This window comes from Phycicoccus sp. M110.8, assembly GCF_032464895.1.
Lineage (GTDB): Bacteria > Actinomycetota > Actinomycetes > Actinomycetales > Dermatophilaceae > Pedococcus.
Map to the genome: position 1 here is coordinate 1 of NZ_JAWDIC010000003.1, position 57,671 is coordinate 57,671.

The 57,671-nt window shown below is 71.7% G+C and carries 49 protein-coding genes and 1 tRNA gene (1 of these 50 running past the window's edge); 9 read left to right on the top strand and 41 right to left on the bottom strand.

Annotated features, from left to right (window positions below):
• Window positions 1–165: 165 nt before the first annotated feature.
• The 3 genes from RKE38_RS13300 to murA form a co-directional block, all read right to left on the bottom strand.
• Window positions 166–2,184 (bottom strand): protein meaA, encoded by a 2,019-nt coding sequence (locus RKE38_RS13300; RefSeq protein WP_316008344.1) that lies wholly within the window; start codon window positions 2,182–2,184, stop codon window positions 166–168.
• A 115-nt stretch (window positions 2,185–2,299) separates the two neighbouring features.
• Window positions 2,300–2,665: an STAS domain-containing protein gene (locus tag RKE38_RS13305; RefSeq protein ID WP_316007970.1), complete on the bottom strand. Its 366-nt coding sequence runs from the start codon at window positions 2,663–2,665 to the stop codon at window positions 2,300–2,302.
• 124 nt (window positions 2,666–2,789) lie between these two features.
• On the bottom strand, window positions 2,790–4,073 hold the full coding sequence (gene murA / locus RKE38_RS13310) for a UDP-N-acetylglucosamine 1-carboxyvinyltransferase (protein WP_316007971.1): 1,284 nt from the start codon (window positions 4,071–4,073) through the stop codon (window positions 2,790–2,792).
• A 72-nt stretch (window positions 4,074–4,145) separates the two neighbouring features.
• Between murA and RKE38_RS13315 the strand changes: the two genes are divergently transcribed.
• Window positions 4,146–4,772, top strand: coding sequence for a cob(I)yrinic acid a,c-diamide adenosyltransferase (locus RKE38_RS13315; protein ID WP_316007972.1), 627 nt, complete (start codon window positions 4,146–4,148; stop codon window positions 4,770–4,772).
• An 86-nt stretch (window positions 4,773–4,858) separates the two neighbouring features.
• On the opposite strand, the gene RKE38_RS13320 is transcribed toward RKE38_RS13315, so the two are convergent.
• The 28 genes from RKE38_RS13320 to RKE38_RS13455 form a co-directional block, all read right to left on the bottom strand.
• The gene (locus tag RKE38_RS13320; protein ID WP_316007973.1) at window positions 4,859–5,287 is read right to left on the bottom strand and encodes a DUF2550 domain-containing protein; all 429 of its coding nucleotides are present in this window, start codon (window positions 5,285–5,287) and stop codon (window positions 4,859–4,861) included.
• 28 nt (window positions 5,288–5,315) lie between these two features.
• Window positions 5,316–5,582, bottom strand: a complete 267-nt coding sequence (locus tag RKE38_RS13325) for a F0F1 ATP synthase subunit epsilon (RefSeq protein ID WP_310155030.1) — start codon at window positions 5,580–5,582, stop codon at window positions 5,316–5,318.
• Window positions 5,583–5,714: 132 nt separating this feature from the next.
• A complete protein-coding gene (gene atpD / locus RKE38_RS13330) occupies window positions 5,715–7,175 on the bottom strand; it encodes a F0F1 ATP synthase subunit beta (RefSeq protein ID WP_316007974.1) in 1,461 nt (486 codons plus the stop codon).
• Window positions 7,176–7,193: 18 nt separating this feature from the next.
• The gene (locus RKE38_RS13335; RefSeq protein WP_316007975.1) at window positions 7,194–8,093 is read right to left on the bottom strand and encodes a F0F1 ATP synthase subunit gamma; all 900 of its coding nucleotides are present in this window, start codon (window positions 8,091–8,093) and stop codon (window positions 7,194–7,196) included.
• Window positions 8,094–8,187: 94 nt separating this feature from the next.
• Entirely contained in the window at window positions 8,188–9,825 is a 1,638-nt protein-coding gene (gene atpA / locus RKE38_RS13340; RefSeq protein ID WP_316007976.1) for a F0F1 ATP synthase subunit alpha, read from the bottom strand.
• Between the two features lie 103 nt (window positions 9,826–9,928).
• Window positions 9,929–10,744, bottom strand: a complete 816-nt coding sequence (locus RKE38_RS13345) for a F0F1 ATP synthase subunit delta (RefSeq protein WP_316007977.1) — start codon at window positions 10,742–10,744, stop codon at window positions 9,929–9,931.
• Complete coding sequence (locus RKE38_RS13350) at window positions 10,744–11,325, bottom strand: F0F1 ATP synthase subunit B (protein WP_316007978.1); 582 nt, start codon at window positions 11,323–11,325, stop codon at window positions 10,744–10,746. Before RKE38_RS13350 ends, RKE38_RS13345 begins: the two co-directional genes overlap by 1 nt.
• Before the next feature lie 47 nt (window positions 11,326–11,372).
• Window positions 11,373–11,582 carry an ATP synthase F0 subunit C gene (gene atpE / locus RKE38_RS13355; RefSeq protein ID WP_310155013.1) on the bottom strand — a complete coding sequence of 70 codons (210 nt, stop codon included), beginning with the start codon at window positions 11,580–11,582 and terminating at the stop codon, window positions 11,373–11,375.
• Between the two features lie 97 nt (window positions 11,583–11,679).
• A complete protein-coding gene (gene atpB, locus RKE38_RS13360) occupies window positions 11,680–12,513 on the bottom strand; it encodes a F0F1 ATP synthase subunit A (protein WP_316007979.1) in 834 nt (277 codons plus the stop codon).
• 160 nt (window positions 12,514–12,673) lie between these two features.
• Window positions 12,674–13,120: a hypothetical protein gene (locus RKE38_RS13365; RefSeq protein ID WP_316007980.1), complete on the bottom strand. Its 447-nt coding sequence runs from the start codon at window positions 13,118–13,120 to the stop codon at window positions 12,674–12,676.
• Between the two features lie 248 nt (window positions 13,121–13,368).
• The gene (locus RKE38_RS13370) at window positions 13,369–13,890 is read right to left on the bottom strand and encodes a hypothetical protein (RefSeq protein WP_316007981.1); all 522 of its coding nucleotides are present in this window, start codon (window positions 13,888–13,890) and stop codon (window positions 13,369–13,371) included.
• Between the two features lie 167 nt (window positions 13,891–14,057).
• Window positions 14,058–15,176: an MraY family glycosyltransferase gene (locus RKE38_RS13375; RefSeq protein WP_316007982.1), complete on the bottom strand. Its 1,119-nt coding sequence runs from the start codon at window positions 15,174–15,176 to the stop codon at window positions 14,058–14,060.
• Between the two features lie 55 nt (window positions 15,177–15,231).
• Window positions 15,232–16,512, bottom strand: a complete 1,281-nt coding sequence (glyA, locus tag RKE38_RS13380; RefSeq protein ID WP_316007983.1) for a serine hydroxymethyltransferase — start codon at window positions 16,510–16,512, stop codon at window positions 15,232–15,234.
• Window positions 16,502–17,260 (bottom strand): L-threonylcarbamoyladenylate synthase, encoded by a 759-nt coding sequence (locus tag RKE38_RS13385; protein WP_316007984.1) that lies wholly within the window; start codon window positions 17,258–17,260, stop codon window positions 16,502–16,504. Before RKE38_RS13385 ends, glyA begins: the two co-directional genes overlap by 11 nt.
• A 152-nt stretch (window positions 17,261–17,412) precedes the next feature.
• Window positions 17,413–18,273, bottom strand: coding sequence for a peptide chain release factor N(5)-glutamine methyltransferase (prmC, locus tag RKE38_RS13390; protein ID WP_316007985.1), 861 nt, complete (start codon window positions 18,271–18,273; stop codon window positions 17,413–17,415).
• A complete protein-coding gene (gene prfA / locus RKE38_RS13395; protein ID WP_316007986.1) occupies window positions 18,270–19,346 on the bottom strand; it encodes a peptide chain release factor 1 in 1,077 nt (358 codons plus the stop codon). Before prfA ends, prmC begins: the two co-directional genes overlap by 4 nt.
• A gap of 153 nt (window positions 19,347–19,499) precedes the next feature.
• Window positions 19,500–19,715 carry a 50S ribosomal protein L31 gene (gene rpmE / locus RKE38_RS13400; RefSeq protein WP_310154980.1) on the bottom strand — a complete coding sequence of 72 codons (216 nt, stop codon included), beginning with the start codon at window positions 19,713–19,715 and terminating at the stop codon, window positions 19,500–19,502.
• 99 nt (window positions 19,716–19,814) lie between these two features.
• A complete protein-coding gene (locus RKE38_RS13405; protein WP_316007987.1) occupies window positions 19,815–21,932 on the bottom strand; it encodes a sensor histidine kinase in 2,118 nt (705 codons plus the stop codon).
• Window positions 21,929–23,374, bottom strand: coding sequence for a glycosyltransferase (locus RKE38_RS13410; RefSeq protein ID WP_316007988.1), 1,446 nt, complete (start codon window positions 23,372–23,374; stop codon window positions 21,929–21,931). Before RKE38_RS13410 ends, RKE38_RS13405 begins: the two co-directional genes overlap by 4 nt.
• Complete coding sequence (locus RKE38_RS13415; protein WP_316007989.1) at window positions 23,371–24,510, bottom strand: HEAT repeat domain-containing protein; 1,140 nt, start codon at window positions 24,508–24,510, stop codon at window positions 23,371–23,373. Before RKE38_RS13415 ends, RKE38_RS13410 begins: the two co-directional genes overlap by 4 nt.
• The gene (locus RKE38_RS13420; RefSeq protein WP_316007990.1) at window positions 24,507–24,890 is read right to left on the bottom strand and encodes a response regulator transcription factor; all 384 of its coding nucleotides are present in this window, start codon (window positions 24,888–24,890) and stop codon (window positions 24,507–24,509) included. Before RKE38_RS13420 ends, RKE38_RS13415 begins: the two co-directional genes overlap by 4 nt.
• 257 nt (window positions 24,891–25,147) lie before the next feature.
• Complete coding sequence (gene rho, locus RKE38_RS13425) at window positions 25,148–27,223, bottom strand: transcription termination factor Rho (protein ID WP_316007991.1); 2,076 nt, start codon at window positions 27,221–27,223, stop codon at window positions 25,148–25,150.
• A gap of 210 nt (window positions 27,224–27,433) precedes the next feature.
• Window positions 27,434–28,396, bottom strand: coding sequence for a homoserine kinase (thrB, locus tag RKE38_RS13430; RefSeq protein ID WP_316007992.1), 963 nt, complete (start codon window positions 28,394–28,396; stop codon window positions 27,434–27,436).
• A complete protein-coding gene (gene thrC / locus RKE38_RS13435; protein ID WP_316007993.1) occupies window positions 28,396–29,481 on the bottom strand; it encodes a threonine synthase in 1,086 nt (361 codons plus the stop codon). The genes thrB and thrC overlap by 1 nt, the downstream gene beginning before the upstream one ends.
• On the bottom strand, window positions 29,481–30,854 hold the full coding sequence (locus tag RKE38_RS13440; protein WP_316008345.1) for a homoserine dehydrogenase: 1,374 nt from the start codon (window positions 30,852–30,854) through the stop codon (window positions 29,481–29,483). Before RKE38_RS13440 ends, thrC begins: the two co-directional genes overlap by 1 nt.
• A gap of 201 nt (window positions 30,855–31,055) precedes the next feature.
• Window positions 31,056–32,492 (bottom strand): diaminopimelate decarboxylase, encoded by a 1,437-nt coding sequence (gene lysA, locus RKE38_RS13445; protein ID WP_316007994.1) that lies wholly within the window; start codon window positions 32,490–32,492, stop codon window positions 31,056–31,058.
• Window positions 32,493–32,495: 3 nt separating this feature from the next.
• The gene (gene argS, locus RKE38_RS13450) at window positions 32,496–34,142 is read right to left on the bottom strand and encodes an arginine--tRNA ligase (RefSeq protein ID WP_316007995.1); all 1,647 of its coding nucleotides are present in this window, start codon (window positions 34,140–34,142) and stop codon (window positions 32,496–32,498) included.
• 10 nt (window positions 34,143–34,152) lie between these two features.
• On the bottom strand, window positions 34,153–34,557 hold the full coding sequence (locus tag RKE38_RS13455) for a response regulator (protein WP_316007996.1): 405 nt from the start codon (window positions 34,555–34,557) through the stop codon (window positions 34,153–34,155).
• A 57-nt stretch (window positions 34,558–34,614) separates the two neighbouring features.
• Between RKE38_RS13455 and RKE38_RS13460 the strand changes: the two genes are divergently transcribed.
• Window positions 34,615–34,689: transfer RNA gene (locus tag RKE38_RS13460), tRNA-Arg, on the top strand.
• A gap of 97 nt (window positions 34,690–34,786) precedes the next feature.
• Here RKE38_RS13460 and RKE38_RS13465 read toward each other — a convergent pair.
• The gene (locus tag RKE38_RS13465) at window positions 34,787–35,749 is read right to left on the bottom strand and encodes a DUF1996 domain-containing protein (RefSeq protein WP_316007997.1); all 963 of its coding nucleotides are present in this window, start codon (window positions 35,747–35,749) and stop codon (window positions 34,787–34,789) included.
• Between RKE38_RS13465 and RKE38_RS13470 the strand changes: the two genes are divergently transcribed.
• Window positions 35,742–36,185: a hypothetical protein gene (locus RKE38_RS13470; RefSeq protein ID WP_316007998.1), complete on the top strand. Its 444-nt coding sequence runs from the start codon at window positions 35,742–35,744 to the stop codon at window positions 36,183–36,185. The genes RKE38_RS13465 and RKE38_RS13470 overlap by 8 nt on opposite strands.
• 96 nt (window positions 36,186–36,281) lie before the next feature.
• Here RKE38_RS13470 and RKE38_RS13475 read toward each other — a convergent pair whose 3' ends face one another.
• Together RKE38_RS13475 and RKE38_RS13480 are read right to left on the bottom strand one after the other, a co-directional pair.
• Complete coding sequence (locus RKE38_RS13475) at window positions 36,282–37,316, bottom strand: hemolysin family protein (RefSeq protein ID WP_316007999.1); 1,035 nt, start codon at window positions 37,314–37,316, stop codon at window positions 36,282–36,284.
• Entirely contained in the window at window positions 37,313–38,674 is a 1,362-nt protein-coding gene (locus tag RKE38_RS13480; RefSeq protein ID WP_316008000.1) for a hemolysin family protein, read from the bottom strand. Before RKE38_RS13480 ends, RKE38_RS13475 begins: the two co-directional genes overlap by 4 nt.
• 222 nt (window positions 38,675–38,896) lie before the next feature.
• On the opposite strand from RKE38_RS13480, the gene RKE38_RS13485 reads away from it, so the two are divergent.
• From RKE38_RS13485 to RKE38_RS13505, 5 genes are all read left to right on the top strand, one after another.
• Window positions 38,897–39,877: an ABC transporter ATP-binding protein gene (locus RKE38_RS13485; protein ID WP_316008001.1), complete on the top strand. Its 981-nt coding sequence runs from the start codon at window positions 38,897–38,899 to the stop codon at window positions 39,875–39,877.
• Window positions 39,874–40,689: an ABC transporter permease gene (locus RKE38_RS13490; protein ID WP_316008002.1), complete on the top strand. Its 816-nt coding sequence runs from the start codon at window positions 39,874–39,876 to the stop codon at window positions 40,687–40,689. Before RKE38_RS13485 ends, RKE38_RS13490 begins: the two co-directional genes overlap by 4 nt.
• Window positions 40,690–40,922: 233 nt before the next feature.
• A complete protein-coding gene (locus RKE38_RS13495) occupies window positions 40,923–44,903 on the top strand; it encodes a multifunctional oxoglutarate decarboxylase/oxoglutarate dehydrogenase thiamine pyrophosphate-binding subunit/dihydrolipoyllysine-residue succinyltransferase subunit (RefSeq protein ID WP_316008003.1) in 3,981 nt (1,326 codons plus the stop codon).
• A 159-nt stretch (window positions 44,904–45,062) separates the two neighbouring features.
• A complete protein-coding gene (locus tag RKE38_RS13500; protein ID WP_310154928.1) occupies window positions 45,063–45,239 on the top strand; it encodes a DUF6104 family protein in 177 nt (58 codons plus the stop codon).
• A 3-nt stretch (window positions 45,240–45,242) separates the two neighbouring features.
• Window positions 45,243–45,893 (top strand): GDSL-type esterase/lipase family protein, encoded by a 651-nt coding sequence (locus tag RKE38_RS13505; protein ID WP_316008004.1) that lies wholly within the window; start codon window positions 45,243–45,245, stop codon window positions 45,891–45,893.
• A gap of 62 nt (window positions 45,894–45,955) precedes the next feature.
• Here the strand turns inward: RKE38_RS13505 and RKE38_RS13510 are convergent, their stop codons facing one another.
• The 3 genes from RKE38_RS13510 to RKE38_RS13520 form a co-directional block, all read right to left on the bottom strand.
• Window positions 45,956–51,307 (bottom strand): putative Ig domain-containing protein, encoded by a 5,352-nt coding sequence (locus tag RKE38_RS13510; RefSeq protein ID WP_316008005.1) that lies wholly within the window; start codon window positions 51,305–51,307, stop codon window positions 45,956–45,958.
• Between the two features lie 338 nt (window positions 51,308–51,645).
• Window positions 51,646–51,807 (bottom strand): hypothetical protein, encoded by a 162-nt coding sequence (locus RKE38_RS13515; RefSeq protein ID WP_316008006.1) that lies wholly within the window; start codon window positions 51,805–51,807, stop codon window positions 51,646–51,648.
• Window positions 51,808–51,973: 166 nt separating this feature from the next.
• Window positions 51,974–52,945: a zinc-binding dehydrogenase gene (locus tag RKE38_RS13520; protein WP_316008007.1), complete on the bottom strand. Its 972-nt coding sequence runs from the start codon at window positions 52,943–52,945 to the stop codon at window positions 51,974–51,976.
• 58 nt (window positions 52,946–53,003) lie between these two features.
• On the opposite strand from RKE38_RS13520, the gene RKE38_RS13525 reads away from it, so the two are divergent.
• Window positions 53,004–53,957: a nucleotidyltransferase family protein gene (locus tag RKE38_RS13525; RefSeq protein ID WP_316008008.1), complete on the top strand. Its 954-nt coding sequence runs from the start codon at window positions 53,004–53,006 to the stop codon at window positions 53,955–53,957.
• A gap of 57 nt (window positions 53,958–54,014) precedes the next feature.
• Here RKE38_RS13525 and RKE38_RS13530 read toward each other — a convergent pair whose 3' ends face one another.
• The 4 genes from RKE38_RS13530 to RKE38_RS13545 all read right to left on the bottom strand — a co-directional run.
• Window positions 54,015–55,394, bottom strand: a complete 1,380-nt coding sequence (locus tag RKE38_RS13530) for an HNH endonuclease signature motif containing protein (protein WP_316008009.1) — start codon at window positions 55,392–55,394, stop codon at window positions 54,015–54,017.
• A 77-nt stretch (window positions 55,395–55,471) separates the two neighbouring features.
• Window positions 55,472–56,356 carry a dTDP-4-dehydrorhamnose reductase gene (gene rfbD, locus RKE38_RS13535; protein ID WP_316008010.1) on the bottom strand — a complete coding sequence of 295 codons (885 nt, stop codon included), beginning with the start codon at window positions 56,354–56,356 and terminating at the stop codon, window positions 55,472–55,474.
• Window positions 56,357–57,352 carry a dTDP-glucose 4,6-dehydratase gene (gene rfbB / locus RKE38_RS13540; RefSeq protein ID WP_316008011.1) on the bottom strand — a complete coding sequence of 332 codons (996 nt, stop codon included), beginning with the start codon at window positions 57,350–57,352 and terminating at the stop codon, window positions 56,357–56,359.
• A 127-nt stretch (window positions 57,353–57,479) separates the two neighbouring features.
• Window positions 57,480–57,671, bottom strand: partial view of a hypothetical protein gene (locus RKE38_RS13545; RefSeq protein WP_316008012.1) — the end only. It continues 1,086 nt past the right edge of the window; only the last 192 of its 1,278 coding nucleotides appear in the window; the start codon falls outside the window, past its right edge; its stop codon occupies window positions 57,480–57,482.

The window sequence follows — 57,671 nt, forward strand, 5'->3', positions numbered from 1 at the left end:
TTCCCCCCCGCGGGGGCCACCTTAGCCGAGCGGGCGGCCCCGGGCCCCCTTTTGCCCCAAGTGCGACCCGAACCGGGTCGACCCCGCCCCCACCCCCCCCCCCCCCCCCCCCCCCCCCCGTGGTCCTCCCCCGGGTCCACCCGGGCGGCCGTCTCTCGTGGAGGCTCAGGCCGGCTGTGCAGCCGAGGCGGGCAGCCCCCGCGAGGCCCGGATGACCTGCACGAACCGGCCCATGATCTCGGTCAGCCCGAAGTCCTTCGGGGTGAAGACCTCGGCCACCCCGAGCTCCTTCAGGGCGCGCGCGTCGGCCTCCGGGATGATCCCGCCGACGATGACCGGCACGTCGCCCGCGCCGGCCCGCTGGAGTCCCTCGAGGATCTCCGGCACCAGCGCCATGTGCGACCCGGACAGGATCGAGATGCCGACGAGGTGGACGTCCTCGGCGACGGCCGCTGCCACGATCTGCTCCGGCGTCAGCCGGATGCCCTGGTAGACGACCTCGAACCCGGCGTCCCGGGCGCGGACGGCCACCTGCTCGGCCCCGTTGCTGTGCCCGTCCAGCCCCGGCTTGGCCACGAGCACCCGCAGCCGCTCCCCGAGCTCCTCGCCGGTCCGGCGCACCTGCTCGCGCACCGCCCGCAGCTCGGCGCTGCCCGCCTCCCCGGTCACGCCCACGGAGCCGCTGACCCCCGTGGGGGCCCGGAACTCGCCGAACACGTCGCGGAGCGCCTGCGCCCACTCCCCCGTGGTCACGTCGGCGCGCGCCGCCTCGAGCGAGGCGGCCATGAGGTTGGTGCCCGTACGCGCGTCCTCGCGCAGGCGCGCCAGCGCGTCCGCCGCCCGCTCCCGGCGGCCCGGGTCGGCGTCGCGCTCCTCGCGCCACCGGCGGACCGCCTCCGCGGCCTTGACCTCGACGTCGTGGTCGACGGTCTGGATGGCTGCGTCGAGGTCTGCGGTGAGCGGGTTGGGCTCGGTGGTCTCGAACTTGTTGACGCCGACGACGACGTCCTCGCCGGACTCGATCCGCGCCCGGCGCAGCGAGTGCGACGCCACGAGCGCGGACTTCATGTAGCCGCTCTCCACCGCGGCCACCGCCCCGCCCATCTCCTGCACCCGGGCGATCTCCGCCCGCGCCCCCTCGAGCAGCTCCGCCACCTTGGCCTCGACCACGGTGGACCCGGTGAACAGGTCGTCGTACTCGAGCAGGTCGGACTCGTACGCGAGGACCTGCTGCATCCGCAGCGACCACTGCTGGTCCCACGGCCGCGGCAGCCCGAGGGCCTCGTTCCACGCCGGCAGCTGCACCGCCCGTGCCCTGGCGTCCTTGCTCAGCGTCACCGCGAGCATCTCCAGGACGATCCGCTGGACGTTGTTCTCCGGCTGGGCCTCGGTGAGCCCGAGGCTGTTGACCTGCACGCCGTACCGGAAGCGCCGCTGCTTCGGGTCCTGCACGCCGTACCGCTCCCGGGTGAGCTCGTCCCACAGCTCGACGAAGGCGCGCATCTTGCACATCTCCTCGACGAACCGCACCCCGGCGTTGACGAAGAAGGAGATCCGCGCCACGACCTCGCCGAACCGCTCCGGCGGGACCTGGCCCGAGTCGCGCACGGCGTCCAGGACCGCGATGGCGGTGCACATGGAGTACGCGATCTCCTGCACGGGGGTCGCCCCCGCCTCCTGCAGGTGGTAGCTGCAGATGTTGGTCGGGTTCCACTTCGGGATCTCGGCCACCGTGTAGGCGACCATGTCGGTGATCAGCCGCAGCGACGGCCCCGGCGCGAACACGTAGGTCCCGCGCGACAGGTACTCCTTGATGATGTCGTTCTGCGTGGTCCCGGCGAGCGCACGCACGGCCTGCGCCGGGTCCCTGCCGTCGGCGACCGCCTGCTCCTCGGCCACGACCTGGTACATCGCCAGCAGCCACATGGCGGTCGCGTTGATGGTCATCGAGGTGTTCATCCGGTCGAGCGGGATGGAGTCGAACAGCGCCCGCATGTCCCCCACGTGCGAGATCGGCACCCCGACCTTGCCGACCTCGCCCCGGGCGAGCGGGTGGTCGGGGTCGTACCCGGTCTGCGTGGGCAGGTCGAAGGCCACCGACAGGCCGGTCTGCCCCTTGTCGAGGTTGCGGCGGTAGAGCGCGTTGCTCGCCGCGGCGCTGGAGTGGCCGGCATACGTGCGCATGACCCAGGGACGGTCGCGCTGCGGACGGGCGGGCGCGGCGGCGTCGGGCACGGGGACGTCGGTGGGCTCGGCCATGGGCCGAACGTACCCGCGGGTAGCGCGTGCAGGGAGGGGCTCAGGCGGTGACGGCCACCACAGGCTCGGCGCCCTCGGCGTCGCGGAGCACGAGCGCGCGGTCGAGCCGTGACGCACGCAACAGGCGGCCGGTGCGCTCGGTCATGTCGACGACGGCCAGGCGGCGGCCGGCCCGGCGGGCCCGGTTGTAGGCCTCGACGAGGACCCCCAGACCGGTGGCGTCACCGATCTCCGCGCCAGCGAGGCGCATGTGCACGTCGCCGTTCCCGGTGTCGATGATCTCGTGCAGCAGCAGCCGGACGTCGGGCACGGAGTGGACGTCGATGCGCCCGGTGATGGCGACCTCCTGGCCCCCGCCCACCGCGCGGACCGCGACCGGCAGGGCCCCCTCGCTGCTGACCGACATGCGAACCCCCTCGTCCGTTGCAGACATTCACCCACACCGACGGGCGAACGGGGGTCCACGGTTGTCCCGGGCATGGTCAAGATCCGGTAACGGCCCGCACGACCGTCAGGCGGACCAGGGCAGGTCAGAGGTAGGGGGCGTCGTCCGGCTCGCGCGTGACGTCGGCCCCGAGCCCCTGCATCGCCTCGGCGAAGCCGGCGTACCCGCGGTCGATGTGCTGGGCCCCGCTCACGGTGGTGACCCCGTCGGCCACCAGCCCGGCGATGACGAGGGCGGCCCCGGCCCGGATGTCGCTGGCCTCCACCGGGGCGCCGGAGAGCCGCTCGACGCCGTGGACCATGACGTGGTGCCCGTCGATGCGGGTCTCGGCGCCGAGCCGGTTGAGCTCCTGCACGGTGCGGAACCGCGCCTCGAAGAGGTTCTCGGTGATCATGGCCGAGCCGTCGGCCACCGCGTTCGCGGCGAGGGCGAAGGGCTGCAGGTCGGTCGGGAACCCCGGGTACGGCAGCGTCGCCACGTCGAAGGCGGTCGCGCGCCGGCCACCGGTGTCGACCCGGAACCCGCGCGCCGTCGGCTCGACCGTGGCGCCGCTGGCCCGGACGAGCTCGAGCGCCGCAGTGAGGTGCTCCGGGACGCCGCCCACCACCTCGACGGTGCCCCGCGTCGCCACCGCGGCGAAGGCCCACGTGCCGGCGGCGATGCGGTCTGCGACCACGGCGTGCTCGGTCGGGCGCAGGGCCTCGACGCCCTCGATCTCGACGACGGACGTCCCGGCGCCGGTGACCCTGGCGCCCATCGAGTTGAGCATCTCGGCGAGGTCGACGATCTCCGGCTCGCGGGCGGCGTTCTCCAGGCGGGTCGTCCCGCGCGCCAGCACCGATGCGGTGAGGACGTTCTCGGTGGCGCCGACGCTCGGGAACTCCAGGTGGATCTCGGCCCCGGAGAGGCCGCGCGGCGCCTCGGCGACGAGGAAGCCGTGGGTGACGTGCACGCTCGCGCCGAGCGCCTCGAGGCCGGCGGCGTGCAGGTCCAGCCCCCGGGAGCCGATGGCGTCGCCGCCGGGGATCGCGACATCGGCCGCGCCCGTGCGGGCGACCAGCGGCCCGAGGACCGCGGTCGACGCGCGCAGGGCGCGGACGAGGTCGTAGTCGGCGCGGTGGCCGACCTGCTCCGGGACGTCGATCTCGACGACCCCGGTCGGGGCGTCGTAGTCGACGGTGCAGCCGAGCCGGCGCAGCAGCTCGGCCATGATGGTCACGTCGAGGATGGCCGGGACGTTGGTCAGGCGGGTCCGGCCCACGGCCAGCAGGGCCGCCGCCATCAGCTTGAGGGCACTGTTCTTGGCGCCCCACACGGGCACCTCGCCCTGCAGGCTGGCACCACCCACGACACGGAATCTCTCGGCCACCGGCACACCCTACCGACGGCGCCCGCCCCGGCCCGTCGCGGAGCCGCTGCTCCCCCGGCATACGCTCCTCCCATGGTGAACCTGACGCGCATCTACACCCGCACGGGCGACGACGGCCACACGCACCTCGGGGACATGAGCCGCACGAGCAAGACCGACGTGCGGCTGCTCGCGTACGCGGACACCAACGAGGCGAACGCCCAGATCGGCGTCGCCCTGGCCACCGGCGAGCTGCCCGAGGACGTCCGCGCCACGCTGCTGCGGGTGCAGAACGACCTCTTCGACGTCGGCGCGGACCTGTGCACGCCGCTGCAGCCGGAGTACGAGTTCCCGCCGCTGCGCGTGCAGCAGCAGTGGGTCGACGAGCTCGAGGCCGACTGCGACCGGTACCTCGAGCGCGTGGAGAAGCTGCGCTCGTTCATCCTCCCGGGCGGCACGCCGGGGTCGGCGCACCTGCACGTGGCCACCACGGTCGTGCGCCGTGCCGAGCGAGCGGCCTGGGCGGCCATCGACGCCTACGGCGACCAGCCCGGTGACGGCACGAAGGGCCACGGCGGCGTCAACGTGCTCACGGCGAAGTACCTCAACCGGCTGTCGGACCTGTTGTTCGTGCTGGCCCGCGTCGCCAACCTGCCGATCGGCGGCGACGTGCTCTGGCAGCCCGGTGGCGGACGGGCCGAGGGACCCTCGAAGCGCTGAGCCGCGAGGCGGCGGCCACGCCGGCTGCGGCGGCCCTCAGGCGACGTTGACGTCGACGCCGTCAGGCGACGTTGACGTCGCCGCAGTCAGGCGACGTTGACGTTGAAGCCCGGGGGCGAGCTCTCGAGCCAGCTGCGCATGGCGGTGTAGGCCGCCGGGGCGAGGGCGACCTCGAAGGTGTCGGTGCGGTACCGGCACTCGACGGTCACGGCCTCGGGCAGCCCGGCGATCGGGCTCGCCGGCGGTCGGGGCGGGCCGAGCTCGAGCAGCGGCCGCTCCCAGGTGCGCGCGGGCCGCGGCGAGGGGCCCACCAGGGTGAACCACTCCAGCGCGTTGCCCGAGAACCGCAACAGCCCCAGGCGGTACTGGGTACCGCCGTGGGGCCGGAGGGCGCAGAGCATGAGCGGCGCGCCCGAGGAGAGCAGCCGCCGTCGTACGAAGATGTAGAGCAGGGCCGTGAGGACGAGCACGATGAGCACGCCGGCAAGGATCTCCCCGGAGACCACGAGCGACATGCGAACCGCCCTCCCTCGCAGCCCCGGGTCAGCCGACCTGCGAGGCGTCGACCGCCTCGGCGACGATGATGACCTTGTCCCGGTCGACCGACAGGAAGCCGCTGTCGATGGTGGCGGTGCTCGTGCCGCCGGCGGACTTGATCCGCACCTCGCCCTCGACGAGGACGCCCAGCAACGGGGTGTGGCCGGGCAGGATGCCCAGCTCGCCGTCGACGGTGCGGGCCTGGACCATGTCCGCCTCGCCCTCCCAGACCTTGCGGTCCGCGGCGACGAGTTCAACCTGCAGGGTGCTCACGGGATCCTCCGTTGGTACGGCACGTGTCGTGCGACGTTCTCACTCTATCCACCCGGCGCCGGGGACCGGCGGCCGGTATGCCGTGGGGCCGGCCGAGCGGCCGGCCCCACTGTGACCCGCTGTGGTGCTGGGTCAGAGGTTCTTCTGGATGTCGGCCCACTGGCGCTCGACGTCGTCGAGGCCACCGCACATGAAGAACGCCTGCTCGGCGACGTGGTCGTACTCGCCGTCCGCGATCTTCGTGAAGGCCTCGATCGTGTCGGCCAGCGGCACGGTCGAGCCCTCGATGCCGGTGAACTGCTTGGCGACGTAGGTGTTCTGCGACAGGAACCGCTGGATGCGACGGGCCCGGTTGACGAGGATCTTGTCCTCCTCGGAGAGCTCGTCGATGCCGAGGATCGCGATGATGTCCTGCAGCTCCTTGTTGCGCTGGAGGATCTGCTTGACCCGGACCGCGGTGTTGTAGTGGTCCTCGGCGATGTAGCGGCGGTCGAGGATCCGGCTGGTGGAGGTCAGCGGGTCCACGGCCGGGTAGATGCCGAGCGAGGCGATCTCACGCGAGAGCTCGGTGGTCGCGTCCAGGTGGGCGAACGTGGTCGCCGGCGCCGGGTCGGTGTAGTCGTCGGCCGGTACGTAGATCGCCTGCATCGAGGTGATCGAGTGGCCACGGGTCGAGGTGATGCGCTCCTGGAGCACACCCATCTCGTCGGCCAGGGTCGGCTGGTAGCCCACCGCGGACGGCATGCGGCCGAGCAGGGTGGACACCTCGGAGCCCGCCTGGGTGAAGCGGAAGATGTTGTCGATGAAGAGGAGCACGTCCTGCTTCTGCACGTCGCGGAAGTACTCCGCCATCGTCAGCGCGGACAGGGCCACGCGCAGGCGGGTGCCCGGCGGCTCGTCCATCTGGCCGAAGACCAGGGCGGTCTGGCCGAGGACGCCGGCCTCCTCCATCTCGACCATGAGGTCGTTGCCCTCACGGGTGCGCTCGCCGACACCGGCGAACACCGACACACCACCGTGGTCACGGGCGACACGGGCGATCATCTCCTGGATGAGCACCGTCTTGCCGACACCGGCGCCACCGAAGAGGCCGATCTTGCCACCCTGGACGTAGGGGGTGAGCAGGTCGATGACCTTGATGCCGGTCTCGAACATCTGCGTCTTGGACTCGAGCTGGTCGAACGCGGGCGCGTTGCGGTGGATGCCCCAGCGCTCGTTCACCTCGAAGGTCTCACCCTCCTCGAGGTTGAGCACGTCGCCCGTGGCGTTGAAGACCTTGCCCAGAGTGACGTCGCCCACCGGGACGGAGATGGGGCCGCCGGTGTCCTTGACCTGCGTGCCGCGCACCAGGCCGTCGGTCGGCTGCAGCGAGATCGCGCGGACCATGTTGTCGCCGATGTGCTGGGCGACCTCGAGGTTGAGGTTCTTCTGCTCGCCCTCGAGCTCGACCGTCGTGGTGAGCAGGTTGTACTGGTCCGGCATGGCGTCGGCGGGGAACTCCACGTCGACGACCGGGCCGATGATGCGGGAGATGCGACCCACGCCGCCGGCCACGGCCGTGTCCGCTGCGTTCTCAGAAACAGTGGCAGTCATTGGTTTCTCTCTACCTTCTCAACTCGCGTCGGCGAGGGCGCTGGCGCCGCCCACGATCTCGCTGATCTCTTGGGTGATCTCGGCCTGGCGGGCCTGGTTGGCCAGCCGGGTGTACTTCTTGATGAGCTCTTCGGCGTTGTCGGTGGCGGACTTCATCGCCTTCTGGCGCGAGGCCAGCTCGGACGCGGCCGCCTGGAGCAGGCAGTTGTAGATGCGCGCACCGACGTACTTCGGCAGCAGCGCGTCGAGGACCTGCTCGGCACTCGGCTCGAACTCGTAGAGCGGCAGCACGTCGTCGGGGTCGGGGGCCTCCTCGCCCTCGACGACCTCCAGCGGCAGCATGCGGATGACGTCCGGCTCCTGGGTGACCATGTTGACGAAGCGCGTGAAGACCACGTGCACCTCGTCGACGCCGCCCTCGTCGTAGGGCTGGTTGAACGCGGCCACGAGGGCCTCGCCGATCTCCTTGGCCACGTCGAACGTCGGCTGGTCCGTGAAGCCGGTCCAGTCCTGGGCGTACTCGCGCTTGCGGAACTTGTAGAAGCCCACCGCCTTGCGACCCACGAGGTACGGCACGACCTCCTTGCCGGCCTCACGGAGCTCGCCGATGAGGCGCTCGCTCTCCTTGATCACCGACGAGCTGTACGCACCGGCGAGACCACGGTCGGAGGTGACCACCAGGACCGCTGCACGGCGGACGTCGTCGTGCTCGGTGGTCAGCGGGTGGTCGACGTTGGAGTACGTCGCCACGGCGGACACCGCACGCGTCAGCGCCCGGGCGTAGGGCGAGGACTCCTTGACCCGCTGCTGGGCCTTCACGACGCGCGAGGCTGCGATGAGCTCCATCGCGCGGGTGATCTTCTTGGTGGCCTGGACGGACCGGATGCGCTGGCGGTAGACCCGCATCTGCGCTCCCATATCTGTGCCGCCTCTCCTTGGTTCTCGTTCGGGGGTGGTGTGCCGGTGGCCGGCGGTGCCGGGTGCGCACGAGGTGCGCACCCGGCATACCGCGTCAGCGCTTCTGCTTGACGATCTGCTCCTGCTCGACCTCGTGCTCGAGCTCGCCCGGGTCGGCCTCGTGGCCGACGGGGGTGTTCTCGGTGCCGGAGGCGGCGAACTGCTCCTTGAACGCCTTCACGGCGTCCTCGAGCCCGGAGCGGGTCTCGTCCTCGAACTTCTTGGACTCGCGGATCGCGTCGAGCAGGCCCTTCTTCTCCCGGCGCAGGTAGTCGAGGAACTCGGCCTCGAAGCGGCGGACGTCCTCGACGGCGACCGAGTCGAGCTGGCCGGAGGTGCCGGCCCAGATCGAGACGACCTGCTCCTCGACGGGGTACGGCGAGGCGGACGGCTGCTTCAGGAGCTCGACGAGGCGGGCGCCCTTGGCGAGCTGGGCGCGCGAGGCGGGGTCCAGGTCGGACGCGAACATCGCGAAGGCCTCCATCGCGCGGTACTGCGCGAGGTCGAGCTTCAGGCGGCCCGAGACGTCCTTCATGGCCTTGATCTGCGCGGCGCCACCGACACGCGAGACGGACACACCCACGTCGATCGCCGGGCGGACGTTGGCGTTGAACAGGTCGGCCTGCAGGTAGATCTGGCCGTCGGTGATCGAGATGACGTTGGTCGGGATGTACGCGGAGACGTCACCGGCCTTGGTCTCGATGATCGGCAGACCCGTCATCGAGCCGGCGCCGAGCTCGTCGGAGAGCTTGGCGCAGCGCTCGAGCAGCCGGCTGTGCAGGTAGAAGACGTCACCGGGGTACGCCTCGCGGCCCGGCGGGCGGCGCAGCAGCAGCGACACCGCGCGGTAGGCCTCGGCCTGCTTGGACAGGTCGTCGAAGACGATGAGGACGTGCTTGCCCTGGTACATCCAGTGCTGGCCGATGGCCGAGCCGGTGTAGGGGGCGAGGTACTTGAAGCCGGCCGAGTCGGACGCCGGGGCCGCCACGATCGTGGTGTACTCCAGCGCGCCGGCCGCCTCGAGGGTGCCGCGCACCGAGGCGATGGTCGAGCCCTTCTGGCCGATGGCGACGTAGATGCAGCGGACCTGCTTCTCCGGGTCGCCCGACTCCCAGAACTCCTTCTGGTTGATGATCGTGTCGACCGCGACCGTGGTCTTGCCGGTCTGGCGGTCGCCGATGATGAGCTGGCGCTGGCCACGGCCGATGGGGGTCATGGCGTCGACGGCCTTGAGGCCGGTCTGCAGCGGCTGGTGGACCGACTTGCGCTGCACCACGGTCGGCGCCTGCAGCTCGAGCGCGCGGCGCTCGGTGGCGCCGATCTCGCCGAGGCCGTCGATCGGCTGGCCGAGCGGGTTGACGACGCGGCCGAGGTACTCGTCGCCGACGGGGACCGAGAGGACCTCGCCGGTGCGCTTGACCTCCTGGCCCTCCTCGATCTTGGAGAAGTCACCGAGGATGACGACGCCGATCTCGTGGACGTCGAGGTTGAGCGCCAGGCCCAGCGTGCCGTCCTCGAACTCGAGCAGCTCGTTGGTCATGGCCGAGGGCAGGCCCTCGACGTGGGCGATGCCGTCACCGGCGTCGACGACGCGGCCGACCTCTTCGCGGGAGGCCGCGCCGGGCTCGTAGGACTGAACGAAGTTGTCCAGTGCGTCCCGGATCTCCTCCGGACGGATCGAAAGCTCCGTCATCTGACTCTCTTCTCCCTTGGTGGTGCAGCTGCCGGCTCGGGCTGAGCCGACCTCTGTCGTGTGTCCTGCGTTGTCGGTTGGGGGTGCAGGCGGCGCGCGGCCGTCAGCTCCCGGTGATGTGCCGTCGCGCCTCGTCGAGCCGCCGCAGCACGGTGCCGTCGACGACCTCGTCGCCGACCTGCACCCGGATGCCGCCCATGACGTGCGGGTCGAGGACCTGCTGGAGCTGCACCGGCTTGCCGTAGATGTTCTGCAGTGCGGAGGCGAGCCGCTCGCGCTGCTGGGCCGTGAGGTCGTGCGCCACCGTGACGACGGCGGTCACCTGCTCGCGCCGCTGGGCGGCGAGGGCGAGGTATGCCTCGAGGGTCCGGTCGAGCTTGCGGCCGCGGGGGGCGAGCACCGCCTGGCGGGCCAGGCGCAGCGTCTCCGGTGCGGCCTTGCCCTCGAGCAGCTGCTGGACGAGTCCGGCCTTGGCCGTGGCGTCGCCCTGGCGGTTGGTCAGCGCGTCGCGAAGCTCGGGGTTGGCGGCCACGGTCCGCTCGAAGCGGAAGAGCTCGTCCTCGACGCGGTCGATGCGACCGGACTGCTCGGCGCCCGCGAGGACGGCCGAGATGCCGAGCTCCTCCACGGTGTCGGGCAGGTCCCGCTCGGCGGCCCACCGCTGGCCGACGAGGTTCTTCACCACGACGACCGTCTCGGGCGTGACCTTGCCGGTGAGCAGGCGCTCGGCCAGGGCCGACTTGTCCGCCGCCTCGCGCGAGGGGTCGGCGAGGGCACGGCGCAGCGTGGCGGAGCCGTCGATGGTGGCCGCGACCGCGAGCAGCTCGTCACCGAGCGTGCTGCGGTCGACGCCCCCGGCGAGCGCGGCGTCGAGCGCCTTGCTGCCGGCGAGCGCGGCGGCCCGCGACGAACCACGCATCAGGCGCCCTCCCCGACCTTCTCGGGCTTGACGTCGCCGGCCTCGAGCTCGGCGAGGAAGCGGTCGACGATGCCGCGCTGGCGCGCCTCGTCCTCGAGCGACTCCCCGACGATGCGGCTGGCCAGGTCGGTGGACAGGCGGCCCACCTCGCTGCGCAGCTGGACGACCGCCTGCTGGCGCTCGGCCTCGATCTGCTTGTGCGCAGCCTCGGTGATGCGGGCCGCCTCGGACTGCGCGTGACCGCGCATCTCGGCGACGATCGCCGCACCCTGCTCGCGAGCCTCCTCACGGATGCGCGCGGCCTCCGCCCGGGCCTCGGCGAGCTGCGCCTGGTACTGCTCGAGGGCAGCCTGCGCCTGCTGCTGGGCCTCCTCGGCCTGCTGCATGCCGCCCTCGATCGCGGCGGTGCGCTCGGCATACATCTCCTCCATGCGCGGCACCACCTTGGTCTTGTACAGCCAGTACAAGATCGCGAAGGCGATGACCCCGACGATCATCTCGGCCGGGTGCGGGAGCAGCGGGAAACCCGAAGGGAAACCGTTCTCGGTCTCCCCGGCGGCAACCACGGATGCGGTAATCACATCGCGTCCTATCTGTTGGAGCTCGGGAGGGTGGGACTAGGGGAAGGTCAGCCCTTGAAGACGAACGCGAACACCAGACCGAGGATCGCGAGCGCCTCGGTGATGGCCATGCCGGTGAAGGCGATGGTCTGGAGCATTCCGCGAGCCTCGGGCTGGCGGGCGACACCGTTGATGTAGGCGGCGAAGATCAGGCCGACACCGATGCCGGGGCCGATCGCGGCGAGGCCGTAGCCGAGGAAGGCGATGTTGCCGGTCATTTTCGATCCTTTCGGTGGCACCGGGACGGGTTCCCGGTGTCGTGGGTGTGTGTTCAGTTGGTGGTGCGGACGGGACCGGGGCCCCGGGACTGTGGGGTCAGTGGTGCTCGGAGACCGCGTCGGCGATGTAGAGCGCGGCCAGCAGGGTGAAGATGAACGCCTGCAGGAACTCGATGAGCAGCTCGAAGAAGGTCATGCCGATCGAGAAGCCGAAGGACAGCACGCCGGAGAACTTCAGGAAGAGGTTGTCGCCGTGCAGCAGGAGGTACTCACCGCCGAGGATGAACACCAGGAGCATCAGGTGGCCGGCGAGCATGTTGCCCATGAGTCGCAGCGCGAGGGTGAGCGGCCGGATCACGAAGTAGGTGAGGAACTCGAGCACGAACAGGATCGGCTTGAGCCAGCCCGGCAGCCCCGGCGGGACGAGGGACTTGAAGTAGGGCAGGACGCCGTGCTTCCGGCGGATCGCGACCGTGTGGTACGTGATGTAGACGATCAGGGTCAGCACCAGCGGGATGCCGAGGCGGCTCATCGTCGGGAACTGCACGAACGGCACGATCCCGAAGACGTTGTTGAGCAGGATCAGCGTGAAGAGGGTGAACAGCAGCGGCAGGAACTGCAGGAAGTCCTTGCTGCCGATGATGTCGCGGCCGATGGTGTTGCGCACGAAGTTGTACGTGCCCTCGACGAGGAACTGGCGCCGGCTCGGGACGATGGAGAGCTTGCTGCTCGTGCCGACGAAGAACCACGCGAGGATGCCGACCGAGATGAGCAGGACGAGCGCGGGCCGCGTGAAGGTCCAGGGGCCTTCCCCGTTGACGGGGAGGATGGGCCACCAGAAGTTCGCGACGCCCGGCGTCTCGAACCCGCCTCCGCCGCCGGCGGCGGGGATGGCTCCCGCAATGTGCATGGGCACCACGTTCAGGCTCACAGCCTCTCCTCCAGTGAAGTGTCGAGCAGCCGCACCGCCGCTCCGGGTCGGGGGCCAGTGCAGCGGGAACTGCGCGGACGGACGCTGGCCGGGGTCGTGGCGGACGACAGCCCGTACGCTACCCGACCTGCGCGACCATCCGCGACGCGGGCTGCGGCGCTCACGGCCGCACCGTCCCGCTGTCCGGCTCGTCGTAGACCGGCACGCGGGCGTGCCGCCACGCGAGCACCTGCGCCGCCTGCCAGACGAGCACGGTGACGAGCATCGCGACACCGGCCGCGACGCTGTCGAACGAGTCGATCCGGCGGACGACGACGAGCACGCCCAGGAGCACGAGCACCTGGGCGAAGTAGACCGCCATGCCGACGGCCATGAAGAGCATCGGCTCGCTCCGGTCGCGGACGAACCGGCCGACCATCACCAGGCCTGACGCGAAGAACGCCAGGGCGATGACGACGCCGATGACGCCGGCCACTCCCCCGGCGAGGCCGCGGACGACGCCGAGCACGACCGACGTCACGACGCCGGCGACCGCCGCGGGGACCAGGGCCCGGCCGAGCACCACGTGGAAGAGGTTGTCACCCCTGGGCGTGGTCTGCTGCGACATGGTCTGGCCTGCCTGGTTCGTCGGGGCTGAATGCCTGGCGAAAGAGGGTCGGGACGCCGTCTCCGGCGCTTGTGAAAGCTATCACAAGCTCCCTCCCGAGCCCAAACGCCGCCCACCATCTCTGCGGTCATGCCCGGCACCTCGCCCGGGAACCCGCGCCCACGAGCCATCCTCCCGGACGCAGACGCCGGGGAGCCCCGCCCCGAGATCGGGACGGGGCTCCAGCCGGCGCTCGTGCGGTGCGGCCGTCAGCCGCGCGAGCGCATGAGCCGTCGCAACGTGCCGAAGATCCCGAGCGCGGCGAAAACGACGAACATGACGAGGTCGGACCCGTACGAGCCGAGCACCTTGGGGTCGAAGAGGTTGGCCGCGACCATGTCCAGGGCGGAGGGGTAGCCGAGGGCCTGCCCCTCGGGGGTGCCGTGGTAGTCCACGATGTCCGCCGCCACGATGGCGAGGAAGGACAGGACCACCCCGGCGACGATGACGCCGACCAGCGCGACTAGGCCGCGGCGCGGAACCGCACGGGCGCCCTTGGTGTACAGCCAGGTGGCGAGCCCGGCGATGAGGAAGCTGGAGATGGAGGCGATGTAGCCGAGCTTCCAGATGAGCACCGACGCGAGCATGCCGAGCGGGATCGCGGCCAGCGACCAGAGGATGCCCCGCGGGACGATCTCGACCGGCTGCGCTGCCGGCGCGGGGTCTGTGGCGGGCGCCTGCGGCCGGTCGGGCAGCGCGTGGTCGGCGGCGGTGTGGTCGAACGAGCTCATGGTGTGGGTCCCCCCTCTGGTCCTGGAACGGAGCGGGGGCACCGTACGGCCGGACGGGGTCGCGCGGGGGGCGAATCGGGCGAACTCGCCCCGATCGGCCGATCCCGGCGGCGGCGGCCCGTCGGGCATCGGGCGCGCCCGGCGTCAGGCGACCGCGGGGCCGGAGGTCAGGCGATCCGGCGGGGCCGGTGGCCGGGCGCGGACCAGCGGGGCAGCCAGACCGTGAGCACGCCGGCGACGACGACCGCCACGAGGACGCCGATCGCCGCGACGAGGGGGTCGGGCACCAGGACGAAGCTGACCGACCCCAGGGACGTCACCGCCGCCCACAGCCACAGCAGCAGGACCGCCCGCCGGTGCCCGTGCCCGATCTGCAGCATGCGGTGGTGCAGGTGCTGCTTGTCCGGCTGCCAGGGCCGCTCCCCCCGGCGCGTGCGGCGCACGACCGCGAGCAGGATGTCGACGAGCGGCAGCAGGATGATCGCCAGCGGCACGACGAGCGGCAGCAGGGTGGCCGCGACCGGGTTGGTGCTCACCTGGGACGGCGTGACGTTGCCCGTCGTCGAGATGGTCGCCGCGGCCAGCAGGAGCCCGAGCAGCAGGGCGCCGGAGTCCCCCATGAACAGCCGGGCCGGGTGGTAGTTGTGCGGCAGGAACCCCAGGCAGCAGCCGATGAGGGCTGCCGAGATCAGGGTCGCCGAGGAGAACACGTTCGGCGGGTCGAAGGTGCGGGAGATGCCGTAGCTGTAGATGAAGAACGACGTCGCCGCGATGACGACCACCCCGGCCGCCAGGCCGTCGAGCCCGTCGATGAAGTTGACGGCGTTGGTGAAGACGACGACGGCGAAGACGGTGAGCCCCACCATGATCGGCGTGGGCAGCACCGTCACCCCGCCGATCGGCAGCTGGAAGAGCTGGATGCCGCTGAACGCCATGATCCCTGCGGCGATCATCTGGCCGCCCATCTTGGTCAGCCAGTCCATCTCGCGGATGTCGTCGATCGCGCCGATGAGGCACACGATCGCCGCGCCGTAGAGCACGCCCTTGAGCTCGGGCCCGAGGACGAAGACCTGGCCGAGGAACGGCAGGTGGCTCGCCGCAAGCATCGACGCCGCGAAGCCCAGGAAGATCGCCACTCCCCCGAGGCGCGGGATCGGGGCCGAGTGCACGTCGCGGTCACGGACCGGCGTGAACGCCCCGAGGCGCACGGCGACGGCACGCAGCAGCGGCGTCGCGGCATACGTCACCACCGCGGCGACCATCAGGACCAGGAGGTACTCGCGCACCCACGTGCCTCTCGGGTGGGATCGGGGACCGGGCGTCCGGGCTCTGCGCCGGCGGTCAGCCCCGAGGGTATGCCGGGAAGCTGGTGACGAGCTCCGTCACGCCCGCGCGGACCTCCTTGGAGACCGCGTGGTCGGGGTCGGCGTCACCCTCGACGACCGCCTTGGCGATGAGGTCGGCGATGGTGCGCATCTGCTCGGTGCCCATGCCCTGGGTGGTGACGCAGGGGGTGCCGACGCGGATGCCGCTGGCGATGTTCGGCTTCTGCGGGTCGAACGGGATCGCGTTCTTGTTGAGCACGATGCCGGCCGCGTCGGCACGGGCCTCGGCGTCGGCGCCAGTGACGCCCACGCGCTGCAGGTCGTGCAGCGACAGGTGGGTGTCGGTGCCACCGGTTGTGGGCCGGATCCCCTTCTCCCCCAGTGCGGTTGCCAAGACAGACGCGTTCTCGATGACCTGCTTGGCGTACGCCTGGTACTCGGGCGTCGCGCACTCCTTGAAGTTGACCGCCTTGGCCGCGATGGTGTGCATCTGCGGGCCGCCCTGCATCATCGGGAACACGGCCTTGTCGAGCTTGGCGGCGTGCTCCTCCTTGCACACCAGGGCGCCCGAGCGCGGGCCGCGCAGCACCTTGTGCGTCGTGAACGTGACGACGTCGGCGTACGGCACGGGGCTGGGGATGGCCTTGCCCGCGACGAGGCCGATGAAGTGGGCGGCGTCGACCCAGAAAATCGCGCCGACCTCGTCGGCCAGCTTGCGGAAGAACTCGAAGTCGATGAGGCGCGGGATCGCCGAGCCGCCGGCGAGGATGACCTTGGGCTTGTGCTCCTTGGCGAGGCGCTCGACCTCGGCGTAGTCGATGTCCTCGGTCTGCTTGTCGACGCCGTAGTGGACGGCGTTGAACCACTTGCCGGAGAACGAGACCTTGGTGCCGTGGGTCAGGTGGCCGCCCATCGGGAGGGCCATCGCGAGGATCGTGTCGCCGGGCTGCATGAAGGCGCCGTAGACCGCCTGGTTCGCGCTGGCGCCCGAGTGCGGCTGGACGTTCGCGTGGTCGGCGTCGAAGAGGGCCTTGCACCGCTCGATGGCGAGGTTCTCGGCCTTGTCGACCTCAGAGCAGCCGCCGTAGTAGCGGCGGCCGGGGTAGCCCTCGGCGTACTTGTTGCTCAGGGTCGAGCCGAGGGCGGTGAGCACCTCGGGGCTGGACATGTTCTCGCTGGCGATGAGCTGCAGGCCGCTGCGGATGCGGTCGAGCTCGGAGACGAGCACACCGGCGACCTCCGGGTCGAAGGCCTCCAGCGCCCCGAAGTCGGAGCCGTAGAAGGTGTCAGCGCTCATGGGTCTCTCCCGGGGTGTCGGCGGCGGGCTCGGAGGTCGGGGGCAACTCTAGGGCGTCCTCGCCGGGCCTCCCGGTGGCGTCCGCGGACGCCACGGCGGACGGCTCGGGCTCCGCCGGGCGCTCGAGCACGGCGTCGATCTGGTCCTGGGTGATCGCGCCGGCGCGCAGGACCGTAGGCGTCGGGCCCGTGCAGTCGACGATGGTGGACACCTCCATGCTCGTCGTGGGGCCACCGTCGAGGTAGACCGAGACGGCGGCGCCGAGCTGCGCGGCGGCGTCGGTGACCGTGGTCGCAGGCGGCTGGCCGGTGAGGTTGGCGCTCGTCACGGCCAGCGGGCCCACCTCGGTGAGCAGCGCGAGCGCGACGTCGTCCTGCGGCATCCGCAGGGCGACCGTGCCGTTGGTGTCGCCGAGGTCCCACATGAGCGACGCCTGCGCGGTCAGGACGAGGGTGAGCGGCCCCGGCCAGAACTCGGCGATGAGGTCGCGGGCGTAGGCCGGCACGTCGGTGGCGAGGCCGTCGACGGTGCGGACGCTGGGGACCAGGACCGGGGGCGGCATCTCGCGCCCGCGGCCCTTGGCCGCCAGCACGGAGGCGACCGCCTCGGCGGAGAACGCGTCGGCGCCGACGCCGTACACGGTGTCGGTCGGGAGGACCACCACCTCCCCGGCGCGTACTGCCTCGGCGGCCTTGGCGACCCCCTCGGCGCGACCCTCGTCGGTGGTGCAGTCGTAGACCGGGCTCATGCGGCACAGCCTATTCCGGTGGCGCCGCGACCCGACTAAGGGCCCGGCTCCGCTCCGCCGCGCCTCGGGAATGTGACTTCGGGCCACTGGCCCCCGGGGCCCGTGGCCCACACCGCGGCTCAGTGGCCACGAGTGCGAGAGTGGCGTGAGGGTCAGGCGCGCGTGGCGACGGTCGCGCGGGGGCGACCGGTGAGGTCCGGGTGGTCGACGACGTCGGCCCACTCCCCCGTGCGGCGCAGGGCCGCCGGGAGCGTCTGGCCCTGGCTGTCGGCGTGCTCCATCACGAGGGTGCCGCCCGGGCGCAGCAGGCCGGCTGCTCGGCGCGCCACCGCGAGCGGGATGGCGAGACCGTCCTCGCTGCCGCCGTAGAGCGCCACCTCGGGGTCGTGGTCGCGGACCTCGGGGTCCAGCGGCACCATCCCGACGGGGATGTAGGGCGGGTTGGACACCACGACGTCGACCGTGCCGTCGAGCTCGGGGTATGCCGTGGTGGCGTCGCCGAGGCGCAGCTGCACCGGCAGCCCGGTCGCCTCGACGTTGCGCGCCGCCCAGGCGTGCGCGTCGACCGAGAGCTCGACCGCGTGGACCGTGGCGCCGGGCAGCTCGTCGGCCACCGCGAGCGCGATGGCGCCCGCCCCCGTGCAGAGGTCCACGACCACCGGGGTGGGACCGCAGGCGCGCGCCGCCTCGATGGCGAACCCGGCCACGACCTCGGTCTCCGGGCGCGGGGTGAAGACCCCGGGCCCGACGCTGAGGGTGAGGTGGCGGAAGTGCGCCTGCCCGGTCAGGTGCTGCAGCGGCAGCCGCGCAGCGCGCTCGGCGACGAGCCCGGCATACCGGTCGGCGACGCCGGCGTCGCACTCCTCCAGCAGCACCATCCGTCGGCGGACGTCGGAGACCTCGCAGCCGAGGGCGTGCGCCGCGAGCGCGAGCGCGTCGGCCTCCGGCGACGGCACGCCGGCGTCCGCGAGGGCACGGGTGGCGGCGAGGACCTCCGCCCGGAGCGTGCTCACCCCTCGGCGACGGCGGCCATGCGGGCAGCCTCGTCGGCGTCGACAGCGGACTGGACGACCGGGTCGAGCTCGCCGTCGAGGACCGTGTCGAGGTTGTAGGCCTTGAACCCGGTCCGGTGGTCGGAGATGCGGTTCTCGGGGAAGTTGTAGGTGCGGATCCGCTCGCTGCGGTCGACCGTGCGCACCTGGCTCTTGCGCGCCTCGGCGGAGGCGGCCGCGGCCTCGTCCATGGCCAGCTGGTGCAGCCGTGCGCGCAGCACCCGCATCGCCGACTCCTTGTTCTGGAGCTGGCTCTTCTCGTTCTGGCAGGAGACGACGACACCGGTCGGCAGGTGCGTGATGCGCACGGCGGAGTCGGTCGTGTTGACCGACTGCCCGCCGGGGCCGGACGAGCGGTAGACGTCGATCTTGAGGTCGTTCGGGTCGAGCTCGACCTCGACCTCCTCGGCCTCCGGCATGACCCAGACACCCGCGGCGGAGGTGTGGATCCGGCCCTGGCTCTCGGTGACGGGCACGCGCTGGACGCGGTGCACCCCGCCCTCGTACTTGAGCCGCGCCCACGGGGCGTCGCCCGGCTCTGGCGTGCCCTTGGCCTTGATGGCCACCTGGACGTCCTTGTAGCCGCCGAGGTCGGACTCCGTCGCGTCGATGACCTCGGTCCTCCAGCCGCGGCGCTCGGCGTAGCGCAGGTACATCCGCAGCAGGTCGCCGGCGAACAGGGCCGACTCGTCGCCACCCTCGCCCGCCTTGACCTCGAGGATGACGTCGCGGTCGTCGTCGGGGTCGCGCGGCACGAGCAGCCGGCGCAGCTTCTCCTCCGCAGCGGCCAGGGACTGCTCCATCGCGGGGACCTCGTCGGCGAACGAGGCGTCCTCGGTGGCGAGCTCGCGGGCGGCGGCCAGGTCGTCCCGGGCCGCGTGCCACGCGTGGTACGCGGCGACGGTGGGCGCCAGCGCGGCATACCGCTTGTTCAGCTGGCGCACCTTGTCCTGGTCGCCGAAGACGGCGGGGTCGGCCAGCTGCGCCTCCAGGGCGGCGTGCTCCTCGACGAGGGCGGCGGCGGACTCCAGCATCGATGCTCTCCGGTCTCGGGGGTGGCCACGCGGCGACGGCGCGGCGGCGGGTGGGGGGTGTCTCTCGGGAAGGTGTCTCTCGGGAAGACGTCTCTCGGGAAGACAAATGCGCCGGCCCCGACCGTGGAGGTCGGGACCGGCGCATCGCGGAAGCTACTTGGCGGCCTTCTTGCCGTAGCGCGCCTCGAAGCGGGCCACGCGGCCACCGGTGTCGAGGATCTTCTGCTTGCCGGTGTAGAACGGGTGGCAGTTCGAGCAGACCTCGGCGTGGATGGCGCCGTTCGCAGCGGTGCTGCGGGTCTCGAACGTGTTGCCACAGGTACAGGTCACCGTGGTGGCGACGTACTCCGGGTGGATGTCCTTCTTCAAAGCGTGCTCCTTGAGTCGGTGTGGCCGGGTCCGCGGGATCTGCCCGTGCTGCGGTGAACCGGTCAGCGGTCAAGTGTGCCAGACGTGGCGCACCTTCTCCTAAACGGCGTCGAGGCGGGCGGCATTCCCCGCCGGGACCGGGCCGACGAGGGGCAGCCGCACCCGGATCGTCGTCCCCCTGCCCTCGACCGACTCCAGCTCGAGGTCCCCGCCGTGCCCGGCGACGATGGACCGGGCGATGGCCAGCCCCAGGCCGGTGCCGGGGATGGCCTTGTGGGTGGCGTTGCTGGCGCGGAAGAACCGCTGGAACAGGTTCGCCTGCTCCGAGGCCGGGATGCCGATCCCCGTGTCGGACACCGTCACGACCACGCGCTCCCCGTCCGCGCGGGCCGAGAGGTCCACCCGCCCGCCGGCGGGGGTGAACTTCACGGCGTTGGAGCCCAGGTTGATGAAGGTCCGCTCCATGTGCTGCTGGTCCACCCGCACCACGAGACCCGGGTCGACGGGCGCCAGCTGCAGCTCGACCCCGGCGGCCGCGGCGCTGGGACGCAGCACCTCCACGACACCACCGAGCAGGCGGGCGACGGACACGTCCTGCAGGCTGGGCTGGACGCCCGAGGCCTCGATCCGGTTGAGCACGAGGAGGTCCTCGATCATCCCCCGGAGCCGGACGGCGTTGCGCCGGATCGTGCCCAGGGCGTCGAGCTGGGGACGGGTGAGCTCGCCGTAGTCGCCGTCCTCGAGCATCTCGAGGTAGCCGGCGATCGAGGTCAGCGGGGTTCGCAGCTCGTGCGACACGGTCGCGAGGAAGTCCGTCTTCTGCCGGTCGAGCTCGGTGAGCCGGGTGACCTGGTCGTCCTGCAGCTCGCGCAGCCGCAGCGAGACGATCGACTGCGCGACGTACCCGGCGCACTGCTGGGCCGCCTGGATCTCGTGCCGGCGCCACCGGCGGGGGCCGTCGACCATCATGACGGACAGGACGCCGAGTCCTCGCTGGCCGGCCCCCAGGGGGACCATGAGCAGGCTGCGCGCCCCGGTGGCCCGGTAGAAGCGCCGGGCCCGGTCCTGCTCCTGCACCACCGGCTCGAGGAAGTCGGGCACGGCGAAGAACGTGCCGGCCCCGCGGAGCTCCTCGTTGACCAGCGCGACCTCCTGACCGAGCGACGGCGGGAGCGGCGGCAGGTCGGGCAGGTCGTACCGGCGCCACTGGGTGCGCTGGTCGACCCTGCCCTCCTCGTCGTGGGTGTAGAGCAGGACCCGGTCGGCCCCCAGGCCCTCCCCGAGCATGGCGCACACGGCATACACGGCGGAGTCGATGTCGGGGGCGTCGTGGACGACCCTGGCGACGTCGAGCGCGAGCTGGTGCAGCAGCAGGACGGAGGCCTGCTGCTCCTGGAGGACGAGGTTGGCCCGGGTCAGTCCGTTGAAGTCGGCCGCCAGCCCGCGCACCTCGGCGGCCCCGGTGGTGTCGTCGGCCGCGGCGTCGCGGTCGCCGTCGCGGTGCCGCGCCACGACCGAGCGCAGCCGCTCGAGCGGACGCGAGACCGAGCGCCGCAGCAGCATCCCCCACAGGGCCAGCAGCACGGTCGTGAGCACCACGGCCACGGCGAGCAGCGCGGTGGCGGTGCCGGAGGACGCGCGCACCTCCCGCCGGGCGGAGTCGCGCTCGGTCCGGAGGGCGGCGGCCAGGGCCCGGTTGCTGTCGCGCACGTCCCGGTAGGCCCGGATGGCGTCCGCCTCCGCGGTGCTCGTGGTCGACAGGGACTGGCCGAGGTCGGCCTCGGCCCGGTCGGCGGCCTCGAACCAGGCCCGGACCGCCGAGCGCTGCGTCGCGAGGAGGGGCGCGTAGCGGCCGCGGCGGGAGTCGTCGAGGGAGTCCGAGGCGATGGCACCGGCCACGCGGTCGAGGTCCGCGGTGACGATGTCCTCCTTGAGCCGGTAGCGGATCACCGGGACGGCGCCGTTGACCTCCTGGCTCCACCCCGCCTCCGCCTCGGTCATGTCGAGCAGCGCGGTGTTGTTGAACTCGAAGGCCGGTCCGAGCGAGAGCGTGAGCACCGAGGCGGCCTGGCTCTGGTGCACCAGCTGGGCGAAGACCAGGCCGAAGAGCACCGGCAGGACCACGAGGAGGCTCCCGGCCAGGACGCGGACCTGCACGCCGACCGACCGGCTGGCCAGGCCCGCCCCTCCTCGACGCCGGCCCGGACCCCTCGTCACGGAGTGTCGCCGCCCTCGAACCCCGTGCGCGTCATGACGCCCCACACCTGCTTGCGCCCCCGCAGGCTGGCCCACCAGCCCTCGAGGCGCCACCACACGGTGAGCTGGCGGTACCCGACGTTCTCGAGCACCGAGGACAGCAGGATCAGGCCGAGGTCCCGCCAGCGCTCGTGCCGGTGGAAGGCCCACTCCTCCACGGCCAGGGCGGCCAGGGTGACGAAGACGGCATACCCGTAGGCGAGCAGGAGGAACAGCAGCGCGAAGGGCACGTCCACCACGTCCAGCCACAGCGCGAGCGGGAGGATGACGATGCCGTACGCCTCGAGCAGCGGCGCGACCAGCTCGAACAGCCAGTAGTACGGCAGGGCGACCCAGCCGACCCGGCCGTACCGCTTGCGCAGCAGCATTCCGCGGTAGGCCCACAGGGTCTCCCACAGCCCGCGGTGCCAGCGACGGCGCTGGTTGCGCATCACGCGGAAGGTCGAGGGCGCCTCGGTCCACGAGACCGGTTCCGGGACGAACTGCACGCGGTAGTCCCGGTCCTCGTCGCGCAGGTGCCGGTGGATCCGCATCACGAGCTCGAAGTCCTCGCCGATGCTGGTGTGGTCCAGGCCCCCGACCTCCACCAGGATGTCGCGGCGGAACAGGCCGAACGCACCGCTGATGAGGATGAGGCCACCGAGGCGGGACCAGCCGGTGCGGCCGAGCAGGAACGCCCGGAAGTACTCGACCACCTGGATCCGCGGCAGCCACGTGCGCGGGAGGCCGACCTTGACCACGCGCCCCGACACCACGCGGCACCCGTTGACGGCGCGGATGGTGCCGCCGGTCGCCACCATGCGGGTGGGGTCGTCGGAGAACGGCTGGGCGACCCGCAGCAGGGCGTCGGGCTCGAGCACGGAGTCGGCGTCGATGACGGCGACCAGCGGCTCGGTGGCCGCGTTGATGCCGGTGTTGACCGCCTCGGTCTTGCCGGAGTTGTCCTTGGTCACGACCAGCAGCCGCGTGCGCCCGTCGCGGGGCACGTAGACGCCGCGCAGGGCGGCCTCGACGTGGACGTCCTGGGGCAGGACCCGCGGGATCTGCACGAGGTCGAAGGCCTCGACGAGCCGGGCCAGCGTCTGGTCGGTGCTGCCGTCGTCGACGACGACGACCTCGTGGCGCGGGTGGCGCAGCGAGAGCAGGGCCTTGACCGACGTGACGATCCCGGCCTCCTCGTTGTGCGCCGGTACGAGGACCGACACCCCCGGCGTCAGCGACCGTCCCATCGTCTGGACGCCGGCCTCGTCACGGCGGCGCTGGGCCCGGATCTCCAGGGCTGCCAGCGCGATGGTGACGAGGTAGGAGGAGTTGATGAGGACGAAGTAGACGAGCACCGGGACCGTCGTGACCTCCAGCAGCCACACGACACCCGGGCGCAGCGACTCCAGGAAGTCGGTCACCGGGCGCTCCCCGGGGCGTCCGTCGAACCCTGCCCCAGCGGGTCGGGCACGCCGTCCCGAAGCGCGGCCACCGTGACGGCGGACGCGACCGGCAGGCCACGCCGGTCGTCCCAGGCACCCTCCTGCGCCGTGCGGGCCTCCTCCTCCTCGACCGGGGCGACGACCGCCCGGCCGCGTGGCCCGAGCTCCAGCAGGCTGCTGGCGGCGATCTCGGCCAGCCGCGGGTCGGGGTCGGAGAGCAGGGCGCTGAGGTGCGGGACCGCGGCGGGGTCGCCGAGGGCGCCGAGCGCCTCCGCGCAGATGCGCCGCAGCGGCAGCGGGTGCGCGGCGCCGGTGTGCTCGGCGAGCACCTCCACGTCGTCGGCCGCGCCGATGTTGCCCAGCGCCGTCGCGCTGGTCTCCCGGACGGTGAGGTCGGGGTCGGACCGGACGAGCTCGCGCAGAGCCGGGACGCTGCGGCGGAAGCTCCCCACGCCGCTGACGTACGCCGCCACCGTGCGGGTGGTCGAGCTGCCCGATCCCAGGGCGTCCACGAGTGCCGGTGCGACGCCGACGCCGAGGCTGCTCACCGCGTCGGCACCGATGCCGGCCGGTATGCCGTGCTCGGCGCCCACCGCCGCCAGCAGCGGCGCTGCCGCGGTCGGCTCGCCGAGCTGGCCCAGCGCCTGGGCGGCGGCCACCCGGACCTCGAGCGAGGAGTCCTGCAACGCCGTGATGAGCAGCGGCAGGGCGCTCCCGACGCGGCACAGGCCGAGCATCTGCGCGGCGCGGGCCCGCTCGCGCTCGCTGCGGCTGCGCAGGTGGTGCGGCGCGCGTTCGAGGGCGCCGTGGGTCAGCAGAACCATGGAGAGCTCGTCGGTCGGCGCCCCGCGGACCTTCTGCAGGAACTCGACGACCGCGTCGTCGACGACGCCGTGGACGGCGGCGGGCGCCTCCATGAGCGCCTGCAGGTGGCTGCCGTCCTCGTCCTCCCCCGCGGCCAGGGCCACGAGGTGGAGGCGGTACGGGGCGAGGGCGGCCCGGGCCGCCTGCTCACGCCGGGTGCGCAGCACCTTGGTGAGGACCACGACCACCGCCAGTGCCACGACGCCCACGAGGACGACGAGCGTCGCGACGACCAGCGTGTGCCAGCTCATCGCGCCCGGGAGAGGATCCCGTTCACGCGGTGCAGGAGCTCGCGGGGGCTGAACGGCTTGATGACGTAGTCGTCCGCCCCGACCGCGAACCCCGTGTCGACGTCGGTGTCACGCGACTTCGCCGAGAGCAGCAGGACGGGGGTGGTGGGGGTCTCGCTGTCGCGGATCTTGCGCAGGACGTCGATACCGGACAGCCCCGGCATCATGACGTCGAGGATGACCAGGGCGGGGGCCTCCTCCTGGAAGGCCTCCCACGCCGCGAGGCCGTCGGGGACGGCTTGCACGGTGTAGCCGGCCTGGCTGAGCTTGAAGTCGACGAGGTCTCGGATGTCCGGGTCGTCGTCGGCGACGAGCACCCGGGTCCCCTGTGGCGTGGTCAACGTCGGTCCTCTCTGGCTGCCCGCGCGTGTACGGGCTCAAATGTACGGTGCCGCAGGCCACCGCGACGGTCGAGACATGCAGGGTGGACCGGATGTGCGCGAACGGAGGACCGGCAGGGGGCCGTCCGGTCACCGGCGGGTCCGTCACGAGCACCCCGCTCACCGGGGACCCGGTCAGCCCGAGGGCCCGGCACCTGTTCGGTGCCGGGCCCTCGGACGGATTGCGCGGACGACCGGCGTCCACGCGGGATGGTGCGTCAGTCGTCCTTGTCGTCGTCGATCCTGATCGAGGACGCCTGCTGGACCTGCATGAGGAACTCGATGTTGCTCTTCGTCTTCTTGATCCGGTCGATGAGCAGCTCGATGCCCTGCTGCTGGTCGAGTGCGGCGAGCACCCGGCGCAGCTTCCACATGATCTTGAGCTCCTCGGAGGAGAGCAGGATCTCCTCCTTGCGGGTGCCGGAGTTGTTGACGTCGACCGCGGGGAAGATCCGGCGGTTGGCCAGCCCACGGTCGAGCTTGAGCTCCATGTTCCCGGTGCCCTTGAACTCCTCGAAGATCACCTCGTCCATCCGCGAGCCGGTCTCGACCAGTGCGGTGGCCAGGATGGTGAGCGAGCCGCCGTTCTCGATGTTGCGCGCGGCGCCGAAGAACTTCTTCGGCGGGTAGAGCGCAGCGGAGTCGACACCACCGGACAGGATGCGTCCGCTTGCCGGGGCGGCGAGGTTGTAGGCGCGACCCAGCTTGGTGATCGAGTCGAGGAGCACGACCACGTCGTGCCCCATCTCGACGAGCCGCTTGGCGCGCTCGATCGCCAGCTCGGCGACCGTCGTGTGGTCCTCGGCCGGCCGGTCGAAGGTCGAGGAGATGACCTCGCCCTTGACCGCGCGCTGCATGTCGGTGACCTCCTCGGGACGCTCGTCGACGAGGACGACCATGAGGTGGCACTCGGGGTTGTTCGTCGTGATGGCGTTGGCGATCGCCTGCATCACCATCGTCTTGCCGGCCTTGGCCGGGGCGACGATGAGGCCGCGCTGGCCCTTGCCGATCGGGGCGACGAGGTCGATGACCCGGGTGGTGAGGATGTGCGGCTCGGTCTCCAGGCGCAGGCGCTGCTGCGGGTACAGCGGCGTCAGCTTGCCGAACTCGACCCGCTTGCGCGCGTCGTCGGGGCTCATGCCGTTGACCGTGTCGAGGCGCACCAGCGCGTTGAACTTCTGGCGCTGCGCCTGCTGGTCGTCGTGCTGCGCCTTGACCGCGCCCGTGACGGCGTCGCCCTTGCGCATGCCGTTCTTCTTGACCATGCCGAGCGGCACGTACACGTCGTTCGGGCCGGGCAGGTAGCCGGACGTGCGGACGAAGGCGTAGTTGTCGAGCACGTCGAGGATGCCGGCCACGGGCACGAGGACGTCGTCCTCGGTCACCTGCGGCTCGCCCTCGTAGTCACCGAAGTCGCCGCGGCCACCGCGACGCTTGTCCCGGTTGCGGTTCCGGTTGCGGTTGCGTCGACGCCCACGGCCCTCGCCGTCGTCGTCGAAGCCGCCCTGGCCCGCGTTCTGGCCGCGGCCCTGCTGCCGGTCCTCACCGGAGCGGTCGTCGCGGCCGTCCTGGTCGCGGTCCCGCCGGGTGCCCCCCTGGCGGTTGTCGCCCTGGCGGTTGTCGTTCTGGCGGGTGTCACGGGCGTCCGCGTCGCGGTCGTGGTCACGGCGGGTGTCGCCCTGCCGGTTGTCGCCCTGTCGGTTGTCGCCCTGGCGGGTGTCGCCCTGACGACCGTCGCCCTCGCGGCGGCCCTCACGGTTCTCGACCCCCTCGCGGCTCCCCTGCCGGTCACCGCGCTGGTCGCCACGGTCACCGCGCTGGTCGCCACGGCGCTCGTCGCCACGACGGTCGCCACGGGCGTCCTCGCCGCGGTCGGCACGGTCGGCGCGGCGGTCACCACGGCCCGCCTCGTCGCGGGCGGGTCGGTCCTCGCGGGTGTCGCCAGCGCGGTCGGCGCGGACGTCGCCCTCGGTCCGGGCGGCACCCTCGGTCCGGGCGGCACCCTCGGCGCCGGGAGCGCCCTCGACGCGGGCGGCACGGCGCGGCGCACGGTCGGCGGCCGGCGTGCGGGCGGCCTCCGGCCGGGTCTCCTGGCGGACCGGCGCGCTCCCCCCGGACTGGCGGTCCTTGATGGCGGTCACGAGGTCGTTCTTGCGCATCTTCGCGGTGCCGGTGATGCCCATGCTCGCCGCGAGGCCCTGGAGCTCAGCCACCTTCATGGTGCTGAGGGCGCCGGAACGTCGCGGCTTCTCGTCCTGCGGGCTCGCAGTGTCGAGAGTGGTGGTGTCTGTCACGAAGGATCCTTCCCCCTCGTATGCGGACCGGTCAGATTCGGTCCGGTGCTTGGGTCAGAGACTGACCAGTTGGGTCACATGCGGCACGACAGGGCCACGGCAGCATCGGGGCGGCCGACATGTGGTGGGTGCAGCTCACCGGGGGATGCTTCGCCAAAAGGGGGCATCTCGGGGAGGCGCGCACTCAATGTAACACCGTTGCCGGGGCGGTCAGTCCCGTGTCTGGGAAATCGGGCCACCGCGTGTCCGGCGTACCGCCTGCGCCCCCACCGCGGGGATCCCGGGCCGGCTGACGAGCCAGTCCCGGGGCGCTGCTCCCGCCGCTTCGTCGAGGTCCCCGGACCGGCCCAGCACGAGGACCGAGGGCCCGGCCCCGGAGATGACCGCGGCGTGGCCCCGGTCGCGCAACAGGTCCACGAGCTGCATCGACGCGGCGAAGGACTCGCGCCGCGCCTCCTGGTGCAACCACTCCCTCGTGGCCGGCAGGAGCAGCCCCGGGTCGGCGGTGAGGGCGTGCACCAGCAGGGCCGCCCGGGCCGAGTTCCGCGCCGCGTCGGCGTGCCGGACGTGGGTCGGCAGGACCGACCTGGCCGTGGCCGTGGACAGCTGCGCACCGGGGACGAGGACGAGCACGTCCAGGTCGGGGTGCGGCCTCAGCCGGACGGTGCCGGTGTGCCCCTCCCCCTCGGACCAGGACAGCGTCAACCCACCGAAGACCGAGGCCGAGGAGTTGTCGGGATGGCCCTCGAGCCGGGCTGCGAGGTCGTTGGTGAAGGCGAGATCGAGGTCCTCGCCGGCCCCACGGCATACGTCATGGATCGCTTGTGCCGCAACGATTCCCGTGACGATCGCAGTCGCGGACGAGCCGAGGCCACGGCCGTGCGGCACGGAGTTGCGACAGCGCAGGTGCAGCCCCTCCGGCGGGGCGACCCCGAGCTCGCCCCACGCCCGCAGCATGGTGCGGACCACGAGGTGCGAGGCGTCTCGCGGGACCTCTCCGGCACCCTGGCCCTCGACGTCGACCACCACGCCGGGCTCCTCGGTGACGGTCGCCGTGCAGGAGTCCCAGATGCCGAGGGCGAGACCGACGGAGTCGAAGCCCGGGCCGAGGTTGGCGCTGCTCGCCGGGACCCGCACCTCGACGCAGGCCCCCGGGGCCAGGCGGTCGGCCATCAGCCCTCGAAGCCGAGGGCGACCGCGGCCGAGTAGGCGTCGACCGGGATGCGCGTCGGCTGCACCTCCGAGCCGTCCGCCTGGCGCAGGGCCCACTGCGGGTCCTTGAGGCCGTGGCCGGTCACCGTGCACACGATGCGCGCCCCGGACGGGACCTGCCCGGCCGCGTGGGCCTGCAGCAGGCCCGCGACCGAGGCGGCCGACGCCGGCTCGACGAAGATGCCCTCCTCCGCCGAGAGGATGCGGTGGGCGGCGAGGATCTGCTCGTCGGTGACCGACTCGATGCGGCCACCGGACTCGTCGCGGGCAGCTTCCGCCTGCCGCCACGAGGCGGGGTTGCCGATGCGGATCGCCGTGGCGAGCGTGTCGGGCTCGTCGACGGGGTGGCCGAGGACGATGGGCGCCGCACCGGCTGCCTGGAAGCCCCACATCTGCGGCAGCTGCGACGCCGGTCCGGGGGTCGGCGAGCCCTGGTGGTACTCGCGGTAGCCCTTCCAGTACGCGGTGATGTTGCCGGCGTTGCCCACGGGCAGGCAGTGGATGTCGGGCGCGTCGCCGAGGGCGTCGACGACCTCGAAGGACGCGGTCTTCTGGCCCTCGATGCGAGCCGGGTTCACCGAGTTGACGAGCTCCACGGGGTAGGACTCCGCGAGCTTGCGCGACACGGTGAGGCAGTCGTCGAAGTTGCCCTCGACCTGCAGCAGCGTGGCGCCGTGGGCGATCGCCTGGCTGAGCTTGCCCATGGCGATCTTGCCGTCGGGCACGAGCACGGCGCACGCCATGCCCGCCTTGACGGCGTAGGCCGCGGCGCTGGCGCTGGTGTTGCCGGTCGAGGCGCAGATGACGGCCTTGGCACCGTGCTTGGCGGCCATGGAGATCGCTGCGGTCATGCCCCGGTCCTTGAACGAGCCGGTCGGGTTGAGCCCCTCGTACTTGACGAACACCTCGGCGCCCACGCGCTCGCTGAGCCGCTCGGCCGGGATGAGCGGGGTGCCGCCCTCCTGCAGGGTGACCACCGGGGCACCCTCGAGCATGGGCAGCCGGTCGGCATACTCGCGGATGACCCCGCGCCACAGATGTGCCATCAGGCTCCCTCCACCCGCATGACCGAGGTGACCTCGCGGACCGTCTCGAGCTCGGCCAGCGCCTCCACCGTCGCGGCGAGCGCCGCGTCCGGGGCGGTGTGCGTGACGACCACGAGCTGCGCGCGGGTGCTGGGCGCGCCGTCGTCGCCCGGGTGCTCGACGATCCGCTGGCGGACCGTCTCGATCGACACGTCGTGCGCGGCGAAGGCGGTCGCCACCTGCGCCAGGACACCCGGGCGGTCGGCCACGTCGAGGCTGATGTGGTACCTCGTCAGGGCGCGCCCCATGGGCAGCACGGGCAGGTCCGCGTATGCCGACTCGCCCGGTCCACGTCCGCCGCCCACGCGGTGGCGCGCGACGGCGACGACGTCGCCGAGGACGGCGCTGGCCGTGGGGTCGCCGCCCGCGCCCTTGCCGTAGAACATGAGCTGGCCGGCGGCGTCCGCCTCGACGAAGACGGCGTTGAACGCGTCGCGCACCCCGCCGAGCGGGTGGCTGCGCGGGATCATCGCCGGGTGCACCCGGACGCTGACGCCGGGGGTCGGGCGACCCTCGTCGTCGACCGTCTCGGTGCGCTCGCAGATCGCGAGCAGCTTGACCACGCAGTCCATGTCGCGCGCAGCCTGGACGTCGGCGGCCGACACCTCGGTGATGCCCTCGCGGTGGACCTGGTCGCTGGAGACGCGGGTGTGGAACGCCAGCGACGCGAGGATGGCGGCCTTGGCGGCGGCGTCGAAGCCCTCGACGTCGGCGGTCGGGTCGGCCTCGGCGTAGCCCAGCGCCTGGGCCTGCTCGACGGCCTCGGCGAAGCCCTGGCCGGTCGTGTCCATCTTGTCGAGGACGTAGTTGGTGGTGCCGTTGACGATGCCGAGGACCCGGCGCACGTCGTCACCGGCGAGCGACTCGCGGATCGGGCGCAGGATAGGGATGGCGCCGGCGACGGCTGCCTCGTAGTAGAGGTCGACTCCGTGCTCGGCCGCCGCGGCGTAGAGAGCCGGTCCCGCCTCGGCCAGCAGCGCCTTGTTGGCGGAGACGACCGAGGCACCGTGCTTCATGGCCGACTCGATGAGCGACCTCGCCGGCTCGATGCCGCCGATGACCTCGACGACGATGTCGGCGCGGGTGACCAGCTCCTCGGCGTCCGCGGTGAACAGGCTCGGGTCGACGGGCACGTCGGGACGCTCCCGGCCCGGACGGCGCACGGCGATGCCGACCAGCTCGAGGGGGCGGCCCACGCGGGCCGCGAGGTCGTCGGCGTGCTCGGTGAGCATGCGCGCGACCGACGACCCGACGACGCCGCAACCCAGCAGGGCGACGCGCAACGGCGTCGTGGCCTGCTGGGTCTCCTGCCCCTCGCGTCCCGCCTCGCTCACCGACCGCTCCTCGTTCAGCACCGGCCCATCCTCCCCCGGTGTCCACCCTGTGGACCCGCGTGGTCCGCGATCCGGACGCCGGCGGGCCCGTGACCGGACCCTACCGGCCGCGCGGCGCCGGGCGCGCGGGGCGCGCGGCCGCGGGCGCGCCGGGGGCGCTCCCGCGGCCACCAGCCGCGACGGTGCGGTCGGCGCCCGGTGTCAGCCGACGTCGAGGGCGAGCAGGTCCTCGACCGTCTCGCGGCGCACCAGCACCCGGGCCACACCGTCACGGACGGCCAGGACCGGCGGACGCGGGGTGTGGTTGTACTGGCTCGCCATGCTGCGGCAGTACGCGCCCGTGCCGGGCACGGCGACGAGGTCACCGGGCGCGATGTCGTCGGGCAGGTACTCGTCCATCACGACGATGTCGCCGGACTCGCAGTGCCGGCCGACGACCCGGGCCAGCCGGGGCGCGGCGTCGGAGCGGCGACTCGCCAGCGTGCACGAGTAGTCGGCGTCGTAGAGCGCCGTACGGATGTTGTCGCTCATCCCGCCGTCGACGCTGACGTAGGTGCGCTTGGCTCCCCCGCCCAGGTCGACGTCCTTGACGGTGCCGACCTCGTAGAGGGTGAACGTGCTCGGCCCGACGATCGCGCGGCCGGGCTCGATCGAGATCCGCGGCGCCGGGGTGTCGGGGCCGCCGTCGCCGACCGCCTTGAGCTCGCGGCGCACGAGGTCGGCCATCTGCTCGCCGAGGGCGCGCGGTGACAACGGGGTGTGCTCCGAGGTGTAGGCGATGCCGTAGCCGCCGCCGAGGTCCATCTCGGGCAGGTGCACGCCGTGGACGTGCGCGACCTCGGCGTGCAGCCCGACCAGCCGCCGGGCCGACACCTCGAAGCCGGAGGTGTCGAAGATCTGGCTGCCGATGTGGGAGTGCAGGCCCCGCAGGTCAAGGGCGTCCGGCCGGGCGAGGATGCGCGCGACGGCCTCCGCCGCCTGGCCGCCCGCCAGCGAGAAGCCGAACTTCTGGTCCTCGTGGGCGGTCGCGATGAACTCGTGCGTGTGGGCCTCGACGCCGACGGTCACGCGCACCATGACGGGGGCGCGCATGCCCAGGTCCGTCGCGACCGAGGCCACCCGGTCGATCTCCTCGAAGGAGTCGACGACGATGCGGCCGACGCCGTACTCGAGCGCCTGGCGGATCTCGGCGAGGCTCTTGTTGTTGCCGTGCATGCCGATCCGCTCCGCCGGGAAGCCGGCCCGCTGCGCGACCGCGAGCTCACCGCCGCTGCAGACGTCGAGCGAGAGCCCCTCCTGGGCCACCCACCGGGCGACCTCCGTGCACAGGAACGCCTTGCCCGCGTAGTAGACGTCCACCCCACCGAGGTCGCCGAACGGCGCCGCGAAGTCGTCGCGGAACGCGCGCGCCCGGGCGCGGAAGTCCTCCTCGTCCACGACGTATGCCGCGGTGCCGAACTCGCGCGCGATGCTCACCACGTCGAGGCCGCCGACGGTCAGCCGGCCCTGCTCGTCACGGCCGATGGTCTGCGGCCAGAGCTGCGGCAGCAGCTCCATGACGTCGGTCGGCCAGGGCAGCCAGTGGGGCGGCCCGCCGTAGCCCTCGGCGTGGAGCGCCCCTGCCTCGTGTGCACGCATGGGCTACATCCTGTCGGGTGCCGAGACCCCCAGCAGGTCCAGTCCGTTGGCCAAGACCTGGCGGGTGGCGTCGTTGAGCCACAGGCGCGTGCGGTGCACGTCGGTGATCTGCTCGTCGGCGCTCATCGGACGCACCCGGCACGTGTCGTACCACTTGTGGAAGCGGCCGGCGAGGTCCTCGAGGTAGCGCGCCACCCGGTGCGGCTCGCGCAGGTGCGCGGCCTGGGCGACGACCCGGGGGAAGTCGCCGAGGATCGCCAGCAGCGCGGCCTCGGTCGGGTCCGACAGCAGGCTCGGGTCGAACCCGTCCTCGCGGCGGACGCCGTCCTCGTTCGCGAGCCGCGCCACGTTCGAGGTCCGGGCGTGGGCGTACTGCACGTAGAAGACGGGGTTGTCGTTGGTCTGCTTGCGCAGCTCCTCGCCGTCGAGCGACAGCGGGCTGTCGGACGGGTAGCGCGCCAGGGAGTACCGGATCGCGTCCGTGCCGATCCAGTCGATGAGGTCGCGCAGCTCGATGATGTTGCCGGCGCGCTTGGACAGGCGCGCACCGCCCAGGTTGACCAGCTGGCCGATCTTGACCTCGATGTTGTGCTCGGGGTCGTCCCCCGCGCAGGCAGCGATGGCCTTGAGCCGGTTGATGTAGCCGTGGTGGTCGGCGCCGAGCAGGTAGATCTTCTCGTCGAACCCGCGGTCCTTCTTGGACAGGTAGTACGCGGCGTCGGCGGCGAAGTACGTCGGCTCGCCGTTGGCCCGGATGAGCACCCGGTCCTTGTCGTCGCCGAAGTCGGTGGTGCGCAGCCAGATGGCGTCGTCCTGGTCGAAGACGTGCCCCTGCTCCCGCAGCCGGGCGACCGCCTGCTCGACCGCGCCCTCGTCGTGCAGCGTCTTCTCCGAGAACCAGACGTCGAAGTGCACGCCGAACGCCTCGAGCGTCTCGCGGATGTCGGCCAGCTGCAGCGGGTACGCGAGCTCGCGGGCGACGGCCATCGCCTCGTCCTCGGGCAGCCCGGGCAGGTCCGGGCGCTGCTGGAGCACGGCGGCGGCGAGGGTGTCGATGTACTCGCCGGGGTACCCACCCTCCGGCGTCGGCTCCCCCTTGGCACGGGCGACGACGCTGCGCGCGAACTTGTCCATCTGCGCGCCGGCGTCGTTGAGGTAGTACTCGGTCGTCAACGTCGCGCCGGACGCCTTGAGCAGGCGGGCCATGGCGTCGCCGAGCGCGGCCCACCGGGTGTGGCCGAGGTGCAGCGGTCCGGTGGGGTTGGCCGAGATGTACTCGAGGTTGATGACGTGGCCGGCCTCGGACTCGTTGCGGCCGTAGGCGAGGCCGGCCTCGACGATGCTGCGCGCCAGCTCGCCGGCAGAGGCGGCGTCGAGGGTGATGTTGAGGAAGCCGGGACCCGCGACATCGACGGCCTTGACCCCGTCGACCGCGCCGAGGCGGGCGGCGAGCTGCGTCGCGAGCTCGCGCGGCGGCACACCTGCACCCTTGGCGAGCTGCATGGCGACGTTGGTGGACCAGTCCCCGTGGTCGCGGTTGCGCGGTCGCTCCACGCGCACCTGCTCCGGCACGTCCACGCGGAGCTCGCCGGCGGCGACGGCGTCGGCGAGGGCGGTGCGGATGGCGGTGGAGAGCTCTTCGGGGGTCACCCGCCTGATTCTAGGGCGCGGACGGGGCGCCCCTGCCGCCGGCCACGAAGCCCCTGACCAGCGCGATCAGGTCGTCGGGGTCGAACGGCTTGGCGACGAACGCGTCGAGCCCCGATCCGGTGGCCTGCGCGCGGTCGTGCTGGTGGACCGACGCCGTCACCATGATCACCGGGATCCCCGCCAGCCGGGTGTCCTCGCGGATCCGGGCGATGGCCCACCAGCCGTCGCGCGGCAGCATCTGGGCGTCGAGGGTGATGACGTCGGGGAGCTGCTCGACCTCGCGCAACCGGCCGAGGAGCGCCTCGCCGTCGCCGAGCTCCTCGACGTCGTAGCCCTCGAGCTCGAGGTTGAGCCGGATGAGGCGGCGGATCTGCTCGGTGTCGTCGCAGACCCACACCAGTCCCCCGGTTTCCATGGGAGCCACCCTAGGCTGCTAACCTCTGCGGGCGCCCTGTTGCGGGGCGCACGTGTCGCCCCCGTAGCTCAGGGGATAGAGCACCGCCCTCCGGAGGCGGGAGCGCAGGTTCGAATCCTGCCGGGGGCACCACACCGCCGAAGGGCCGGCCGCACTGCGGCCGGCCCTTCGGCGTCGGTGGCTCAGGACGCTCCCGGAGCCCTGCCCGGGTCCTGCCGGTCCGCGGGCATCAGTGCCCCATCCCCGCCATCGTCATCGTGGTCGAGGACGCGGTGGGCGTGGGCTCCTGGAGGTTGCGGCCGTCCCAGGGCGAGGTGGTGGGGTACTTCGTCATGTCGATCGTGATCGGCTCGGGGTCGTAGTCCGGGCGGAACAGGGTGGTGCCGTCGCGGTTCATGTCGCCGCACTCACGAGCCTTGTTCAGGCAGGCCGCGACCAAGGCGTTCTGCACCTGGTTGTCCCAGTCGGCGAAGAAGTCGCCGTGCATCGAGTAGATGCCACCGCTGGCGAGGAAGTAGTCAGGACCGCCATGGATGCCGGAGTACTCCAGCTCGAAGGTGACCTGTGGAAGGGACACGGGGTGGTCCGACGGACACGTGCCGTCGGCAGCGGCATACGCCATGTGGGACTTGTGGTCGGCACTGTCGAGGTGCACGCCGTCCCAGCAGCTCGGGAAGACCAGCGACGCGTGGATCTCTCGTGACGGGTCGCTGGGGCACTGGTACATGTGCGGGAGCTCCTGGCCGCCCGTGCAGTCCCACTGGACGATGGAGATCGATTGGTCCGACGTCGCCTTGGCGTTGCCCGCGATCATCCTGAGGCCCTTGGGGAAGGGCAGCACTCCGGGACCCCTGCCGCCGCCGGCCCGGCGGTAGTACACGACGTCGGTCTGGTCGCTCTGGACCCAGGTGGTGGTGCCGTCGGAGTTCTTCTTCATGAGCGATGGCACCCAGTAGGCCGAGAGGTCGCTCGTCCCCATGCCGCGACCGCAGCTCGAGGGGCTGCTCGCCGACAGGCTGGCCAGGGTCGTGGCGGCGTTCGTGGACCTGTTCCCGTAGAAGGTGTGCTGGTGGGAGGCCCCCGGCGCGCCGGGGAACACGATCGGGTCGTCCCTGAGGAAGTGGTCGGAGGTGCACAGCACGTTCCACTGCGCGACGTGGTCGGCGTAGACGACCCCTGACGGGGTGGGCATCGTGCCGCTCGGCGCGGTGGTCGTCGAGGACGTGGTCGAGGTCTTGCTGGTCGTCGAGGAGGTGGCTGTGCTCGAGGTGGAGCTCGACGTCGTGGAGCTGGTCGCAGAGGCGGTCGTGCTCGACGACGACGGAGATGTGGTCTTGGTGACGTGGTGGACGTGCCTGGAGGACGGCGACACGGCAATGGCGACAGGGGTGGAACCTCCTCCGACGGGGCGGGCGATGGCCGCCGCGACACCGAGGGTGGGTACGGTCAGCGCCGCGATGACGCCGAGCACGAGGCCGTACCTGGGGACGGAAACAGTTCTCATCGAGAAACCTCACGATCTCCCTGCGCGTCGGAGGCTAGCCGCTCGAGGGTGCCTGCGGGCGGCAGAGCGCAGACATTTCCCGCCGATAGGACCGATTCGCCCCGAAGTGTCCTCAGCCAGGTGAGGGTGCCGGCCACGATGTGGACCTGCTAGCAGCGGACCGCCCCGGCGCGTCGGGACCTCCCAGCCGTCCCGGGCAACCTGCCGGTCAACCTACCGGTCAGCGCTGCGAGGCGTCGGCGACCTCGCCGACGAGCTCCTCGATGACGTCCTCGAGGAAGACGACGCCGACGTCCGACCCCTCCGGGTCGACGACCCGGGCGAGGTGGGCCCCGGTGCGCTGCATCGTGCGCAGCACCTCCTCGACCTCGTCGGCCTCCTGCACCGTCGCGAGCTTGCGCACGCGCTTGACCGGCACGGCGATGTCGCGCTCGGACTCGTCGGCATACAGGACGTCCTTGAGGTGCAGGTACCCCGCGAGCGCACCGGCGCGGTTGACGAGCGGGTACCGCGAGAAGCCGCGCTTGGCCACGAGCCGTTCGACGTCGTCGGGCGTCGCGGTCAGCGGCAGGGTGACGAGCTCGGAGAGGGGCACCGCCACGTCGACGGCGTCCTTGTCGCTGAACTCCAGCGCCGCGCCGACGAGGAACTGCTGGCCCTCCTCGATCAGGCCCTCGTGGTGGCTCTCGGCGAGGATGCTCTCGACCTCCTCGACCGTGAACGTCGAGGCGATCTCGTCCTTGGGCTCGACCCGGAACAGCCGCACCAGCGACTTGGCGATCCGCTCCATGACAGTGATGACCGGCCGCAGGACGCGCGTGATCGTCATGAGCACGGGCACCAGGAGGATCGCGGCCCGCTCCGGGCCGGCGATCGCGAGGTTCTTGGGGATCATCTCCCCCACCACGACGTGCAGGTAGACGACGAGGAGCAGCGCGAGCGCCAGTGCGAGGCCGTCGGCGACACCGGTGGGCAGGCCGACGAGCTCCACGACGGGCTCGAGGGCGTGGTGCAGGGCCGCCTCGGAGATCGCACCGAGCAGCACCGAGCAGACGGTGATGCCGAGCTGGGCGCAGGCGAGCAGCGAGCCCATCTGCTCCAGCGCGTCGAGACAGGTCTGGGCGCGCCGCGAGCCGGCCGCGGCGAGCGGCTCGAGCTGCGAGCGCCGCGCCGCCATCGCCGCGAACTCCGCGCCCACGAAGAAGGCGTTGAGCAGCAGCAGGAGCACCGTGACGACCACGGCCCAGGCGCTCATCGCCCGTCCTCCGTGGCCTCGCGCGCACCCTGACCGGCCGCACCGGCCTCGGCCGGCTCGTCCTCACCCACCGGCACGAAGCGCAGCCGGTCGGCGCGCATCCCGTCCATCGCCACCACCGAGATCTCCCAGCCGGGGATCGACACGGTGTCCCCCACGACCGGGATGCGACCGAGCTCGGCCATGACGAAGCCGCCGGTGGTCTCGTATGCCGGCCCGTCCGGCACGTCGGCGCCGAGCCGCTCGCGGACCTCGTCCGGGCGCCACAGGCCGGGGACCGTCCACGACCCGTCGGTGAGCTCGCGGCCGGTGGTGCGGAAGACGTCGTGCTCGTCCGACACCTCGCCGACGATCTCCTCCACGACGTCCTCGAGGGTGACGATGCCCGCGGTACCGCCGTACTCGTCCACGACGATGGCCAGCTGCAGCCCCTTCCCGCGCAGCATGAGCAGCAGCGGGTCCAGGCGGATCGTCTCCGGCACGAGCAGCGGCGGCACCATGAGGGCGGATACCGGCACGTCGGGCCGGCGGTCGTGCGGGACGGCGATGGCCTTCTTGACGTGGACCACGCCGTCGATGTCGTCCCAGTCCTCACCCGTGACGGGGAAGCGCGAGTGCCCGGTGCGCCGCGCCAGCCGCACGACGTCCTCGGCGGTGGCCGTGCGCTCGATCGACGTGGCCCGGGCCCGGGGACTCATGACGTCGGCGGCGGTCTGCTCGCCGAAGCCGAGGGACTTGGTGACCAGGCGCGCCGTGCCGACGTCGAGGGTGCCGGCCTCGGCGGAGTGGCGGACGAGCGAGGCCAGCTCCTGGGGGGTGCGCGCGCCGGACAGCTCCTCCTGCGGGGTGACCCCGAGGGAGCGCAGGAACAGGTTGGCCGAGCCGTTGAGCACCGCGATCAGGGGCCGGGCGACGACGGCGAAGACGCGCACGGGCCCGGCGACGACCTTGGCAGTGGGCAGTGGCGCCGAGATGCCGAGGAACTGCGGCAGCAGCTCGCCGAACACCATGGAGAACAGGGTCGCGATGGTGAGGGCCAGGACCGCGGCGACCGAGTCGAGGGTGCTCCCCCGCAGCCCCAGGGCCCGCAGCGGCGTCTCGAGGAGCACGCCGATCGACGGGGTGGCGATGAAGCCGAGCACCAGGGTGGTCAGGGTGATCCCGACCTGGGCCGCGGACAGCTGCGTCGACAGCCGCCTCAGCGAGCCCAGGACCATGGTCGCCCGGGCGTCGCCGGCGTCCGAGGCCTTCTGCACCGCGGGCCGGTCGAGGGCGACGAGGCTGAACTCGGTGGCCACGAAGATCGCCGTGCCCACGGTCAGCCCGACGCCGGCAAGGACCCCCAACCACTCGGTCATAGTGCGGCCATCCTAGGGTCGCCGGCCCCGGGTGGTCGCGCCGCGCCCCGGCGGCCGGACCCCTCGGGCGGCACAGATCGCCGCCCGCCGGACCCCTCGGGCGGCACGGATCACCGCCCGCCGGACCTCAACGGAACGCCGCCACGCCGGCCCGCAACCCGTTTGACCCTCCCCCTGCGTCAGTTGGGAGGATGCCGGCATGGCATCTGGACCGGGGGACACATGACGACCACGACGACCACGAGCACGACGACCGGCGCACGCATCCACGTGCAGGACCTGACCAAGCGGTTCGGCGACTTCACCGCCGTCGACCACCTCTCCTTCTCCGTGGAGCCCGGGCGCATCACCGGCTTCCTCGGACCCAACGGCGCGGGCAAGACCACGACCCTGCGCATGCTGCTGGGCCTGATCCGCCCGTCCGGCGGCTCCGCGACGATCGACGGGCACCGGTACCAGGACATCGAGACGCCGATGTCCGTCGTCGGCTCGGCGCTGGAGGCGACGAACTTCCACCCCGGCCGCACCGGTCGCGACCACCTGCGGGTCCTCGCCGACACCGCGGGCGTCAGCACGGCCCGCGTCGACGAGATGCTCGAGCTGGTCGGCATACCGGCCGCCGCCCGCAAGCGCGCCGGCGGCTACTCGATGGGCATGCGCCAGCGCCTCGGCCTGGCCGCCGCCCTCCTCGGCGACCCGCGCGTGCTCATCCTCGACGAGCCCGCCAACGGCCTCGACCCCGAGGGCATCCGCTGGCTGCGTGGCTTCCTGCGGCACCTCGCCGGCCAGGGCAAGACGATCCTCATCTCGAGCCACATGCTGCAGGAGGTCGAGCAGACCGTCGACGACGTCGTCATCATCAGCAACGGCCGCCTGGTCAAGCAGGGCGCCATGGCCGACCTGCACGGGGACAGCCAGGTCGTCGTGCGCACCTCCGACACCGACGCCCTCGCCGGCGCCCTGCGCGTCGCCGACGTCACGACCCACGTCGAGGACGGCGCCCTCCTGGCCGCCACCGACGACATGCGGCTCATCGGGGACGTCGCCCTGCGCGCCGGCCTGCCGCTGTACGAGCTGCGCAAGGCGCACACCGACCTCGAGGCGCTGTTCTTCGAGCTGACCGAGGGCACCAACCGCAACCTCGGGACGGCGGCCGCCCCCGAGCGGGACGCCGTCGCCGGGCAGGAAGGAGGCACCGAGTGAGCGCCGCCATCCGCTCGGAGTTCCGCAAGTTCTTCACCACCCGCATGTGGTGGGGCATGGCCATCGCCATGTTCGTCGCCGGGGCCGGCCTCGCGGTCGCCTTCGGCTTCCTCTACACCAGCAACGCGATGAGCGGGGGTGGCCCGGGCCAGGGCCAGGGCGCCCCGACGGGCACCCCGGTGCAGGTCGCCAACACCGTCTACACCGGCTACCTCAGCATCGGCTACCTGCTGACGCTCGTCATCGGCGTCATGCAGATCGGCTCGGAGTACCGTCACAAGACCATCACGAGCACCTTCCTCGGCACGCCTCGGCGCGGTCGCGTCATGGGGGCCAAGGTCGTCGCCCTGCTCGGCATCGGCGCGCTCTACGGCCTGCTCTCGATCGTGGGGTCGGTCGTCGCCGGCGCGATCGTGCTCAACGCCCGGGGCGCCGACGCGTTCCCCGGCACCGAGGTGCTGCGCTCCCTGGCCCTGAGCCTTCTCGTCCTCGGGCTGTGGGCGCTCATCGGCCTCGGCGCCGGGATCCTCATCCCCAACCAGGTGGCGGCCCTGCTGATCTCGGTGGGCGTCGCGTGGATCCTGGAGCCGATCGCGGGCCTGCTGCTGAGCTTCTGGGACTTCGGGCGCGAGCACGTCGTCCCCTACCTGCCGACCCAGGCCACGAACGCGATCGTCAGCGGGGTCACGCAGACGGGCGCGAACGCCGTCAAACCGCTCACCTGGTGGGTGGCCGCCCTCGTCCTCGCCGCGTATGCCGTGGTGCTGGCCGGCTTCGGCTCGTGGCGGACCGCCCGCAGCGACATCAGCTGAGCCCGTCCCACCCCTCGCACTTCGGGCCACCCGGCACCGGTCAGCCGCGCCTGGCCGGGGGTCGGGTGGCCCGAAGTCGCGGGGGAAGGTGAGCCCTCGGCATACCGGGGCGAACGTGTCCGACGCCGCACGAAACGGGTCCATCCCACCGCAGCGGTGGGCAGGCGGCAGGGCTAGGCTGGGACGTATCCATGTGAGCGTCCGTGCCTACCCGTGAAAGAGGCGTATCCGCCGTGCCCGACCAGTCCCCGACCAACGACCCCCTGGCGGCCTTCGGGCCGAACGAGTGGCTCGTGGACGAGCTGTATGAGCAGTACAAGCAGGACCGCAACCAGGTCGACAAGGCGTGGTGGTCCTTCTTCGAGGGATACGAGCCGGGCCAGGGCGCCAGCGGGAACGGCGCCGCCGGGTCCAACGGGTCCGCCAACGGCCGCTCCTCGGGCGCGACGGCTCCCGCGGCCCCCGCCGCGAGCGTGGCCCCGGCGCCGTCGGCGCCCCCCGCCCAGCGGCCGGCGCAGGCCGCCCCCGCCGCTCAGACCGCCACTGCCGCGCAGGCCGCGCCCGCCGCCCAGGCAACCCAGTCCGCGTCCGCCACCAAGGAGGCCGCCGGAGGCAGCACCGGCCTGCGCCCCGCCGGTCTCGCGCAGCCCGCTTCCGACAAGGCGGCCGGCGACAAGGCAGCCGGCGAGAAGGCCGCCGACAAGGCGCCGTCCGCCCGCACCGAGGAGAAGGGCGAGGCGCCGGTCAAGGAGACGCCCAAGCCGCGCGACCCCGAGCGCCCCAAGGAGACCGGCACCGTCCACCAGGACGAGGTCAAGCCGCTGCGCGGCGCCAGCGCCCGGGTCGTCACCAACATGGAGACCTCGCTGACCGTCCCGACGGCCACGAGCGTGCGCGCCGTCCCGGCCAAGCTGCTCATCGACAACCGCGTCGTCATCAACAACCACCTCGCCCGCTCCCGCGGCGGCAAGGTGTCGTTCACCCACATCATCGGCTACGCCCTGGTCAAGGCGCTGGGCCACATGCCCGAGATGAACAACGGGTTCACCGAGGAGAACGGCAAGCCCGCCCTCGTCGTCCCGGGCCACGTCAACCTCGGCCTGGCCATCGACCTGGCCAAGCCCGACGGCACCCGCCAGCTGCTCGTGCCGAGCATCAAGGCCGCCGAGACGATGGACTTCGCCCACTTCTGGTCCGCCTACGAGGACGTCGTCCGCAAGGCCCGCGGCGGCAAGCTCACGGTCGAGGACTTCCAGGGCACGACCATCTCGCTGACCAACCCGGGCACCATCGGCACCGTCCACTCCGTGCCGCGCCTGATGTCCGGCCAGGGCGCGATCATCGGCGTCGGCGCGCTGGAGTACCCCGCCGAGTGGCAGGGCGCGAGCCAGGAGACCATCAACCGCAACGCCGTCAGCAAGATCCTCACGCTGACGAGCACCTACGACCACCGCATCATCCAGGGCGCGCAGTCCGGTGACTTCCTGCGGATCGTGCACCAGCTGCTGCTCGGCGAGAACGGCTTCTACGACGAGATCTTCGAGTCGCTGCGCCTGCCCTACGAGCCGGTCCGCTGGGTCCAGGACATCTCGGCCCACCACGACGACGACGTCAACAAGACGGCCCGCGTCCAGGAGCTGATCCACGCCTACCGCGTGCGCGGCCACCTCATGGCCGACACCGACCCGCTGGAGTACCGCCAGCGCCGCCACCCCGACCTCGACGTCACCAGCCACGGCCTGACCCTGTGGGACCTCGAGCGCGACTTCGCGACCGGCGGCTTCGGCGGTGCCCCGATGCTGCGGCTGCGCAAGATCCTGGGCATCCTGCGCGACTCGTACTGCCGCACCATCGGCACCGAGTACATGCACATTCAGGACCCCGAGCAGCGCCGCTGGCTGCAGTCCAAGATCGAGGTCGGCTACGCCAAGCCGGGTCCGGACGAGCAGCTGCGCATCCTGCGCCGGCTCAACGCCGCCGAGGCGTTCGAGACGTTCCTGCAGACCAAGTTCGTCGGCCAGAAGCGGTTCAGCCTCGAGGGCGGCGAGTCCGTCATCGCGCTGCTCGACCGCATCCTGTGCCGCGCCGCCGCCGACCGCATGGACGAGGTCTGCATCGGTATGCCGCACCGCGGGCGCCTCAACGTGCTCGCCAACATCGCGGGCAAGTCCTACGGCCAGATCTTCCGCGAGTTCGAGGGCCGGCAGGACCCCAAGTCGGTCCAGGGCTCGGGCGACGTCAAGTACCACCTCGGCACCGAGGGCGAGTTCGTCGCGGAGGACGGCAGCAAGACCAAGGTCTACCTCGCCGCCAACCCCTCCCACCTCGAGGCCGTCAACCCGGTGCTCGAGGGCATCGCCCGGGCCAAGCAGGACCGCCTCGACCTCGCGGGCGAGGACTTCACCGTGCTGCCGCTGCTGCTGCACGGTGACGCGGCCTTCGCCGGCCAGGGTGTCGTCGCCGAGACGCTGAACCTGTCCCAGCTGCGCGGCTACCGCACTGGCGGGACGATCCACATCGTCATCAACAACCAGGTCGGGTTCACGACCTCGCCGTCGGCCTCGCGGTCCTCGACCTACTCCACCGACGTCGCCCGGATGATCCAGGCGCCGATCTTCCACGTGAACGGCGACGACCCCGAGGCCTGCGTCCGGGTCGCCGAGCTCGCGTACGAGTTCCGGCAGGAGTTCAACAAGGACGTCGTCATCGACATGGTGTGCTACCGCCGCCGTGGCCACAACGAGGGCGACGACCCGTCGATGACCCAGCCGCTCATGTACAACCTCATCGAGGCCAAGCGCTCGGTCCGCAAGCTGTACACCGAGGCCCTCATCGGCCGCGGCGACATCAGCCAGGAGGACGCCGAGGCGGCGCTGCGGGACTACCAGCAGCAGCTCGAGCGGGTGTTCGTGGAGACCAAGGAGGCGCTCAAGGCGCCGGCCGAGGCCCCGCAGGACGACACCAAGACCGGCACCGACGCCGAGGGCCACTCCGGCCTCGAGCCGCCGAGCGCGCAGTCGGCCGACACGACCACCCGGTCGGCGACCGACACCGCGATCCCGGCCGACCAGCTCCAGCACATCGGTGACGCGTTCGTGAACCCGCCGCCGGGCTTCACGATCCACCCGAAGCTGGCGCAGGCCATGGAGAAGCGGGCCGAGTCGGTCCGCAAGGGCGGCATCGACTGGGCGACCGGCGAGCTGCTGGCCTTCGGCTCGCTGCTCATGGAGGGCACCCCGGTCCGCCTCGCCGGCCAGGACAGCCGCCGCGGCACGTTCGTGCAGCGGCACGCCGTGCTCATCGACAAGAACACGGCCGAGGAGTGGACGCCGCTGCTCTACCTCGGTGAGGGCCAGGCCCGGTTCTGGGTCTACGACTCGCTGCTGTCCGAGTTCGCGGCCATGGGCTTCGAGTACGGCTACTCGGTCGAGCGCCCCGACGCGCTCGTGCTGTGGGAGGCGCAGTTCGGCGACTTCTTCAACGGCGCCCAGACCATCGTCGACGAGTTCGTGTCGTCCTCGGAGCAGAAGTGGGGGCAGCGCTCGTCCGTCGTGCTGCTGCTCCCCCACGGCTACGAGGGCCAGGGCCCGGACCACTCCTCCGCGCGCATCGAGCGGTTCCTGCAGATGTTCGCCGAGGACAACATGACGATCGCCTACCCGTCGACGCCGGCGAGCTACTTCCACCTGCTGCGCCGTCAGGCGTACGCCCGGCCGCGCCGCCCGCTCATCGTCTTCACCCCGAAGTCGATGCTGCGGCTCAAGGCGGCCGGCAGCATGCCGGAGGACTTCACCACGGGCACGTTCCGCCCGGTCCTGCCCGACCGCGCGCAGCTCGACGCCTCGGCCGTGACCCGGGTGCTGCTCGCGAGCGGCAAGGTCGTGTACGACCTGGAGGCCGCGCGTGACAAGGCCGGCGACACGACCACGGCGATCGTCCGGGTCGAGCAGCTCGCCCCGATCCCGGCCGCGGAGATCGCCGCCGAGCTCGCGTCGTACCCGAACGCCGACGTGGTCTGGGTGCAGGACGAGCCGCGCAACCAGGGTGCGTGGCCGTTCATGGCGCTCAACCTGCCTCAGGCCCTCGCCGAGATCGGCGAGACCCGGCAGCTCACGGTGGTCTCGCGCAAGGCCTCGGCCTCGCCGGCGACCGGGTCGAGCAAGCGGCACGCCGAGCAGCAGGCCGAGCTCGTGGCGCAGGCCTTCGCCCGCTGACCCGAAAGTCCTCCGCAAAACGGCGGTTGCTCGACGAAACGCGCGTTGTCAACGCGCGGGATGTCGAGCAACCGCCGTTTTGCGTGTTCAGGCCAGAGCGCGGGGGTATGCCGCGTGCCTGCCGCAAGTGCGCAGGTCACCTCCCGTAGCCTTGCAGCCGTGTACTTCACCGACCGTGGCATCGAGGAGCTGGCTGCTCGACGTGGCGAGGAGGAGGTCACCTTCGAGTGGCTCGCCGACCAGCTGCGCACGTTCGTGGACCTGAACCCCGAATTCGAGACCCCCGTCGAGCGACTGGCCACCTGGCTGGCCCGGCTCGACGACGACGAGGACTGACGCGTGAGCGAGCCGACCTTCACCCCGAGCGCCGAGTTCCTGGTGTCCACCGAGGGCCAGCGTGACGTCGCGCTGGTGTTCCTCGGCGCGTCCATGGTGGCGGGGGTCGGCGACCCCAAGGGCCAGGGCTGGGTGACCAGGGTCGTCGGGCGCACGCAGCACCCGGACCTGGCGCTCACGGCATACAACCTCGGGGTCCGTGGGGACACCACCGCCGACCTGCTCGGCCGCTGGAAGGCCGAGTGCGCACCGCGCTGGGCGGGCCGGTCCGAGAAGCGGCTGGTCGTCTCGATCGGCGGCAACGACGCGGCAGCGGGAGTCTCGCTGGCCCGGCACCGGCTCAACCTGGCCAACATCCTCGACGACGCGGCCAGCGCGGGCATCGGGACGTTCGTCGTCAGCCCCGCACCCACCGACGACGTCGAGGTGAACGAGAAGCTCGACGTGCTCGTCGAGGCGCAGGGCGACGTGTGCTCACGGCGCGGGGTGCCGTTCGTCGACTGCTTCAGCCCGCTGCTGGGGCACGAGCAGTGGCAGAGCGACCTCGCGGCCAGCTCCGTGCCGCACCACCCGGGGCAGGCCGGCTACGGCCTCATCGCGTGGCTCGTGCTGCACAACGGCTGGTACGACTGGCTGCAGATCAGCCCGCGCTGACGCGAGCAGAGGCACGGCCCGACGGGAGCGCCTCTGCTCGCGTCAGGTCGGCCATCCTGGTGTCAGAGTCCGCTGACTCGTTGTGGCACCGCGTACACCTGGCTGGTGCCGTTGCCGAGCTCACCGGAGTAGCTCGTGCCCCAGCACTGGACGGCCCCGGAACTGAGCCGGACGCATGCCGCCGAGGACCCGACCGACACCTCCACGGCAGAGCTGATACCCGTGAGCGTGCCGGGCGTGCTGCGACTCGAGATCGCCTCGTCGCCGAGCAGTCCGTTGTATGCCGTGCCCCAACACCGGACAGTGCCGTCGCTGAGCCTGGCACAGCTCGTCGACGATCCCAGTGACACCTGGGTGGCGGTCGTGATATCGGAAACCGTGACCGGGCCGACGTGCTCGACCTCATCCCCAGCGCCGAGCTGACCGTCGAAGTTGCTGCCCCAGCACTTCATCCCACCGGAGGACAGGACCGCACAGGCATAGTCGTCGCCGGCCGCGACCGACGTGACGCCCGTGAGACCGGGCACCTTCTGGGGCGTGTTCGCCTGGTTCCCCGGGGCGGTGCCCAGCTGGCCTGCATCGTTGGAGCCCCAACACCAGACGTTGCCCCCGCTGACCGCACAGGTGAAGTACCCAGCAGCCGCCAGCGACGTCACGGAAGTCAGCCCCGGCACGGCGACAGGATCAGGCGAGTCCACGGCGTTGCCGTCCCCGAGCTGCCCGGCCCAGCCTGACCCCCAACAGCTCACGGTGCCACCGCTTCGCAGGACGCAGGCGTGCTCGCGCCCTGCCACGAGACGCTGCGCGTCGGTCACGCCCGGCACATCGACGGGGAGGGCGCTGAAGTCGCCGGTGGAGGTTCCAAGCTGGGAGTACCAGTTCTGCCCCCAGCAAGACACTGTTCCCGTGCCGCGGCGCGCGCACCTGAAGTTCGCACCCACGGCAACCTGGGTCGCGTTCGCGAGCCCGGACACCGTGACCGGGACCAGTCCGAGGGTGAAGCGGGTGCCGTTGCCGAGTTCACCGTTGCTGTTGGAACCCCAGCACTTCACGGTTCCGCCGACGACCGCACACGACCCCGAGTCGCCAGACCCGAGCGAGCTCGCGCCTGACCCGATACCAGTCACGGGTGACGGCGTCAGCGAGACCGCGCTCAGTCCATCGCCGAGCTGGCCGTCGTCGTCGCCGCCCCAGCACCGGACGGAGCCGCCGGTCACGACGACGCACGCATTGTGGTAGCCGACGGAGATCGTCCTGGCAATGGTCCCGCTGACGCCCGTCACAGCCGTGGGGCCCGCGGCGCCGTCGTACCAGTTCCCGTCGCCACGGGTCCCGCTGCCGGGCTGGCCCCAGCAGAGGGCACCCGTGGACGTCTGCGCGCAGGCTGAGGCGTTGGAGACACTGACAGAGCCGGCCCCGCTGACCCCCGACACCGCGGTCGGGGTCTCGCTGAATCCCGTGCCCCAGCAGGACACGGCGCCGTCAGCGGTCGCCGCACAGGAGGTCCCGTCGTCCGTCTCGAGGTCCGTTGCTCCCGACGCAAGCGCCGTGACGGGGACGAGGCTGTCGTCGAAGGTGCCGTTGCCCAGTTCACCGTTGCCGTTGGAACCCCAGCACTTCACCGCTCCCGAAGGCCCGGACACACAGGTGGACGACGCTCCAGCGCTGACCTTGGTCACGCCGGACAGCCCGGCGACCTGGGTCGGCACGAGGACGCGGGCGCTCAGGCTGCCGGTGCCGACCTGGCCCAGCTCGTTGAATCCCCAGCACCATACGGCCCCGCCGGCCGCGACGGCGCAGGCGTGCGCGCTGCCTGCCGACACCTGGGAGACCCCGCTGAGCGGCACCGGGACGGGAACGGTCCGGTCGGTGGTCGTGCCGTCGCCGAGCTGGCCGTAGAGATTGGCACCCCAGCAGTACGCCTTGCCGTCCGAGGTGCGCGCACACGTGAAGCTGTCGCCCGCGGACACCTGGGTGACGTTGGCGAGGCCGACGACCTCGCGCGGGGTCGACGAGCTCTCAGCGGTCGTGCCCGTCCCGAGCTCACCGCTCCAGTTCGAGCCCCAGCACCTCACCTTGCCGCCCACCACTGCGCACGAGTGCGACTGCCCAACCGACACCGCTGTCGCGGTTGCCGGGGCGTTCACGAGCAGGTTGAGGCTACGAGTCGAAGCTCGCGCGCCGCTGTCGGTGACCTTCACGGTGACCGTGACGCTGCCGGAGGCGGTGGGCGTCCCCGTGATCTGCCCGTCACCGGAGAGAGTGAGGCCTGGTGGAAGGGCGCCCGACGTCAGGGACCACGCGTACGGCTTGACTCCGCCGGTGGCCGAGAGCCGTGTGTCATACCTCGAACCCACCGCTGCCGGGGGCACCGAGGTCGTGGTGACCGCCAATGGGGCAGGGGCGACCGTCATGCTGTAGGCCTTGGTGGCTGCAGCCTGCCCGTCATCCGTGGCGCGCAGCGTGAAGGTGTATGTCCCAGGCGTCGTCGGGCTGCCCTCCAGCTGCCAGCAGCAGGTGTCGGTCTGGCTGAGGAACAGGCCGTCCGGAAGCGCACCAGCGGCCACGTCCCAGGACATCGGGGGGTTGCCTCCGCTGGAGACGAGCGAGGCGGTGTATGCCGCACCGGCCTGTCCGTTGGGCACCGAGGCCGTCGTGATCCCGACCGCCGTGCCGGTGGGGTACACCTTCACCGTGACCGGGGCTCCGCCACGAAGGCCTGTCGCATCGGCGACGCCGACGGTGAAGGCGTAGGTGCCCGCCTGGGTGGCGGTTCCCGACACCACGCCGGTGGCGCCGTTCACCGTGAGTCCAGGGGGAAGGGTGCCGGTGGTGGTCCACGCGTAGGGGCTCGTTCCCCAGGCTCGTGGCTTCAGAACGGTCGCAGCCAGGCCCACCGTGGTGTTCTGTGAGGGCGCCTCGACGGACAATTCGTTGACGAAGATGCGGTAGCTTCGCGACGCCGTTGCGCCGGTCGCGTCCTTGACCGCCGCGGTGAATTGCACCTCCGTGTATGTGTCAGGCGTCATGCCGGAGAGCTGGCCCGTGGTCGCGTCGAGCGCCATGCTGCTGGGAAGGGATCCGCTCGACACGGTCCATGTGTACGGACTCGTCCCGCCGAAGGCGCTGAGAGAGGCGTCGTACTGGCTCGACACGAAGCTCCAGGCAAGCTCCTGGGTCTCGATGGTGAGCGGCGCGTCGACCACCTTGATCGTGTAGCTCTTGGTAGCGACGGTCCCACCGCAATCAGCGCGGACGGTGAACGACGTCGACCCCGCGGTGGTCGGGCGCCCGTCGAGGAGGAAACCGTCACCGTCGTAGTCCAGGAGTATGCCGTTGGGCAGCGCACCCGAGCTTATGATCACGCGGCAGGCCCATTGCGGTGCGGCGCCGCCGGTGGTCTCGATGCGTTGGAAGTACTTCTTTTCGACCGTGGCGTCCGGAAGCGTGGCAGGGCCGATGACGACGGGCGGCACGGTGACCGTCAGCGTGGCAGCGAGGGTCGCAGTCTGAGCGGTCGGGGAGGTGCTGTCCGTCACCTTGAGGGTGAAGGAGGTGGTACCGCCCGAGATGGGCGTTCCCGTGATGGTGCCCGTGTCACTCAGGGTCAGACCGGCCGGCAGGCCACTGTTCGGGGCAGACCACGTGTAGGGGCCGCTGCCCCCCTGTGCCTTCAGCGCGAGCGAGTACGGCTGGTTCAGAGTCGCGCTGGGCAGCTGGGCGCTGGTGGTGATCGACAGGCCTGCCTGGGCGATCTGCAGGCTCAACTGCTTGGTGGCCGTGCCGCCCCCGGTGACCTGGACCGTGAACGTGGCAGACCCCGCCGCCGTCGGTGTGCCGGACAGCACTCCGGCGGTGCTCAGGGTCAGTCCGCTCGGCACGGCCCCCTGGACGACAGTCCAGGTGTAGGGCTTCGTGCCGCCCGAGGCTGCAAGCGTCTGGCTGTAGGCAGTGGACACCGTTCCGCCCGGCAGGGACGCGGTGGTGACGCTCAGGGGGGCCGCGACGACTGTGATCGTGAGCGTGGCCGACCCGATCTGCTGCGGCGTCGAGGCGTCCTTCGCCGTCACGGTGAAGGTGCTGGTCCCGGCCGCACTGGGGGTGCCCGCGATGATCCCTGCAGAGCTGAGCGACAGTCCAGCGGGAAGGGCGCCGCCGGCGAGGCTCCAGGTGTACGGCCCCAAACCCCCGCTCGCGGCAAGCGGCTGGCTGTACGCCGTCCCGGCGACCGCGCCGGGCATCGGGCTCGAGGTCGTCACTGTCACGGGCGACGACGTCGGCGGGGCCGCGAACCATCCAGCGACGTCCGTGAGCAGATCGACCGTGCCGGACTTGTTGAAGAGGCGCACCTTCCCGTTGCTCCCGACCTTCGCGATGACCAGGTTGGGGCGGATCTCACCCCTCGCGAGGTTGAGGTTGGAGGCATTCGGCTGCGGCTCACCTGCGGGATAGGCCGTGACGAAGGTCGTTGCCGTGGGCGCGACGCCGGTGACGTTGAGGACCACGGCGGCGACCCCGGTTGCAGGGATGCCGGCGCGCCCGTTGACCTGGACATCCACAGTCCCTCCGGGGCCAACGGCGCCGGTGCGCTGACCTGCTCCGTCCACCGTCGCGCCTGTGGCGCGCGTGTCCAGGAGGCGGGCGGGGGCCAGCGGCGTGTACGACGACGAGGCGGGTATCCAGCCCGCGACGTCGGCCAGCAGGTCCATCGATCCCGAGCCCACCGCGAAGGACACCTTTCCCCCTGACCCGAGCTTCGCAATGACCAGGTTGGGCTTGACCTCTCCTGCTGCAAGGTTGAGGTTGGAGGCGTTCGGCTTCGTGGAGCCGGTCGGCCACACCGTGGCGAACGTCGCGCGGGTCGGGGCGACACCGGTGACGTTCAGGACCACCGCGCCGACGCCGCTCGTCGGGATGCCGTATCTGCCAGTGATCTGCAGGTCACGGGTCGTCCCGCCCGCCACCGCGCCCGTGCGACTGCCCTGGCCGTCCACCGTGGCACCGGTGGACCGTGTGTCCATGAGGCGAGCTGGTGAGAGCGGGGTGTAGCTGGACCCCGTCGGGAAGTAGCCCGCCACGTCCGCGAGCACATCGCTCGACCCGGCGGAGACGAAGATCCCCACAGCACCGCCAGAACCGACCTTGACGGTCACGAGGTTGGGCGACACCTCCCCGGCGCGGACGTTGAGGTTGGAGGCGTTGGGCACCTTCTCGCCCGCGGGAAAGGCCGTGACGTAGCCTGCCTTGGTCGGCAGCACCGCCGTGACGTTGAGCACGACTGCGCCGACCCCGCCGGCAGGGACACCTCCCCGACCCGTGACGGTGACGGTCTTGAACGTGCCGCCGGCGATGGCTCCGATCCGCGCGAACTTGCCGTCCACGGTCTGGCCGCTGAGCTTGCGGGTGTCCAACAACCGGGCAGGCGACAGGGGCACGTAACCCGAGGGCGCAGTGGTCGCTGCCCCTACCCCCGTAGGGGATGCTGAAGACATAGCGCTCGCGGGAGCGGCCACTACTGTGGCGAGTGCCGTCGCGGCGCAGGCCGCCCAGACAACCAGCGTGCCGAAACCACGTCGCGTCCGAGTACCCACGTAATGCCCCCTGAAGACCGATTACTCGCATCGTGCGAGCAGAGTCTTCACCCCGGCCGCCCGCGTTGTGGGCATTTCACGAAAACCGGACCAGGAGGCGCCCCCTGGGCGCGCCGAGGTCCTGGGCACGCCCGGAGGGCGTCGTCGGGGGCCGGGTCAGCTCAGAGAGCGTCGTCAGCGAGGTCCTTGAGGGCCTTGAGCGTCTCGCGGGTCGTGCGCTGGCCGTCCTCCCACGGCTCGATGATCGCGCGCATCTCGTCGCCGAGGTGGGGGTGGTGGCCAGGACCGGCCTCGGACGCAGGAGTCTCCGGCTTCGTCCGCATCAAGCGAGTCCACCGGGGGTCGATCACCTCGTCCGGGGAGTGTGGCTGGTGCGGTTGTTCCGTCATGTCTCCTTGATACGCCTGATTCCTGAAAGCCGCCTCAACGACTCAAGGGGTGACCCCGGGCAGATCGGACCAAATGGCTCCATGCGCAGGCAACGCCGGCTCACGAGACGGTGAAGACGACCTTGCCGAACACCTCACCGTTCGCCATCCGCTCGAACCCGGTGCGCGCGTCCGCCAGCGGCAGGACGCTGTCCACCACCGGCTCGATCCCGCGCTGCACCACGAACCGCGCCAGCCGTTCCAGCTCGAGACGGGTGCCCATGGTCGAGCCGACGACCCGCAGCTGCTTGAAGAAGATCTTGGTCAGCTCCGCCTTGGCCGGGGCATCGCCCGAGGTGGCACCCGAGATCACGATCGTCCCGCCGGGGTTCAACGAGTTCACCGAGTGCGACCAGGTCGCCGCGCCGACGGTCTCCATCACCGCGTCGACCCGCTCGGGCAGCCGCTCGCGGTTCGCGAACGCCCGGTCTGCGCCGATCTCGAGCGCGCGCTGCGCCTTGGACTCGTCGCGCGAGGTGACCCACATGCGGTAGCCGGCGGCCTCGCCCAGCTGCACCAGGGCGGTGGCGACGCCGCCACCAGCGCCCTGTACGAGCACGGTCGCGCCGGGCGTGAGCCCGGCGTTCGTGAACAGCATCCGGTATGCCGTGAGCCACGCCGTGGACAGGCAGGCCGCGTGCTCCCAGGACAGGCCCTCGGGCTTGGGCACCAGGTTGTGCCGCGGCAGGGCGACCTTCTCGGCCAGCGTGCCGTCGTGAAGCTCGGACAACAGCGTGCGCCGGGGGTCGAGGGTCTCGTCGCCCTGCCAGCCGTCGCTGGGCACGACGGCGTGGACGATGACCTCGTTGCCGTCCTCGTCCACCCCTGCACCGTCGCAGCCGAGGATCATCGGCAGCCGGTCGGCGGACAGCCCGACGCCCTTGAGCGACCAGACGTCGTGGTGGTTCAGGCCGGCGGTGCGCAGCGTGACGGTGGCCCATCCCTCGCGCGGACTGGGGTCGGGGCGCTCCCCCACCTCCAGGCCGGACAGCGGGTCGTCGGCGGACTGGGACTTCGCGTAGACGGCGAGCATGGCTCGACCCTAGTGCGACCTGCCGCTGACGCGCCGTGGCCGGTGTCATACTCCGCGGGTGGGCAGCGGCACTCCCGGCGGTCAGGCCGAGCTCCGCCAGGACGAGGCGGTGCTCCTGGCCCACGCCCTGGTCGCACGGCTCGCGGAGCAGGTGGGCGCCCGGGCGCTCTTCATCAAGGGCCCTACCGCGGTGGCGCAGGGCGTGCGACCGCCGCGCGGCTCGAGCGACGTCGACGTCCTGGTCGAGCCGTCGGCCTTCCCAGCCATGTGCGCGGCGACGGAATCGGCCGGCTGGCAGCTGCGCACCCCTATCGGGACGCTGCGGTATGCCGGTGAGTTCGCCTTCGACCACTCCGCCCACTACATCCACACCGAGTGGCCCATCGACGTCGACATCCACTACAGCTTCCCGGGCTTCCTCGCCGAACCCGAGTCGGTCTTCGGGGCACTCTGGGCACGCCGGACCACCGTCGAGGTCGCGGGACGGGCTGTGCCCACGCCAGACCTACTGGGGCAGTCCCTGGTCGTGGGACTCCACGCCCTCAGAGACCCCGAGAAGCCGCAGTCGCAGGAGGATCTGGCGCACCTGGCGGCCGCCCTGGGGGATCTCGGAGCCGCCGACCGTGACGCGCTCCGAGACCTTGCTCGGGACGCGGGAGCCTCACGATCGGGCGCAGAAGTCCTCCGCCTGGCCGGCGTCGAGCCATACCCCTTGTCGCCCCGAGAAGCGCAGCGGGTCACCGACTGGGAGCTGCGACAGCAGGGCCACGGCATTGCGACGGCGTGGCTCTTCGAGCTCGGCCGCGCGCCGTGGCGTGATCGGCCCGTAGTCCTCCGCCGAGCGCTCTTCCCGCCGGCCGAGCACTTCGTCGCGTCCACCTCCGCTTCAGGACTGACCCGCGCGCAGCTCGCTGGTCTTCGCCTGCGCCGGTGGGGCCGAGGGGTCGTCGGCGTCCCCCACGCGCTCGGGGTGCTGCTTCGCCGCCGCCGGACCCGGCGTCCCACCGTTTAGGGGGCACAACGACCGCGGCATGCCAATCACCCCGCCGACGCGGGGTGCGGGACGAGGTCATGGTCGGGGCGGCGATCCTGCCCGAGCGCACTGCAGACGGAACTGTTCCAGGTAGGCGTCATACGAGTCGGGCCTGAGGTCCCAGACCACCCGCGGGCCGCGCGGCCCTGCCTCCACCCGACCGCCATAGCGTTCCCGGTGCACGACCGTGTGGTGAGCCCGGCACAACAACGCGGCGTTGCCGACGTCGCTCGGCCCGTCGTCGACCCAGTGGACGAGGTGGTGGGCGTCGGTCCACCCGGGCGGCTTGGAGCATCCTGGGAACGTGCAGTGCCGATCCCTCTGCCAGAGGTGGCGCACCTGCGGTCGCGTGAACAGGCGTACAGCCTGCCCCTGCTCCAGGACCTCGCCGTGGCTACCCAGCACCGCCGGGACCACGTGCGCATCGCACGCGAGCCTTCTCACCGTCTCGGCAGTGAGGTGCGAGCCGTCTGGCAGGACACCTGCGCCGCGACACCGCCGCTGCAGCACCTCGAGGGGCACGGTCACCGCCACCATGGCCTTGGGCTGCTTGGGCTGCCCGTCGGGCGCGGCCACGGCACGAGCGACAAGGTCGACCAGGGCGTCTGCGCGTCGAGCAGCAGGTGTGCGCGGATCGTGCTCGCCCGTGTCGGCATCGGGTCGGGGACGGGACAGCGCGTCGACCGCTGCGTCGACAACGGCAGCGCCCTCCTCGTCGAGGAGGAGCGTGTAACGCGACATCCCGCACGGCCCCCTGGACTTGGCCAGTGACCGGTGGGCCCGCCGGACATCGGCATCGTGCTCCACCAGCCGATCAGGACGCAGCAGGTCTGCGGTGCGGCGCACGGCTGTCGCGACGTCCTTCTCGCTGAGCCCACCCGGACCCTGGGCCCCATCGAGGAGCTCCCGGGTGGCCGACTCCAGGTGCTCCGCCTCTGCCAACCCCCGCAGCGTGGCGTGAAGACGCACCAGCTGCGCGGCCTTCCCGACCGGGAGCACCGACTCTCGATGTGACTCGTCACGGGCTCCGCACGACGCACCGGCGCTTACTGCGTCGAGCACTTCGGACAGCCGCAGGTCGCCCATCGCCCGAGCCACCTCATGGGCGTCGAGCAGCATCCGGACCGGCAGCATCGGCGCCTGCGCCTTCGCCCAGTCGACCGTGCCCCATCCCTCCCCACTGCCGAGACTGCGCTGTCCCGCTTCGGCCAGCACCGCCACCAGCAGCGCCGAGGTCGCGGTGGCAAGGTCGGCGAGCCCACTCAACGACTGCGCCACTTCGTCGTCGGTCAGTGCCCAGATGCGCTCGGGCACCGACCCACCCAGCGCGGCCACACCCGCTCGCACCCCACCAAGCACCGGCCGCCCTGCGGGGTCAGCTCCCGCGGGCGGCAGGTCGGTGTGGTGGATCGCCATGAACCAACACTAGGTGCGACCACCGACAGCGCCGCCTCGTCGAACGGTGCCCCCGGCTCCCCCAACGGAGCTGGCCGTCAGGCCTGGGGAGGTGCTGGCGGCTGCAGCGCGACGACATCTGGCAGGGCCTTGGCCAGGCTCTCGCGCCAGTTCGGCAGCGGTGCGATCCTCGCCATCCGCCACGCGTCGTGGCCAAGGACTGAGTAGGCCGGCCGCGGCGCGGGTACCGGGTACTGGTCGCTCGTGATTCCCTGCACGCGCTCGGGGTCGTGACCGAGCCCCTCGAACACCGCCCGCGCGAATCCGCACCACGTCGTCTCGCCCTGGCTCGTGGCGTGCCAGACGCCGTAGGGAGCCCGCTCGCCCACCAGCCGCAGGATCGCCTCGGCCACGTCCATCGTCCACGTGGGCTGGCCGCGCTGGTCGTCGACGACCGACAGGGTGTCGCGCTCGGCCGCCAGCCTCGCCATTGTCTTTACGAAGTTGGGGCCGCCACCGCCGTAGAGCCAGGCCGTGCGGACGATCCACGACTGCGGGCAGTGCGCCTCGACGGCCCACTCGCCCGCGGCCTTGGTGCGTCCGTAGGCCGACTTGGGATCGAGCGGTGCGTCCTCGGCATACGGCTCCTGGGCGTCGCCGGAGAAGACGTAGTCGGTGGAGACGTGCACCAGGCGTGTGCCGGTCTCGCGGCATGCGGCGGCGATGTTGGCCGCGCCCACCGCATTGACGGCGAACGCCTCCGCCTCGTGGGTCTCCGCGGCGTCGACCTTGGTGTAGGCAGCGCAGTTGACGACGACGTCGTGGCCGCGGACGGCCTCGCGGACGGCATCACGGTCGGTGACGTCGAGGTCGGAGCGCTCGAGAGCGGTCACGGACTTCTCGTCGACACCCGACACCGCCAGCGCCACCTGGAGGTCGAGCCCGAGCTGGCCCCCGGCGCCGGTGACGGCCCAGCGGGTCACTCAGCGCCCCAGCTTCTCGTAGCGGGTCTCGGCGACGACCTTGGCGGTGCGCCACCAGTCCTCGTTCGCCTCGTACCACGCGATGGTGTCGGCCAGCCCCGACCGCACGTCAGGGTGCGCCGGTCGCCAGTCGGTCTCGGCGCGCAGCTTGCTGGAGTCGATCGCGTAGCGCAGGTCGTGGCCGGGGCGGTCGGGGACGTGCTCGAACCAGCCGGCCGGCTTGCCCATGAGCTCGAGGATCAACCCGATGATGTCGCGGTTGTTCATCTCGCCGTCGGCACCGATGAGGTAGGTCTCCCCCAGCCGGCCCTGCTCGACGATTGCGATGACGGCGTCATTGTGGTCGTCGACGTGGATCCAGTCGCGGACGTTGAGGCCCTCGCCGTAGAGCTTGGGCTTGATGCCGTCGAGGATCCCGGTGATCTGGCGTGGGATGAGCTTCTCGGGGTGCTGGCGGGGCCCGTAGTTGTTCGAGCAGTTCGAGAGCGTCGCCTTCAGCCCGAACGAGCGGATCCACGCGCGCACCAGCAGGTCGGCGCCGGCCTTGCTCGCCGAGTAGGGGCTGGACGGGTTCACCGGCGTGGACTCCGTGAAGCGGGCCGGGTCGTCGAGCTCGAGGTCGCCGTAGACCTCGTCGGTCGAGACGTGGTGGATCCGCTTGTCGTGCCGGCGGACCGCCTGGATGAGCTGGTAGGTGCCGACGATGTTGGTGTCGATGAAGGGCCAGGGGTCGTCGAGGCTGTTGTCGTTGTGGGAGTCGGCGGCGAAGTGGACCACGAGGTCGTGGGCCGCGACGAGCTCCTCGACGAGGTCGGGGTCGGTCACCGAGCCCTTGACCACGCGGACCTCATCGGCGACCGGGTCGAGGGAGGCGAGGTTCGCGGCATACGTCATCGAGTCGAGCACGGTGAGCTCCCAGTCGGGCCGGACCTCACGGGCGCGGATGACGAAGTTGGAGCCGATGAACCCGGCGCCGCCGGTGACAAGGACCTTCATGCCGCCAAGGCTATCCGAGCCGCCGCCCCGTCCCTGTCGCGTGCGGAGCGGGCGGGCGCACCGCCGGCCGCCCCGGTCAGCTGGACGGCCCGATCAGCTGGAGGGCCCGATCAGCTGGAGGGCCCGATCAGCTGGACGGCCCGAACCAGCCAGCCACGTCGGCGACGAGGTTGGTGCTGCCGCTGTTGTTGTAGAGGCGCACCTTCCCGCCGGTCCCCACCTTGACGATGACCAGGATCGGGCGCACCTCACCGGCCGAGAGGTTGAGGTTGGACGCGTTCGGCCGTGCCACCCCGGTCGGGTAGGCGGTGACGTACGT

What these genes read in the sequence shown, in the direction of transcription:
- prfA (WP_316007986.1), bottom strand. Translation starts at nt 19,346, where the DNA reads ATGCTGGAGTCCGCCGCCGCCCTCGTCGAGGAGCACGCCGCCCTGGAG.
- thrC (WP_316007993.1), bottom strand. Translation starts at nt 29,481, where the DNA reads ATGGCACATCTGTGGCGCGGGGTCATCCGCGAGTATGCCGACCGGCTG.
- RKE38_RS13345 (WP_316007977.1), bottom strand. Translation starts at nt 10,744, where the DNA reads ATGCGTGGTTCGTCGCGGGCCGCCGCGCTCGCCGGCAGCAAGGCGCTC.
- glyA (WP_316007983.1), bottom strand. Translation starts at nt 16,512, where the DNA reads ATGAGCGCTGACACCTTCTACGGCTCCGACTTCGGGGCGCTGGAGGCC.
- rfbB (WP_316008011.1), bottom strand. Translation starts at nt 57,352, where the DNA reads ATGAAGGTCCTTGTCACCGGCGGCGCCGGGTTCATCGGCTCCAACTTC.
- RKE38_RS13300 (WP_316008344.1), bottom strand. Translation starts at nt 2,184, where the DNA reads ATGCGCACGTATGCCGGCCACTCCAGCGCCGCGGCGAGCAACGCGCTC.
- RKE38_RS13480 (WP_316008000.1), bottom strand. Translation starts at nt 38,674, where the DNA reads ATGACCGAGTGGTTGGGGGTCCTTGCCGGCGTCGGGCTGACCGTGGGC.
- RKE38_RS13315 (WP_316007972.1), top strand. Translation starts at nt 4,146, where the DNA reads ATGGTGAACCTGACGCGCATCTACACCCGCACGGGCGACGACGGCCAC.
- RKE38_RS13385 (WP_316007984.1), bottom strand. Translation starts at nt 17,260, where the DNA reads ATGAGCCCGGTCTACGACTGCACCACCGACGAGGGTCGCGCCGAGGGG.
- RKE38_RS13370 (WP_316007981.1), bottom strand. Translation starts at nt 13,890, where the DNA reads ATGAGCTCGTTCGACCACACCGCCGCCGACCACGCGCTGCCCGACCGG.
- RKE38_RS13305 (WP_316007970.1), bottom strand. Translation starts at nt 2,665, where the DNA reads ATGTCGGTCAGCAGCGAGGGGGCCCTGCCGGTCGCGGTCCGCGCGGTG.
- RKE38_RS13455 (WP_316007996.1), bottom strand. Translation starts at nt 34,557, where the DNA reads ATGGAAACCGGGGGACTGGTGTGGGTCTGCGACGACACCGAGCAGATC.
- RKE38_RS13320 (WP_316007973.1), bottom strand. Translation starts at nt 5,287, where the DNA reads ATGTCGCTCGTGGTCTCCGGGGAGATCCTTGCCGGCGTGCTCATCGTG.
- thrB (WP_316007992.1), bottom strand. Translation starts at nt 28,396, where the DNA reads ATGGCCGACCGCCTGGCCCCGGGGGCCTGCGTCGAGGTGCGGGTCCCG.
- RKE38_RS13415 (WP_316007989.1), bottom strand. Translation starts at nt 24,510, where the DNA reads ATGAGCTGGCACACGCTGGTCGTCGCGACGCTCGTCGTCCTCGTGGGC.
- RKE38_RS13485 (WP_316008001.1), top strand. Translation starts at nt 38,897, where the DNA reads ATGACGACCACGACGACCACGAGCACGACGACCGGCGCACGCATCCAC.
- RKE38_RS13530 (WP_316008009.1), bottom strand. Translation starts at nt 55,394, where the DNA reads ATGGCGATCCACCACACCGACCTGCCGCCCGCGGGAGCTGACCCCGCA.
- RKE38_RS13465 (WP_316007997.1), bottom strand. Translation starts at nt 35,749, where the DNA reads ATGCCCACCCCGTCAGGGGTCGTCTACGCCGACCACGTCGCGCAGTGG.
- atpE (WP_310155013.1), bottom strand. Translation starts at nt 11,582, where the DNA reads ATGACCGGCAACATCGCCTTCCTCGGCTACGGCCTCGCCGCGATCGGC.
- lysA (WP_316007994.1), bottom strand. Translation starts at nt 32,492, where the DNA reads ATGCGTGCACACGAGGCAGGGGCGCTCCACGCCGAGGGCTACGGCGGG.
- RKE38_RS13365 (WP_316007980.1), bottom strand. Translation starts at nt 13,120, where the DNA reads ATGTCGCAGCAGACCACGCCCAGGGGTGACAACCTCTTCCACGTGGTG.
- RKE38_RS13515 (WP_316008006.1), bottom strand. Translation starts at nt 51,807, where the DNA reads ATGCGGACGAAGCCGGAGACTCCTGCGTCCGAGGCCGGTCCTGGCCAC.
- atpA (WP_316007976.1), bottom strand. Translation starts at nt 9,825, where the DNA reads ATGACGGAGCTTTCGATCCGTCCGGAGGAGATCCGGGACGCACTGGAC.
- atpD (WP_316007974.1), bottom strand. Translation starts at nt 7,175, where the DNA reads ATGACTGCCACTGTTTCTGAGAACGCAGCGGACACGGCCGTGGCCGGC.
- RKE38_RS13335 (WP_316007975.1), bottom strand. Translation starts at nt 8,093, where the DNA reads ATGGGAGCGCAGATGCGGGTCTACCGCCAGCGCATCCGGTCCGTCCAG.
- RKE38_RS13520 (WP_316008007.1), bottom strand. Translation starts at nt 52,945, where the DNA reads ATGCTCGCCGTCTACGCGAAGTCCCAGTCCGCCGACGACCCGCTGTCC.
- RKE38_RS13475 (WP_316007999.1), bottom strand. Translation starts at nt 37,316, where the DNA reads ATGAGCGCCTGGGCCGTGGTCGTCACGGTGCTCCTGCTGCTGCTCAAC.